The sequence below is a fragment of the Caballeronia humi genome, assembly GCF_001544475.1.
Lineage (GTDB): Bacteria > Pseudomonadota > Gammaproteobacteria > Burkholderiales > Burkholderiaceae > Caballeronia > Caballeronia humi.
The window spans coordinates 230,332-277,081 of record NZ_FCNW02000005.1; the positions used below are offsets into that span (position 1 = coordinate 230,332).

Below are 46,750 nucleotides of genomic sequence, written 5' to 3' on the forward strand. Positions count from 1 at the left end.
AGATCACAGGTACGCCGCTCGTCGTGGGGTCCGCCTTGAGCCGCCGGCAGACCTCGTGTCCGTCGAGGTCGTCCATGACCACGTCGAGCAGGATCAAATCGGGCATCTCGGTTTGACACACCTGAATCGCCTGCGCGCCACTCGTCGCCATGAACACATCACAGCTTTCGCGGAACAACTCGAACAACACGCGGATGATCACGGGCTGGTCATCGGCGATCAGGAGTTTCGGACGCCGGTTCGCGTGAAGCTGCCAGCCATGCAGAAAATCATCCATCTCAAACGTGCTCCAACATGTTGCGCGCCATCGCGGAGGCTCGCGAAAAGTCGAGTGCCCTGACGCGGGCGAGGAAAGAGTCGAACCCCGGCCGCTGCTCCATCGGCGTTTGCGATGACAGCGCTTCCGAAAGCGAAATCGCCTGCAGGTTGGACGATTCCAGCAGATGCAGTATTTCCTGCATGCGCGATTGCCACTCGCCGGGTTCGATCGAATCGATCGGCTGAGCGAAGGCACGCGTGGGCTCTTCAGTGAAACGCGCGGCAAGCTCGCGAGCACTTTCTTCCAGAAGTTGTCGCAGATAGGCGAGGTTTTCAGCAACGCTCGCGATGGCGCCGCCATCCAGCAGTTCTCGCTCGAGCCCGCTCGACAGCTTCCAAAGACCGCGCGCGCCCACCGTTCCCGAAGCGCCCTTGATCGCGTGAAGGATCGACGCGCTGCCCGGTGCATCCTCGGCTTCGACGCGCTCGGCGAGCTGCGTCAGTTGCTGCTCGCCCTGCGCCAGAAAGCCTGACAGCGCGCTTCGGATCAACTCGACGTTACCGCCGAAGCGCGCGATGATCGAATCGCGCGGCTCGATCAGCGCATCGTCCGACACCGCGTTCGATGCGACCGGTTCGGCGCGCTCTTGCGGCGAAGCGGCGTGCGCGACCAGCACGGCGACGAGCCGCTCGACGTCGATCGGTTTGCCCACGTGATCGTTCATGCCTGCATCGAGGCACGCTTGCCGGTCCGCGTCCGATGCGTTCGCGGTCATCGCGATCACGGGCAGCTTCGCGAATCGATGATCCTCGCGGATGAGCCGCGTGGCTTCGAGTCCGTCGAGGTCGGGCATCTGGATGTCCATAAGGACGGCATCGAAGGTGGCGCCCGAGTCCAGGACCATCGCGACACCCGCATGCCCGCTCTCCGCGATGCGGACCGACGCGCCTTCCGCGACCAGCAAGCCTTCGGCGACCTGCCGGTTCAGCGCATTGTCCTCGACGACGAGCAGATTCAGCCCGCCAAGGCGGTTCGAGCGCCGAGTCGCGGCGACAGGCTGAGTGGGACGCTGCACGTTCTCGCCCGCCAGTGCATCGAGGACGGCGGCCTTGATCTGCTTCGGCGTGACCGGCTTGGTCAGGAATCCGGCGAACGGCGCCGCTTGATGATCCTGCGTTTCGGCGAGGACCTCACGGCCATACGCGGTGATCATCATCACGACCGGAGGCGAGCCGTCGCAATGCTGCGTGTTGATGAGCTTGGCGGCATTCAGTCCGTCGAGATCCGGCATGCGCCAGTCCATCAGCACCATGTCATAGCGATTTCCCTTGCGCGAATAATCGGCGATCCGCTCGACGGCATCGATACCGCTGTAGTCGATATCGGCTTCCCAGCCGAGCGCGGTAATCGTACGCCACAGAACTTGCGCGGCGATGCGATTGTCATCGACGATCAGCAGGCGCACCGGACGTTCGACCTCGGCCACAGCGTGATGCACGATAGCCTGATGCTCGACTTCGGTCCCGAGTTCGACGTCGAACCAGAAACGGCTGCCTTCGCCGAGCCGGCTCTCGACCTTCAGTTCGCTGCCCATCAACTCGATCAGGCGCTTGCAGATCACGAGCCCGAGTCCCGATCCGCCGAAGCGGCGCGACGTCGAGGCTTCGGCCTGAGTGAAGCCGTCGAAGATGCGGCTCAATTGCTCGTCGCTGATACCGATACCGCTGTCGCTCACGGAAATGCGCACGGTCACCGCGTGCTCCAGCGCCTCAAGCCGCTTCACGCTAACGACAACCTGACCGTGCGAAGTGAATTTGAGCGCGTTGCCCGCGAGGTTGATCAGCACCTGTTGCAGACGAAGGCTGTCGCCGGTGGTGATGGCGGGCAGGCGCGGATCGAGGTCGAACAGCAGTTCGACGTCTTTCGTTCCCTGATTGCCGGCCAGCACGACACCGAGGTCCTGCATCACCGTTTCGAATTCGAACGGATGCGGTTCGAGGTGCAACTTGCCCGCTTCGATCTTCGAGTAATCGAGGATGTCGTTGAGCAGGCTGAGCAGCGATTTCGCCGCTGTTTCCGCGTTCGTGACGTAGTCGCGCTGACGGCGGTTCAGGCTCGTCATCTGCGCGAGATGCAGCATGCCGAGCACCGCGTTCATCGGCGTGCGAATTTCGTGGCTCATGTTGGCGAGGAACGTCGATTTCGCCGCGCTCGCGGTATCGGCGCGTTCCTTGGCCGTGCGCAGGTGCAGTTCCAGATCGTGCTGGTCAGTCACGTCGTGGCTCACGCCAGTTACCGTGACGACGTTGCCATTGACATCGCGATGCGTGCGGATCGCGTTCTGCACGTAGCGGATACGATCGCCCGGAAGCGCGATCCGGAACGGCGGCAGGTATTCCGCATCGCCTTCGAGCGCAGCCTGCAGGCGCGCGGCGACCGTATCGCGATCGTCGGCGTGAACGCGTCCCGTCCAGTCGTCCACGTTGAGCGGGCGTCCCAGTTGGGACACGGCAAGCTCGTAGATCTGGAACATGCGCGCGTTCCATTGCAGCGCGCCCGTCGTTACGTCCAAGGACCAGATGCCGAGTTCCGCCAGATCGGCGGCCAGCAGCAACTGGTCGCGCGCATCGGCGAGTTCGCGGCGCTCCTGCTTTTGCTGCGAGATATCCGTGATGACGCAGACGAACTGCCGGTCGCCGTCGACGTCCATCGACCCGGTCGATACATGTGCGGGGAACGAACTGCCGTCCACGCGCCGTCCAAGGACCTCGCAACTCGCGGTCGCCTTGATGGACGCGCCCACGAACTGCCTGATGTACTCGTTATAGGTATCGATCGAGCCTGTTGAAACCAGCGTGCGGATATTGCGGCCGACCATGCCTTGCGCCGTCGTCCCGAACACGCTTTCCGCGGCCCGGTTGAACGAGCGGATCGCGCCCTTGCCATCGACCGTGATGACCGGATTGACCGCCGTGTCGAGAATCGCGCGCGTGGTTTCCAGGCTGGCGGCCAGTTCCTGTTCAATTTTCGTGCGCGCGGTGACCTGCCGCACGAGGCGAACGCCGAAGATCGCCAGGACCAGCACCAGCAAGCTCGTGCCGATGGCGTGCCAGAGCGTGTCGTGCCACCAGGAGGCGAGGATTTCGTCGCGGGACAGCGCGGCGGAAACGAAGAGCGGATAGTCTTCGAGGCTACGGAAGCTGTTGAGCCGCGTGACGCCATCCTGTGACGACTTCGAGATAAACGAGCCCGAGTCTCCCATCGATTGATGGCTGCGGAAGAGCACCGTATCCGTGACGTTCTTGCCGATGAAGCGCTCCTCGAACGGACGGCGCACGACCATGATGCCGCCGTTGGTCACGAAGGCGGTCGCGCCAGCTTCGCCGACATCGAGGCTGTCGTAGAACCGCGAGAAGAAATCGATGTCCAGGGTCGCGAGCGCGACGCCCGCGAATTCGCCGCCCGGCCCGTCGAGCCGGCGCGACACGGGAAGCACCCATTTTCCGGTCGACCGGCTGCGCACTGGCAGGCCGATGTGCACGCTTTTGTCCACATGCGTGCGATGAAAGATGAAGTACTCGCGATCCGCGTTATTGAGCTTCGGGTTCAGTTCCGCTTGCGAGTTGACAATCCAGTCGCCGTCGCTGTCGTAGATGAAAAGGCCGTTGAGCTGCGGCAACTCCTTGACGCGCGAGACCATCGAACGATGGAGCCGGTCGAGCGCGGCCGGGCTCGTCCCATCCTGCTCGACCCGCTCGACGATGCCGATCAGCGTCGTATCCGCTTCCTTGATCGTGTCGTTCGCGTGCTGCGCCATCGCGCGCGCGAGATTCGCGGTCGCGGACGTCATTTCGGCCAGTTGCACGCGGCGCGATGCGAGGCTGCGCCAGGCGTCCATCGCGAACAGCACGAGACACACGAAGACGATAAACGCGCCTATGCGGAAGGTAAGAGACTGGCGAATCGACAAGTACACCTCTCCTGCGGTTGGTTCTGGCGCCGTCGGCTCCCTGCGGCTCGACGTTCGACTTTTCGATCGACGTAATTCTTTCCGAATCCACGTCGAGGCGCTTCTGCGCACTCGTGAAGGATAACGATCGTTGCGTCCAGCCGATCTGCCGAACAGGAGGGCATATTCCTTTCAGCTTGACCGTTCGACCCGCCGGCCGGAGCGCGAAAACGCGTTCTAGTACGTAATCGTCGCGATGATCGTGTCGACGTAGGTGCCGGCGCTCGGCGTCGTCTGCGGCAGGACGCGCGCGTAGACGGTGAACGACTGGCTCGTGCCGGTGCCTTCGCCTGCCGCGGTGCTCGTGCCGCTGGTGCCGTCGCCCCACGCGATCGTTCCGGCCGCGTTCCGGTACAACTGGTAGCGAATTTGCTCGTTCCCGCCGGACTTGGTCATGCGCCGGTCCGCGACCGTCGCCCCGCTGCCGGTGCCGGGAGACAGGGCGATCGAATACGCGTCGTCGTTCGTGCAGGCCACGGTGAGCGTGCCGGTGGCCGTGAGCGTCGTGCTCAGCACGCCCGCCGTCCCGAAGTTGATGTTGGTCGCGGAGATCGTGCAGTCGTTGATCACCGATGCGTTGACGGTGAAAGGCAGCGCGAGCGCAGGCGTGGACATGGTCGCGCACGATGGCGCGGCGATGACGTATTGCTGGTAATCCAGTTCCGCCTGCGCGGTGCCTGCAAAAGTCGATGTGTACGTGCCCGCAACCAGGTCCGGCTGCGACGCGGGCACGCGGCCGTACACGGTCAGCGTGGCGCTCCCTGAAGCAGTGCCGCCGCTGGAGGTCAGCGGGATATTGACCGCGACCGGGCTGTAGCTTGTCGTGCGGCGCGACCCCCATACGACGCCACCGGCCGAATCCGCGTACAGGTTGTACTGGAGTTGCGACGTGCCGTTCAGCGCTGTTCGCGGAGCATAGGTCGTGCCGCCGCTGCCGACGCCGAGGTTCACGCAGGCGCGCACCGGCAGCGCGAGCGGAAAGCCGCTGCAGCGGATCGTGATCGTCGAGGATGCGCCGGTCGACGTGCCGGATACCGGGCTGATCGTCCCGAAATTCAGGTTCGACGGGCTGCCCGTGCAGCTTTGCGCGTGCCCATTGATGGACCAAAGCGCGGCCAGCACGACGAAAAGCACGAACATGCACCGTTTCATCGGGCCTCCGGTTTGCAGGTCAAGGGCCCGATCGTCGGCAGCGTGTTGCGCTTGGCCGCGAACGGCACCACGATTTCGCAGGACGTATCGGGCAGCGTCGCCTGGAGCGTGTTGGCGTCGCGCAAGTCATCGACGAATGCGAGTCCGTCATAGCCGACCACGTAGCGCTTGCCGGTTCCCTGATGCGCGAGCACCGTTCCCGGCGGCAGCGGCTTGCCGGCAGGATCGACCAGCAGCAACTGCGCGCCCGAGAAACCATGCAGCGGGAAACGCGCCAGCACGCCGGCGCGGGACTGTGGCGCGAGATTGAGCTGCGTCGTGGCCACGGTGGTATCGGCGGGCAGGCCGAGCGGATCGATCGCCAGGTGATTCGGCTCGTAGGCGATGAGATCGGGCACCAGCAGGTGACCCGCGCCGTTCGTCTCGCCAATGACGCGGTTCTCGTGCAGCACCGGCACGTTTGGCACGCCATCGGTCGAGATCAGCGCGAAGGCGTCGTCGATGCGGCGGCCGGCCAGCACGTCGCCAGCCATCACCACGAAGGAGCCCGACGCGTCCAGCTCGCCGTACACGCGCGACTGGACGTTGGCTACGGTCGCGAGCAGGTCGCCGTACTTGCCGCGATAGCCGCCCTGCGCGAGCGATTGCTGCACGTCGTTCTGCCGCGACGTCTGGACTTGCCAGCCGAAGCCGCCGCCGTAATCGGCGGTTTTCGTGACGGCGGCACCGAAGAGCGGTTTGCCGTGATCGGAACCGACATCGACGCTCGCGTTAATCTCGCCGCCGAGCGGGAAGCTCAGCGCGACAAACAGACCGGTGTTTTTCGTGTCGCCGAAGTCGTGGTAGACACTCGCCGACAGGGACATGCTGCGGGGCAACGTCACGGTATAGGCGAGCGAGCCGATCTTCGAGTTGCCGTAGTACGGATCGTTCAGGCCGACCCAGCTTGCGCTCGCGGTGCTCGACAAATCGAAGACGCGGAACGGCGCGGCCACCGTCGCACGATAGGTCGTTCGCGGCACCGGCGTGCCCTCGGCGGAGGCGAGGTCGCTGTAATGGGGCGACGCCTTCTGCGCCTGGAGATCGATCGACACGTCAGGCAAGCGCCACTGCCAGCCGGCCGCCACTTGCACGCCGCTGCCGCCGGGTGTCGGGGTGGCGCCGGTCGGGTTGCCGTTATTGACGATGCCTGTGTTCACACCGATCGGCACGAAACCGCCGCCGACGAACCCGCTCCCGTAGTAATTCGGCGGCGGCGCAGTGTTCCCGCCGTTGCCCGCGCTGCCCGCGACGGAAAAGTTGAACACGCCCGCGCGCCCGACTTCCACCAGTACGCCCATGCCGCCGTTATAGACGCCGCGAGTCGCCTCGCCGTGCGCTTCGAGCGTCAGATGATCGGTGATCCCCCGGCGCAGCGACGCCGATAGAGACGGTTCGCCCGCGTAGTCGAAGGAATTCAGCGCGTAGTTGCGCCGCACGAAGCCCGCTTCGACCGAAAAGTCGGTCAGACCCGGCGACAGCAGGCGCGAATCGATGTAGAGCGACACGGTTGTCATCACGCTGCGGCCGAGCACGTCGCGCGTGACGATCACCGCTTCGCCCGCGCCGTTGATCGTCGGCACGGCGTTGATCACGAACGGCCCGGACGGCGCCGCACCGCTGAACTGCCGCACGTTGTTCACGTAGAGGTCCACGGCGCTCGGCACCGCCGCCGAACCCGCGAGCGTCGGCACTGGATAGGTGATCAGGTCGGGCCGCAGCCCGAAGTCGCGCGAGACTTGCGCGCCGCCCATGCGCACCGGCCGCGTCCAGGCGAGCGATGAAGAGATGGTGTCGCCGACGCGCGTCGTCACCATCGAATCGGGATCGGAATGGCTCCACGAGGTGTCGAGCCGCACGTAGCGATGCTGGTTCGTGTACCAGTAGGCGGTGCCCGTGTTGTCGAGAATGCCGCCGGGATAGAAGAAGCGTTGCTCGCTGTAGAGGCCGTACTGGGTCGGCGAGTTGGTCTGCACGCTTGCTTCATAGTTGAAGACGAGGCCCGTGCCGCTCGCCGAAACAGGCGGCCGTGGCGACGCATTGCGCAACGCCGCTGGCACCCGCCGCTCGTCGGTCACTTGCAAGTCGATCCGCTGGCGTTCCGGACGAAACGTGTAGCGCAGTCCCGGGATCAGGCCGAGCGCGACGCGGCCGTTGGCATCGGCGCTCAGGTCGTCGGTGCGGATACCGAGGTCGCGCAACTCGCCCGGCGTCGTGTAGATCATCTGGTCGGTCGCGAAGAATTGCGCGATTTGCTGCGTCGACGCGCCGTTGATCGTGACTTCGAGATACAGCTCGCCGCGAGCGGGCGCAGTGGCGGGGATCGGCGCGGAAGGCGGGATCGCGAGCGACGGCGGCGTCACTTGCGCGAGCAACTGCGCGTCGAGCGCGGCGTGCTGTTCAGCCTCTTGCGCATGCGCCGCTCCGGCCGCCAGTGCGCAGACGGTCCAGGTCCAGCACAGCGCGCCAGGGGAGGAGGGACGCGGCGAGCGCCTCCGCACGGGTCAACGCGCGGGTACAGCCGACACCGCTGCCCCGCTGGCCGGCTCGACGGCGATCCGGGTCGTGAATGCCTCGCCGTTGACGACGGCGTGCAAGGTCGCCGACGCCGCGCCCGCAGGCGCACCCGCGATCGGCCAGCGTCGCGTGGCGTGTGGCAGGGCGTAGCCGAGGAGGCCTGACGAGACTTGCGTCGATTGACCATTCGGCCATTCGAGCCGGACCTGGCTCAGTTGGGCGTGACCCGTCGCGTGGTTCGCGGCGCGCAGCATCAGCGCTGCGCCCGACGCGGCCGAAGCGGGCGGCGCAGCGTGCTCGAGCGCGAAATCGACGACCGGCGGCTTGCCCTCGGGCGCGCCGACGAACACCGGTACGGAATAGCGCAACTGGACGCGCACGCCCGTGGTCTGCGCGGTCTGGTCGTTCGGAATTTCGTCGATCAGCAGGCGATACGTCTCTTCCTCGGTCACCGGCGTATTGCCGACGCGCAGAATGCGCACCGTCTGATCGGCACCGGGCGCGATCTGCACGATCGGTGGACTGGCGACTACCCGGTCGCTGCGCTCGAGGTGGTCTTCGTCGAGCGCCTGGGACCAGCCGAACACGCGGACTTGCGCGTTGATCGGCGTCGTGCCGTCGTTGTGCAGGGTCAGCGCGGCCGCGGGGCGATCGGCGGAGAGATCGAGACGAATCGGGGAGACTTGCAGGGCGGCGGCGTCAGCGAATTGCGCAGGCACGAACGCAATCAGCCCCGCGCCGAGCAAGACAGCGGCGCGAGGTAAAAGCCGGCCGGCGAGCCGTTGAATGGCCCGTTGGAACTGCGCACGCCGCATCAGAACGTGACAGTCGCGGTGACAGTCGACGAGTAGGTGCCGGCGGCGGGGGTGTTCTGCGGCGCGACGCGGCCGTAGACGGTCAGGGTCTGCGCGGCGCCCGTGCCCGTGCCGGATTGTGTGTCGGTGCCGACCGTCTGACCCCAGATGAGCGAGCGCGCCGCGTCACGGTAGAGCTGATAGGCGACTGTCGGCGCCGGCGTGCCAGTGCCGCCGAGGAGGCGGTTGGCAACCGTCGAACCGCCGGTCGAGCCAGCGTCGAGACCGACGTTGTAGGGCGCGCCATTGGTGCAGGTGACCGAGAGCGTGGTCGTTTGATCGATGTTCGTCGCGATGACGCCGGAATTACCGAAGTTCAACGTGTTCGCGGCAATCTGGCAGTCGTTTTGCAGCGTCAGCGTGACGCTGAACGTAGTGGTGCGGGTAGCGGCCAATGCGCCGAACGGCAACAACGGCGCGGCTGCCAGGGCGAACGACAACAACGAAACGGGAATGGAACGACGACGCATCTCTCAACCTCACTCGTGGACCCTTTGCGCTGAAGTCGCGCGTTTTTTGGGCAGGCGAGCGAAATTATGTCGATTCCTCGTACCAGAACGGTAACGGTTTGTAACTTGTGTACGTCATGACACAGACAAAGGATAGACGCTTGATTCAAAAAGCAATTTCTATGTATTTTTCACCGCTGGCAGGCGTCGTGTTATCGGTCGAAATGACCGACGTTGCAAACGGCTTGTCCGTGAGGACGCTGTACTGGCCGCCCGCGATGCATGCCACGGTGGTGCGACGGTCGTCCGTATTCATGGTGCAGCGATCGAGGACGGTCAGCGACACGCGGACTTCCCCTACTTGCGTGCCGGCGCGTGCCGACGGTATGCCGATCAGCAGAAGAGCGGCCAGGGTGGCAAGCGTGGCGACGGCTGGTTTGATGACCGATTGTTGTTTTGACAGCGGGCGGTTCATATTGGAGAGGAGACGAAGTTGGAGCGTTGCGGTCGCCGAGGAAACGGCCGCGGGCGAAACAATGGCTCACCTGATTCAGTTAACGGCAACGTCGATTGCGACTTGAATGCCGGGCTTCTGGTACCGGAGCGCTGCGCGCTCAATACACTGCGCGGCGTCGGAAGCTTGAGACCTTGCCGCTGGTGCAAGGCCTACTTCCTCAAGGATACCGACGCCGCTTTTTCGCCGCGACAACGCAATCGAACATTACTTAGTGACGAATTTGTAATGCCCTTGCGTTCGGTGGCCGTCATCGGCAACGGCCACCCACGCAACGGTGTATGCGCCCGGAGCGAGACTGGTCAGTGCCACTTTCATCGCCTTCTTGTTGCCCGCGTCCACTGCCGATTTGCCACTGGTCACTGACTTCCCCTGCGCGTCCGTTACCGTGATCGAACTGAAGGCAGGCTCGAGCGCGTCGTCGAATTCGATCGATACCTCGTGCGGCGCCGGCGAGACGGTCGCGCCCGCCTCGGGCGATTGATGCGTCGGATAAGCGTGCGCGCAAGCAAGTTGCGCGAGCACGAGGGCTGAAGCGGCAACGAGGCCGCGCATGAGAGTGGTCGTGTTCATGGATGAAGGAGCGGTTTGCCGACTGAGTTCGGCAAGATGTCGTCGAGGTAGAAATGCGCTTGAAGCAGTACGCCCGTGTGTCTGCCGGACGCCCGATTGACCGGCAACTGCGCCTCGATGCCGAGTTGTCCCCAGCGAGTGAGCCAGATCACCCCGGGATTGATCGTGCCGGTCGTATGGCCCGAACAGGGTCCTTGCGTGCATGTGTTCATTGGGAATTCGACCACTGGAATGAAGTTGTTGAACGGCGCTCCGAGCCCCAGGTTTTTGACCTGCGATTGCAGATAGGGAATGCTGTACTGAATCGTGACGCCCCAATCGAGTGAATTCGGCGCCGACGCATTCGTCGTGTAGTTCGGCGCGATTTCGCCGGTAATGGCGAGTGGTCGCAGAAAACTCAGGCTATCGGGCAAGTCTCCGAAGCCCTTGCCGAAGAAGAGCGCTGGCGCGACCGTCGAGAACGAGTCGCTGACCGATTTCGCGCCGGTGCCTCCGAGCGCCGCACTCACGCCCACCGACACCATGAACTCGTGCTTCGCGTTCACGTACGCCAGATACTTGAGCCCGAGTTCGACGTTGTCGAAGCCTTTGGCAGAACCGCTCTCCGGCGCGTTCTGGCTGAGATAAGCGCCCCCGACACTCAGCGCCAGATTCGAGGTGATCAGCTTGTCCCATTCGAAGGACGTCGAGTTGAAGTTGGCGTCGTTGCCGTCGTCGTTCGGCGCCTTGATGTGGCCGAACTGGAAGTTGACTTCATCGCCGACGCCGGGATCGTCGACTGACATCGTCGCCGGGAAAACGCGGTCACCGGCGATGGCGTGTGCGCTCGCGGGCGCGTTGTATAGAAGCGAGGCAGCGGCAGCCGTCACGGCGAGCGAAGCCGTGAGCAGCGTCACGCCGCCACGTGTTGACGTGGTTTGCATGGGCTCATCCTTGAAGACGGTCGTAATGGTGCGCGCGCAGCCGGGAGCGGACGCGCGATGGCACGGAGTTTCTATGCGACTCGGATCAGGATGCGAAAGGTGGCGCGCGCGGCTGCGCAATGGTCAGCGTGAGAACACGCCGCAGGCTCTTGAAGCGTGTGGCGGTGCGATGCTGGACGGCCCAGACCGTGAACGCAAAGACCGCGAGCGCGCTGGGCAGTGCAGGTACGTGGGTAAGGAGATGGCAATAGCCGCATGCCTGCCCGTCGTGCAGGGATGAATGGTGGCCGGTTGCTTCGTCGGGCGACGGTTGTGCGGAGCAGAAGGAGTGGGAATGCGCATGGTGACCGCTTTGCGCGAGCGTCTGCGAGACGACGGGCGCGAACGTCACGAGCAGGATTGCAAGCAATCCGAGCATGAAGCCGATCTTCCGGTGAAAGCGGCTGCGCATATCGGGCTGGATAGTTGAGAGTACCCGTCGATTTCGGGCGATTATGCCATGCGGTCAGCGGGTTGCCGATTGCTCGACGAGTCAGGCAGGCGCACCGAGTTGACGCAGACTGGCTTCGGCAGCGACAGGGATCGCGTATTGAACTGACGAACGTTCGACCGATACCATACAGACATTCCTCAGCCCGCCGACCGGGCGCCCGTTGCCTTCGACAGGCCTCAAAGGAGTGGCAGATGGGACGTAATCTTCAGACCACCGAGAACAGGCTGCGAGCCGCGCGTCGAGCGCTGCTGTTTCTGGCTTTGTCGTGCTTTGTGAGCACGGCGCTTCCGGCGCAGAAATCGTCATCGACGGATGCCAGTCACGCGAGCAAGAAAACATCGCAGCACACCGGTCTCGATCATTCCGGCAAGCCTCGAAAAGGCAAGGCCTCTTACTATGGCCGGGAGTTCTACAAGAAGAAAATGGCCGATGGTACGAAGATGAATCCGCAATCCAATGCCGCCGCCAGCAAGACTCTCCCGCTCGGCACCAAGGCCCGGGTCACGAATCTGGAGAACGGCAACAGCGAGGTGGTGGAAATCAGGGATCGCGGTCCTTACGTCAAGGATCGAATCGTCGACGTGTCGCCGAAGACCGCCGACAAGCTCGGTTTGAAGGAGAACGGTACTGCGCGCGTCGAAGTCAAGCCGATCGAAGTGCCGCAGCCCGACGGGACGGTGAAGCAGGGCGCAGGGGCGCAGTAAGCGTTCCGCGCGCAAGACGTCGCATCGAGCATAAAATCGCCTGATGTCCTTCCATCGATGGCGGGCCGTCATGAACACACACGACGCACATGGCGTTCGACCGGCGCTCGCGGCGCTTTGCATGGCTTCGCTTGGGACGCTCGCCGCGTGCGGGGCAAACTCCTGCATCGGTTTTGACGGTTGCAGCGGCGCTGACGTGATCCCGAGCGTCGCGCTATCCGGCACCGCCGCGACCGGCAAGGCGCTCGCCAGCGCGACGGTCGGTGTCACTTGTGCGCAAGGCTCCGGCTCCACGCTGTCCGATGGCGGCGGGCATTACAGCATCACGCTCAACGCCGCGCTTCCTTGCATCCTCACTGTGACTTCCGGCGGCACGACCCTGCACTCGCTGGTGATCGCCGGCGGCACGTTCAATACGACGCCCGAGACCGAGCTGATGCTCGTCTACCTTGCTTCTCAACTCGATACGACCGAAAGCAACCTCATTGCAGGTTTCCCCGGCGACGCGCGCATTCAGCAAGTGCTTGCGAACGCGGGCAATGTGATGGCTGCCCAGTCGGCGGTCGTCGGGAATCTGCAGCAGCGCTATTCGGTCACGCTGTCGACGCCGGCGTTTCTGACGACACCGTTCATCGCCGGACAAGCAGGCGTCGACAGCGATCTCGATGCACTGGCGAAAGCAGGCGCCATCGATGCCAACGGTATGCCCGATGCCGCTGCTGTCTCATTGCTGACGACGGCGGGTCGCGCGCATGCCTTGACGATGTGAAAAAGGAGTCGCCATGCGCCATCGTAGTGCGTCAGTTCTGACATGCACCGTCATCGCAGCGATGCTCTTCGTCACATCGCTTGCGTCGCTCGGCTGCACCCGCGTGGTCTATCTCGGCGACAACGACGACGTCATCACGGCCCGCTCGATGGACTGGAAACTCGACGTCGCGACGAACCTCTATGTCCTGCCCCGCGGCATCGCGCGCACCGGAGAAGCCGGCTCGAATTCGCTCAAATGGACCGCGAAATACGGCAGCGTGGTGGCGACCGGCTACGACGTGTCCACCACCGACGGCATGAACGAAAAGGGCCTTGCCGCGGAACTGCTCTGGCTCGTCGAATCGCAATACCCGTCGTACGGCCAAGACTCGAAGCCAGGCCTCACCATCGCCGCCTGGGCGCAATACGTGCTCGACAACTTCGCGACCGTGGCGGAAGCCGTCGCCGCGCTCGATAAGGAACCGTTCACCATCGTCACGGACAACGTGCCCGGCGAGCAGCGCCTGGCCACGCTGCACCTTGCGATCTCCGATGCGACGGGCGATAGCGCGATCGTCGAATACGTCGGTGGGAAACAGATCATCCATCACGGCCGGCAGTATCAGGTCATGACGAACTCGCCGATCTTCGACGAACAACTCGCCCTGAACGAGTACTGGAAGCAGATCGGCGGCACCGTGTGGCTGCCCGGCACCAATCGCTCCGCTGACCGTTTCGCCCGCGCTTCGTTCTATATCAACGCGATTCCGAAGAGCGAGGACCCCCCGATCGCGCTCGCCAGCGTCTTCAGCGTGATCCGCAATGTGTCGGTGCCGTTCGGCATCACGACGCCCGGAGAGCCGAACATCTCGTCGACTCGCTGGCGCACGGTCGCGGACCACAAGCGCATGCTTTATTTCTTTGAATCGGCTTTGACGCCGAACACATTCTGGGTCGATCTCAGGAAGCTGGATTTCTCCCCCAACGCACGGGTCAAGCGTCTCGATCTCGGCAAGGATCAGCGCAATACGTTCGACGGCGAAGTGTCGGGGAAATTTCAGCCCGCGCCACCATTTCGATTTCTTGGGCTCGATTCCCGCTGACGCCACGCGGCACTGCCATCAAGTAATGGGCCTGTCACGAAGAACCTGGCGTGCATCGTCACTCGAAAGCAACCCGCGACCCCTGCGGTTCGCGGCGCTCGCAGCATAAACGTCCTTGCGTGCGTGCGTGATTCCGAGCGGCCGAAAGCCGTTGGCCGGATTGAACGCCATCTGATTGACGGTCGTCTCGTCGGCGTCCGAAGGCGGCGACGAAATCTCCAGCATGCCAACCTGAACGAGCGGCGCGTCCCACGCCACCGAGGCGTCGTTCACCGGTGTGCGTTCTTCGTCGATGAAAAGCTGCACGTCGAGCCGCCATCTGACCGGACCGTTCGCAAGCCGGCCGATGATGTCCTCGCGGAGATAGTCGTCCGCGTGCCTGTCCCCGACTGTGCCCGCGACGCTCGACTCGTGCGGCGACAGCACGTACTTGATGGCGGCATCGCCCAGTTGCACGACCGATCCCCAGTAACGCTCGGTCGCGAGACTCGCCACCTCGTGAAACTTGATTTCCCTGGCAAGGATCTCGAGCGCGTGAATGCCGTCGCCCGCCTTGAGTTCGCCCGACGACAATTCGTGCACGATCTTGCCGGACGCGTCGGCCAGGCCGTCGGCGAGGTTCGCCACGATAATGTCGGCCACCGCCATGAATTGCGTCGCGTTGCGCGTATGCGAACGGCCGCCTTCGTTCGTCATCAGCAGATCGGTTTCGATTCCGTCAGCGGTGAAGAACTTCAGCGCGACGCCGCGCACGTCCGCTTTAGTATCGGCGAAGGGGCACGGCTGCCCGTTCGAGAAGCGGCACGCCACGCGATATTCCACCGCCTGCCCGGCTGCATCGCGCTCGATGAACGGACCGGCTCGAACGGCGGCGGGGATCGTTTCGGCAAGGCGCAGGACGCCGAATGCGCCGAGCAGTTGCTTCTGGTGCTGCGCGCGGTCGATACGGCCGCCGAGGTTGGTATGAGTGCTCGCGGCGATCGCCTGCTGCTGCGCGCCAACGCGCTCGACGAGCGTGGCGATCGTGTTCGCATCGTCGGGCTGGTCGGTCCAGCCGGTGCCTTCGGTGTTCATGGTGTCGCTCCTTCACGGGTGTCGTCCGTGATCAAAACGATGATTGAAGTGTAGGCGTTTTCAGCGGGTCGCAGACTGCGGATATGAACGTGCGCTGCGGCGAGATTGCCGACGATACGATGTAAAGACGGTCGTAGAATATCGATTTGAATTGCTTTGTGGTGCGACTTCAAGGAGACGACATGAACGCGGTGTGCCCGCTGCACGGGCCAACGAAAATAATCGGCACGAATGCGTACGGCTTTCCGGTCTATGCGTGCTGTTGCGACGACACGGCGTATGTGGCCCCACCGGATGCCTGTACGCGAGCACCCACGCAACGTGGATGCGACCCGCAGCCCGAACAACCGAAGACGCGCAAGGAATAATGGCGTAGCGCGCCGTTAATTTCGTTCTTGCAGAATGGAGGCTCAGGAACGTCTTCGACAGCGAGGCATGTCATGCCATCACCGATATCCCTCGTGCTATTCGACATGGAAGGCGTGCTGACGCACTACGACCGCTCCGTGCGAGTCGATCATCTGTCGGCGACGACGGGCTGCCCGCCCGACATGGTGCGCCACGCCATCTGGGGTTCCGGTCTGGAAGCGCGCGCCGACGCCGGCCAGATCACCGACGACGAATATTTGGGCGCCTTGGGTGAAATGCTCGGTTGCCGGGTCGATCGCGAGGCATGGCTGGCAGCGCGCCGCGCGTCGATCACGCCCAACGCGCTGTCGCTCGCGCTTGCAGAACGCGTGGCCGAGCGGCACAGAATCGCGGTGCTGACCAATAACTGCCGTCTCGTCACCGACCATATCGGCTATCTGAATCCGGGCGTCGCGCGGGTGTTCGGCCCCCACGTGTATGCATCCGCTTCATTCGGCGCGTCGAAACCGGCGGCCGAGGCGTATTTGCGCTGTGTGGAGCAGCTCGGCGTCGTCGCGAGCGAGACGCTTTTCATCGACGATACAGACGCCAACGTCTCCGGCGCAGTCGATGCAGGGCTGCATGGCTACCATTTCGTCGGCGCCGCTGCGCTCTCGGAAGAACTGGAGCGCTGGCGGCTCGTGTGAGCGCAAGCTCTACTGCAACACGCTAGGCATGCACGTCCCGCTCGCCGATCGGTCGCACGGTTTCATTTGCCTGCGTCTCCTCCACCCCGTGGCGAGCACGATACCGGCGAACCCACAGCGCGGTCAGAATCGGCACGAGGATGGCCGTCACCAGGCACGCGGTCGCGACCATCGCCGTCGCCGCCGGTACGAGCGGCTTGAAACGCGGAATCATCTCGCCGATGATCGCCGGATTCGCTACCGCCGCCCCCGCCGTCGACGACGCCGCCAGTCCTGCCGCGCCGTTGCCGCCGGCAATCCAGCGGTCCGCGAAGATCAGCGGGATGCCCGTCACGACGATGACCCCGAGCCCGAGGATGATGCCCGGCAATCCGCTCGTCACGATCACGTGCAGGTCGATGCCGTTGCCGAGCGCAAAGCCGAAGAACGGAATCAGCGGATGGACGCAGCGGCCGAAGAGTTCGCGCAGGTCGCCGTCGAGGTTGCCGAGCGTGAAGCCGACCAGAAACGGCAGCACCGCGCCGACGAAAAGCCGCGGCTCGAAGAACGCGACGCCCGTCGCGCCGAGAATGAGCATGCTGACGAGCGGCCCGGATTCCACCGACATCAGCACGAACGCGCCCGCCTCTTCGCGACTGCCGTATTGCTGCATGACGGCGGCGTAGAGACCGCCGTTGGTCATGTCCATCGACGTCGTGATGGCCAGCACGGACAGCCCCGCGAAGACACCGCTCTTGATCCCATCGATTGGGATGAAGTGTGCCGCGATGATCGTCGCGACCCATGCGACGAGCATCTTCGTGACGAGCAACGTGCCCGATTTGCGCAACACGGTTCCGGTCGCGCGAAGATCGATGGTCGCGCCCATGCAGAAGAACCAGACCGCGAGGATCGGCACGGTGCCGCTGATGAGGCCGTTGGTGAACGAGCCGAAGTATTTGCCCGCACCCGGTGCGAACGTATGAACGCAGGCGCCGAGCAGCAAGGGCACCAGCATGAGGCCGCCTGGAATGCGGTCAATCGCTTTCTTGATTTTCACGTCTCCTCCGTGGTTTGTCTGTACGGATGGCGGGCTCGTCTGCCCGGTGCGCTCGCCGTTTGTGCCAACGTGCGTAACGCTCTGGCGCAATATAGCATCGCTTTTTTCAGTGCGCTCGACACGCTCGAAAAGAGAAGTTAATCGTTTACCCGAGAGCGCTCGGCGTCACGGAGTCCGGGTTGTGACGCGCGTGTTGCAGACTATTATCGAAAGTCGTTGCCAACTGAAAAGGAGATGACAATGCCTGAGCTCGTCACATGCGTGTGGTTCGATGAAGGTCGAGCACGCGAGGCGGCTGAGTTTTACGCCGCCACCTTTCCCGACAGCCATGTCGATGCAGGGCATGTATCGCCTATACCGGGCATCGGGCAGGGCCCGGAATTGACGGTCGAGTTCACCGTGCTCGGCCGGCGTTTCGTGGGGCTCAACGGCGGCCCCAATTACAAGCCGACCGAGGCGATCAGCTTCATGGTCCTGACAGATGATCAGGAAGAAACCGACCGCTACTGGAATGCGGTCGTTGGCAGTGGCGGAGCGGAAGCGCCCTGCGGATGGTGCAAGGATCGATGGGGCTTCTCGTGGCAGATCACACCGAAGCGGTTGCTCGAACTCGTCAACAGCGCTGACCAGAAGGTCGGCAAGCGCGCAATGGAGGCGATGATGACGATGAAGAAGATCGATATAGCCGGGATCGAGCGCGCCGCGACCGCTGATTGACGCATACACGCCGGAGTCGAGATGAAAGCCACACGCATCGCCGTAATCTCGCTCTTCGTTCTCGCGTGGATGACTCAGGCGTACGGACAAGGCGAACGTCTGAACGACGCGCAAATGGCGGGCGTCGTCTTTGTTGCGAATCAGGCGGAGATCGCTGCGGGCGAACTCGCGTTGCAGAGGACCCAGTCCAGAAGCGTGCAGGCGTTCGCAAGGCGCATCGTTGCGGAACATGGACAGGTCAATCAGGAGATCGCCGCGTTGACGCAAAGACTCGCGGCCAGTCTGCAACGAAGCGCAACCAGCGACGCATTGACCAAGGAAGCCAAAGACGATCTGACGAGGCTCAATGAAGTCGACTCGCGCGGATTCAGCGAAGCGTATCTGGATCGCGAGGTCGACAGTCTCGGGCGATTGGTCAACGCCACGGATGCCTTCATCCGATCAACATCGAGCGCGGACCTCAGAACGCTCCTGATCCGCTCCCGCCCGTCCTTCATTTTTCATCTCGATCAGGCGCGGCAACTGAATCTGTCGATAGGTTCGCCGGGCATCGGGCGATAGGCCGGGAACCCGCAACGCGCGGAGGCACACCATGAAACTCAAACGCATGCTTCGGTGGAGTTTCGCGGTGCTGGCCGCATCGATGTTCGGCGCGGCACTCGCGCAGACAACCGGTGAAGCATTCGGCAGCCCTGGCGCAGCGGCGCTGCATGGTCCGGCGCGCAAGTCCTTTCTTGGGACAGCGCTGACATCGGCTTCGCAGGTCTATTTCACCGGGTATCGCGGTATCGTTTCGGAGGTCTTTTACCCGGTGCTGGACACGACGGAATCGGTCGATCTGCAGTTCCTTGTCGGCGATGCGGGCAGCGCATCCGTCGATGAGGAGAAGCTTCAGCCGTACAAGGCTGCGCAGACCGATCCGCGCACCATGAGCTGGCAAGTGACGACGGGCAATAGCGCGCACAACTGGCAGATCGACAAGACCGTCTACAGCGATCCCAGGCGCAATTCACTGATCGAACGCGTGACGTTTCGCGCACTGAACGGCACGCGTCTCTCCGATCACAATCTCTATCTGCTGTTCAAGCCGCATCTCGACAATTTCGGCTCGGGCAACACAGCATGGACCGCGACCGCCGCCAATGGCCGCACGATGCTCGTCGGCAACCGGAATGCGCGCTATTCGGCGCTCGCGGTGTCGTTGCCGTGGAAAGTGAAAGGCGGCACGGCGATGGTTTCAAACGGCTTCGTCGCGCAAAGCGATGGCTGGACCGACCTTCTCGGCGGCGCGGCGCCGGACAAAACGATGGACTGGACGTATTCATCGGCGACGGGCGGCAACGTTGCGCAGATGGGCTGGCTGGACACGGGCGATGCCAGCGCGAGCAGCGTTTCGTTCAACGTGGTGCTGTCGTTCGACAGCGGGTCCGCGAACGGCGCGATGCAGACCGCCGCAAGCACCCTCGGCGACGACCTCGACGGCCTGCGCAACCAGTACGACGCCGCGTGGCATACCTACACTGCGGGCCTCTCGACGCAGGGCGGCAGCGCCGACAACGAGTACTACCTCGCCGCGATGACGCTCAAGACCATGCAGGACAAGAGCAACGGCGCAATGATCGCGGGCATCGGCACGCCTTGGGGCGAGACGCAGGGTGAGGGTAACATCGGCGGCTATCACCTCGTGTGGTCGCGCGATCTCTTCAAGTTCGCCAATGCGCTGATCACGGCGGGCGATACCGCCACACCGGAGACCGTCGTCCACTATCTCTTTGACACGCAGCAGCAAAAAACCGACTGCGGCAGGGCTGAATACGACGCCGACGGCTGTGCTCAAGGATTCAGCCGGACCGGCCGCTTTCCGCAGAATTCGTGGGTCAGCGGCTGGCCATACTGGCAGGGCACGCAGATGGACGAGCAGGCGATGCCGATCCTGCTCGCGTGGCGGCTGGGTCCGGGCGTGTATAACGCGTTGTGGCCGCAGATCCGGCTGACCGCCGACTACATTCTCGATACGGGTCCGTGGACGTATCAGGATCGCTGGGAAGAGAACGCCGGCTATTCGCCTTCGACGATCGCCGCCGAAGTCGCGGGGCTCGTTGCCGCCGCGCGCATCGCAGGGGAGAACGGCGACGTCGCGCGTGCCGGCAAATATCTCAGCGCCGCCGACTACTGGCAGCAGAACGTGACGCGCTGGACTTTCACGAGCAGTGGCTTCTACGGCAGCGGCCGATACTACGTCCGAATCAATCCGGCGAGCATGGGCCGGTCGGGCAGCGGCCCGCAGGTTTTCGAGCCGGCGAGCTATCCCGACTCGGGGCAGAACTACCTCGTCAAGAACGGCGGCGGCACGCGGGACGAGCGCGCGGTCGTCGACGGCGGCTTTCTGGAACTGGTCCGCATGGGCGTCAAGCGCGCCGGCGATCCGACGATCGTGAGCACGCTGGCAGTCTACGACGCCGTGCTCGCGACGACCATCAAGGACGCGAACCAGGCGTGGTTCCGCTACAACTTCGACGGCTACGGCGAGCACAACGACGGCAGCAATTTCGACGGGACCGGTGTCGGACGCGCGTGGCCCATCTTCACCGCCGAGCGCGGCATGTACAGCATCGCGAGAAGTGGAACCGGCAGCAGCGGCGCGCCGTACCTCGATGCGATCAGAACCTACGCAACGCCCGAGGGCTTCATCCCCGAGCAGATCTGGACGAACACCACGACGCTGCCCGACAACTGGCAAGTGGTGACGCCGGCGGGCGTGACAGTCGGCACGCCGACCGGGTCGATGGCGCCGCTCAACTGGGCGATGGGCGAATACATCAGCCTGCTGGCATCGATCCGCGCGGGCAGGGTGGTCGATATCCCGACGATCGTGTGTGCGCGCTATGCCAATTGCGTGGCTCCGCCGTCGAGCGGCGAGTTGGTCGTCACGTTCAGCGTGAACGCCGCTACGCAATCAGGGCAATACGTGTACGTTACCGGCGATACCGCGGCGCTCGGGAACTGGGACACGGACCTTGGTTTGCCGCTGGACCCAGCAAGCTATCCGATATGGAAAAACGCGTCGAATCTCGCGGCGGCGACAAACGTTCAATACAAGTACTACCGCAAGAATTCCGACGGCAGCGTGACTTGGGAAAACGTGGCGGGTGGGGGCAATCGGATGTTGAACGTGCCGGCATCGGGCGGCGCGGCTGTGAATGACGTCGTCAGTTGGTAGCGGTGTGGCCCAACGCGCGGCGAGCGGCTGACCGCCCGTCAAGCCGTGCATCGACATCACATTGCCGAATCCGCTGACAGGTTCTTCAACGCCGACGTCGTCACCTGAGAAGGCTGTATCGCCCGCATGACGACCCAGGCGACGAGATACGCCGATCCGCAAATGATGAACAGTATGTTATAGCCAGCACCGATGTTGCCGAGCACCTTGAAGTGATCGAGAACGGCACCCACCAGGAGGGGAAACAACGTCGCACCCAAAGCACCCGCCAGTCCGCCGATCCCGACGACCGATCCCACCAGCTCTTTCGGGAACATGTCGGAAGGCGTCGTGAAGAGATTCGCCGACCATCCCTGATGCGCGGCGGCCGCGAGGCTCAGGAGGCCGACCATCGCCCACATGTTCTCGATCCACGGCGAGAAGGCGATCGGCACGACGAGAAACGCGAGCGCGAGCATCGTCGTTCGGCGCGCCCGGCCGACGGGCCAGCCGCTCGCGATCAGCTTCGATGAAATCCAGCCCCCGCCGATGCTGCCGATCGAAGTCGCCGTGTAGACGATCACGAGCGGCAGGCCGAGGTTCTTCATGTCGAGATGAAAGCGCGAGTTGAAGTACGACGGCAGCCAGAACAGCATGAACCACCAGATCGGATCGGTAAGTAGCTTGCCGGCAAAAAACGCCCACGTCGCCCGGAGTTTGAGCAGCGAGACCCAACTGACCGAAGGCCCTTTCGACTCCGCCGCAACCCGATCGCCCGCAATGGTTTCGAGTTCCTGACTCGACACCTTCCTGTGCTTTTGCGGCGCCTGATACATCACGTACCAAAACCCCAGCCAGATGAAGCCCGTCAGCCCGGTGACCAGGAACGCGGCTTCCCAGCCGTAGGTTGCCGCGAGCCACGGGACGACCGCCGGAGCCGCGACCGCTCCGATGCTCGTACCCGAGGTCAGTATCCCGACGGCGAGCGCCTGCTCCTTGCGAGGGAACCATTCGGCGACGCTCTTGACCGCGCACGGAAAGCTGCCGGATTCCGATATCCCCAACAGCGCGCGCATCATGCCGAATCCCAGCGTGCTCCTTACGAGCGCGTGACCGCATGCCGCGATGCTCCAGACCAGCACGCAGACACCGTATCCGATCTTGACGCCGACCTTGTCGACCAGTTTGCCCGACAGCACCATCCCGACCGCATAACACGCGGTGAATACCACCACGATGTAGCTGTATTGAACCTCCGTCCAGTTGAACCTCACGGCGAGATCGGGTTTGAGCAGCCCCAACACCTGGCGGTCGAGATAGTTGATCGTAGTTGCGAAGAAAAGCAGCGCGCAAATGCGCCACCGATAGTTTGATCGGTCCATGTTTCGTCTCCTGACTGGGATTGCGTGTCTCTACACGTGACTTGAAGTGTTCCGGGTCATTACTGCCTGGCGGAAGTCCGCGTGACGTTTCTCGCGGAAAGCCTTGACGCCTTCCAGCGCATCGGGCGTCGCCTTGCACACGGAGGCGGCGAATTCGTGGGCAAGCTCGGGATGAGACGACTCGCACATTCTCAAGAGCCGCTTGCCGACGGAAAGCGAGGCTTGCGATCGGCGCTGGAGCACGGCGCAGACCGCGTCGACGCGTGCGTCGAGTTGATCGCCCGGCAGCGCTTCGTTGACGATGCCCCATTCGGTGGCGCGCAGCGCGCTGATCGGTTCGCCGAGCAGCACCATCTCACGCGTCCGGCTCGTGCCGACGAGTTCGGAAAGCCGCTGGCAACCCATCCATCCGGGAATGGCACCGACCGATGCCTCGGGAAATCCGACAGTCGCGTTCGTCGACGCGTATCGCAGATCGCACGACAACGCGAGTTCGAAGCCGCCGCCGAGCGCACTCGCCGACAGCACGGCAATAGTCGGAATATCGAGTTCCGCGATGCGCCGGAAGAGTCGGTTGCCCGCGCGGATGAAGCGGCTTCCCATCGCTTCAGGGTCGATGTCGCCCCATTCGTTGATGTCGGCGCCGCTGGAGAAAAAGCGCTCGCTGGTCGAGCGGAATGTGAGAACCCGAACGTCGCTGTCATCCTCCACTTGTTGCAGCGCCGCGTCGATTGCGCGCAGCATCTCCAGTGTGAGGGCGTTGTGCCGCGAAGGGCGGTTGAGCGTGATCGTCGCGATACGGCCGCTGCGCTCGAAAAGAACATCGGAAGTCGACATGATGGTTAGCCTGAATGGTTCGATGTGAAAGAGTGAAGGCTAGTGCGCCGCGTCCTGCAGCAGGTGATCGGCGATGAGCGGCTCGAACTCCATGCGGGACAGCACGTCTCTGTGCAGGTCCACGCCTTCCGCGATCTCGATGAGCGTCACGCCGAGCGGGTCGAGGCGAAAGACCGCGCGTTCCGTGATGTAGATCACTTCCTTGCCGTCGAGGCGCGCCTGCACGCCGCTGAACGTGATGTGCCGCACCTGCTTCACGAGCTTGGGGAAACTGCCCGGCGAGACGATCTCAAGCCGGTCGTCGTGCCTTGCCACCTTCAGTCCTTTGGCTTCGAATGCTCCGCAAAACACGATCTTCCGGGCGCCTTGCGCGATGTCCATGAAGCCGCCGGGACCGACCACCGTGCTCCCAAGTTTCGACACGTTGACGTTGCCCTCGGCGTCGAATTCGCCCATGCCGAGGAAGGTGACGTCAATGCCGCCGCCGCTGTAGAAATCGAATTGGTCGACGCTCGGAAGGATGGCGTCGGCATTGCGTGCCGCGCCGAACATCGCGCCATCGAGCATGCTGCCGTTGTGAATGCCTTGCTCCACGGAACCCCAGTAATCGGCGCGTCGTCCCTGCGCGCGCAGGATTTCGGGGATGGCGCCCGGAAAGCCGAAGCCGAAATTGACCGATTGATTGCGCCCGAGCTCACGCGCCGCACGTTCGCCGACGATTTCGCGCATGACATCGAGCGTCTGCTTTTCGTCGTCGTCGCCGACTTCCGCGAGCGCCTCGCCGCTGAGCGAAGGATCGTATTCGCTCACGGCGCATTGCCGCTGGGCCTGCCGCTCGACCGTCGTGTCGACGAGGATTCCGGGTACGCGCACGAGCCGTGCGGGCACGTAGGCGTCCGTGCGCCGCTTGACCTGCGCGATCACCTTGCCGCCGCTGTTATGCGCGGCCAGCGCGACTGCGTAGATATCGAGGTCGGCCGGCTCGTGACGCACGCTGAGATTGCCCTTGTCGTCGGCCGAAGACGCCATCACCAGCGCGACATCGACCTTGAACGGCTTGAAGCGCAGGTATTCCTCGCCGCCGATCTGAACGAGCTCGACGAGATCCTCGGTCGTCGCTTCGTTCAGCTTGCCGCCCCCGATGCGCGGATCGACGAACGTGCGCAAGCCGACTCGTGTGATGACACCCGGTCGACCCGCGCCAATCTCGCGGAACAGCGTCGCGATGACGCCGCCCGGAAAACTGTAGGCTTCGATCTCGCCCGCTTCGGCGAGACGCTGCATCGCGGACGACCAGACCCAGTGGCCGCCGATCACACGCCGCACGAGGCCTGCGTGCGCGAGGCGTCCGAGACCGCTGCCCTGTCCATCGCCCACGCCGAGCGCGTGAACGACCGTCAGGTTGCACGGATGACCCGTTTGCAGAAAACGCCGCTCGAGCGCCTGCAACAGCGCGTCGGGTTCGAGCAGGCCGCCGCCCGAACCCGTGATCGCAATCGTCGCGCCGTCGTGAATGCTCGCTACAGCGGTGTCCACATCGGTCCACTTTTTCATGTCGCCTCCGAATTTGAAGTGAACCAGTCGGGTTGTGATTTACACCGAACCGGTTCGTTACTTGTAGCGGATGTTCGCAGATCGAAACGCGCGGTTCAAGCGGTACGTTCGATTTTTCGGGTTTACGATGACGCCGGGTCACCACAAGCGGGTGGTGTAAAGTTTGCGCATTCGCTTTCACCGATTCCGAGGAAGTTCAGATGCCAACCACGTCTCAGGACGAAAAAATTCCCCGCAAAAAAGCCGTTCGCGACGCCCCGAAGCGCCTGCGCGACCCGGTTCAGACCCAGGCGAAAATTCTGGCGGCGGCGAAGGCAGAGTTCTCGAAGGTCGGCCTCGGCGGTGCGCGGATTGAGTCGATCGCCGAGAAGGCCGGCGTCAACAAGCGGATGATCTACGAGTATTTCAAGGGCAAGGAGGAGTTGTTCCAGTCCGTGCTGGAAGAAGCCTGGACGAGCATCCGCACGGCCGAAAGCGAACTGGAACTGGACCATCTCGCGCCGGTGGATGCGATCCGCGCACTGATGAAGTTCACCTGGGACTATTACCTCAAGCACCCGGAGTTCATGTCGCTCGTCAACAGCGAGAATCTTCATCGCGCGCGGCACGTGAGGAAGTCGCAGCGCTTTCGCGAACTGCACACGGGCTTCATCGACATGCTGCAACGCATACTCGACCGCGGCGTGGCGAGCGGCGATTTCCGTCCGGGCGTCGACGCGCGGCAACTGCATCTGACGCTCGCCGCCGTCGGCTACTACTACCTGACCAATCGTCACACGGGCGAAGTCATTTTCGGCTTCGACTTCCTCGCGAAAGAAGCGCTCCAGGCACGCCTCGAATTCAACATCGACACCGTGCTGAGCGTTCTGCGTCCGCGGTAACTCCTTTTTTTAGGTTCCAGTTGCACAGAGGGACAAGCACATCTTGTCGCTCTGTGCGCACGCCCGTGATTAGGGTAGGTCCCCTTGACACATCGCCGTTTCGCTCGTTAAATACCGAACCATATCGTTACTTGAGTGAAGGTGGACATGATGAAACGACCCGTAGCCCTGGTCACCGGCGCGAGAAGGGGAATCGGCAAGGCGATCGCGCTCGAACTGGCCGATGCCGGCTTCGACGTGGCCGTGACCGACGTCCAGCCATCCGCCGAACTCGACGACGTGTGCAGCAGCATCCGCGAGAAAGGCGCGCGCGCTTGCGCTGTCATCTCCGATCTCGGCGACATCGAGACGCACGAGGCGCTGTTTCAGCGCATCGAGCAGAGCCTCGGGCGGGTTTCGTGTCTGGTGAACAACGCGGGCGTTTCCGTCTTGTCGCGCGGGGACCTGCTCGAGGTCAGCGCCGAAAGCTACGACCGCTGCCTCCATGTCAACACCAGAGGGACGTTCTTCTTGATGCAGGCATTCGGAAAACGCATTGCCGAGGCCACCGCAACAACGGACCCGCAACCCTCGATCATTACGATCACTTCCTCGAATGCGGTGGCGGCGTCGCCGCAGCGGGGCGAGTACTGCGTATCGAAAGCCGCTCTTTCGATGGCCACGACGCTCTTTTCATTGCGCCTGGCACCGCTGGGCGTGAGTGTCTACGAGGTCCAGCCGGGCTTCATCGAAACCGAAATGACCGCGCCGTCCAAAGCGCGCTATGACGCGCTGATGGATCAGGGGCTGACCGCCATCAATCGCTGGGGCACGCCGCAGGAAGTCGCGAAGACGATTCGCACGCTTGCCACGGGCGGTCTTCCTTATAGCGTCGGTCAGACGATCCGCGTCGATGGCGGCCTTCTCATCAACAAATACTGAGTCGATCATGAACCTCACCATCAAGCTTCCGACCTCGCACGGCACACTCGAAAGCTACCGAATCCAGGGCAATCCGCTCGACGTGGTCGGGCCGTCGCGTCCATTCAACCGCATCGCGTATTCGGCGGCGCATGTCGTGGCCGACCCGCTCAATGCGGCCGAACTCGGCAGGCCGCCTGCGATCGACTGGAAGAAGACGATCGAATACCGTCGCTACCTGCTCGGTCAAGGGCTCGGCATCGCGGAAGCGATGGATACCGCGCAGCGCGGCATGGGTTTGCCGTGGGAGAGCGCGCTCGAACTCGTATCGCGCACGCTGGCGGAGACGAGCGATATCCCCGGCGCGCTGGTCGCTTCGGGATGCGGGACCGATCATCTGCCTGCATCCGATGCGAGAACCTGCGACGACGTCATCCGTGCCTACGCCATGCAAATCGAAGCGATCCAGCGCACCGGCAGCAGCATCATCCTGATGGCGAGCCGGGCGCTTGCGAAGGTGGCGCGCAAGCCGGAAGACTATGAGCGCGTGTATCGCGAAGTGCTCTCGATGTGCGATCAGCCTGTCATCCTGCACTGGCTCGGTGAAGCGTTCGATCCCGAACTCGCCGGCTACTGGGGCGCGTCGACTTTCGCGGAAGCCGCCGAGGTGTGCCTCCGCATCATCGTGTCGAACGTGAACAAGGTGGACGGGATCAAGATTTCGTTGCTCGACGATACAAAGGAAATCGCCTTCCGGCGGCGACTGCCGCACGGCGTCAAGATGTACACAGGCGACGATTTCAACTACCCGTCGCTGATCGCGGGAGACGACGCAGGCTATTCGCACGCGCTGCTCGGCATCTTCGATGCGATCGCGCCGGCTGCATCGCAAGCGCTTGCCGCGCTCGCCGCGAACGACCATCGGAAATACGAAGCGCTTCTTGCACCCACGGTTCCGCTTTCGCGACACATCTTTCGCGCGCCCACGCAGTACTACAAGACGGGGGTCGTTTTTCTCGCCTTTTTGAACGGCTTCCAGGATCACTTCTTCATGCTCGGCGGACATCACGGCATGCGTCCGCCGGCTTATCTCGCCGATGTCTTTCGCCTCGCCGATCAAGCAGGCCTCCTGCGTGATCCGGACGACGCCATGCGGCGCATCGGCCTCGTCATGAGCGGTTTTAATTGCACACATTGAGACGCGAGAGGCCGATCATGGAGACGCTGCAGGGAAGACTGGATCGCTGTTCGATCAACACAGCCACGCTCGGTCACAGGGAACCGCTTGGCGTGACAATCGACCGGATCGCCAGGGCTGGTTTCGGTGGGATAGCGCCTTGGCGGCATGAAGTCGAAGCAGGCGACGCCAGACAGTTGGCGAAGCAGATACAAGCTCACGGTCTGACCGTCACGGGTTACTGCCGGTCGACGTACCTTCCTGCCGCGACACGCCGCGAATTTGAAGCGAACATCGCGTCCAACAAGGCAGCGCTGAACGATGCAGCCGAATTGAATGCGCGTTGCTTCGTCATGGTGGTGGGTGGCATGCCAGAAGGCAGCCGCGATCTCGACGCAGCTCGCGCGCAAGTTTCAGAAGGCGTGGCGGAATTGCTCGAGACCGCGAGACGGGTCGGCGTTCCGTTGGCGCTGGAACCGCTGCATCCGATGTATGCCGCGAACCGCTCAGTGCTGAATACGATCGCGCAGGCGCTCGAGATGTGTGAGCGTATCGATCCGCAAGGGGCATCCGGCGCGCTCGGCGTCGCGATCGATATCTACCACTGCTGGTGGGACCCTCACTTGCTTCAGTCGATAGGAGCGGCGGGAAAAGCGCGCCGCATTCTCGCGTACCACGTATCGGACTGGCTGCGCGAGACGAGCGACATGCTTCTCGACCGAGGCATGATGGGCGATGGCGTTGTCGACCTGCGCGCGTTGCGTGGATGCGTCGAAGCGGCGGGATTCAAGGAACACGTCGAGGTCGAAATTTTTTCGGCAAGGAACTGGTGGCGCCGCGATCCTGACGAGGTTCTGCTGACCTGCGCCCGGCGTTTGCAAGACGTCTGCTAAGCGTCGTTGAACCGCAGCATCTTCTCCTTCAAGTCAGCAGGCACTTCAACCTTGCATCGGTTCTCCAGCGAAAACAGCACCACCGTCTGATCGATCTTCGCGCGCAACTCAGCGCCGACGCGCGCCGTCAGACGCAGTTTGATCGAGCTCGTTCCGACACCCTGCACCTGCAAACCAAATCGCAGGGTTTCGCCATGTTTGCTCGGAGCGATGAACTCGGCGTGGATGTTCACCGTCGGAATGCCGAGTCGCTCCGTGCCGATGAACTGCGCGTAATCAACGCCCAGTCCATCGTTGAACCAGTCTTCGAGCACTTCATGAAAAAGGACGAAGTACTGCGGATAAAACACGATTCCAGCGGGATCGCAGTGTTGAAACCGCACGATCTTGTCGCATTGAAATTCGCTTGTTGTGGTCATATCGCGAAGCTCCGTGGCCTACGTGGGCATGAAGTTCGACTGCGCCTTTGCGGCGCGAATCGCGTCGTCGAAAGAGGCGGCGGTCGCCACATGCCGATGATTCACCGTGACGAGCCATCCATCGTGCGAAAGGCACCAGCGAATCTTTCCGCTCTCCAGCAATCCGGAGAACCACCGCCACACAGAGGCATCCTCGGCGTTGGCACATGCGGCGGCCAGTGCGCGAGCCTCCCGGAGGCTGTGGACGTCGATCATTTCACTTTGCATGCGACAAAATTCCGTCGATCACGCGTTGATTGCCAAGCGAGTTCTCCAGCGGAAATGCGATCGATTTTCTATGTCCAATTGACACTGAGCCGAAGTCCTCTACCATCAGTTGATACTGATCGACATTGCCGAACTCGAAAGTCTCGATCTCTCCGCTAGCGTCGGAACGAATGCTGATTTTCGCGTTACCGTACACGCCTGGATTGAAGGGCGCTTCCAGGGATAGCCAGCCTTTGGACCCGTGGAAGACCATGTGCTGACGCCGCGAGAGTTGAGTGCCGCAGTAGAAGTTCAGGCGAAAGCCGGGGAAAGCGAGATTGCAGATTGCGAGCCTATCAGTGCCGTAGCGCGGGTCGATGGTGATGTCGGCGTGTACCGAGAGTGGTTCGAGACCCGTCGCGATACGCGTCGTCACGACGGGATAGACGCCGATGTCCCGCACGCCGCCGCCCCCCAATGCCAGATCGTTCTTGAGGGCGTTGGGATCATCGTTGAAGTAGGTAAACGAGCCTTCCACGAGTTCAAGATTGCCGAGCGTGCCATCGGAGATCCGATCACGCACGAACGCCCATTGCGGATGATGCGCGACCATGAACGCTTCGCCGCACAGGAGCCCGGTCGAGTCGCGAAGTTCGATGAGTTCCTTAACCTGCGCCGCGTTCATCGCGATCGGTTTCTCGCACAACACGTGCTTTCCCGCAAGAAGCGCCTTCTTGCACCACTCGAAGTGACTGGCCGTCGGCAACGGAATGTACACGGCATCAACGGCGTCGCTTGCGATGATTTCATCGTAACTCGCATACGCGGCAGGTATACCGTGTCGTTCAGCAAAAGCCGCCGCACGTTCGCCATCTCTGGCGGCCACGCACACCACACGGCCGTTGCTCGACCGCTGGATTGCCGGCACCACGAACTTGTCGGCGATTCTGGCGGCGCCGAGTACGCCCCATCGGATCATGTCTCGCATTATCGATTCCTTGGGTTCAGCATATTGTCTGAAGTCGTTCGGCGCAGACACTCAGCACTTCATCCGGATCGCGGCGCCACCAGTTTTCTTGGGAGAATATCTCGACTTCGACCAGCCCGTCGTATCCGTTGCCTTCAACGCTCTCACGCATCGCGCGCAAATCGACGACACCGTCGCCCATCATGCCGCGGTCGAGCAGCATGTCGCGCGTTTCGCGCAGCCAGTCGCATACGTGAAACGCAAGCATGCGGTGCGCCTGACCAGCCGCCGCGATCGATGCTTGCAACGCTGGGTCCCACCAGCAGTGATACACATCGACGGCGACGCCGAGAAAGCCCGAGCGTTCGGGGTCCAGCTTTTCGCAGATTTCCAGCGCCTGCGCAAGCGTATTGAGCACGGCGCGGTCGGCAGCGTACATCGGATGCAGCGGTTCAAGCGCGAGCGGAACGCCGTATTCACGCGCTGTTGCAAACAATTCGCCAATGCCTTCGCTGACTTGTGAACGCGCGCCGTTTAGATCGCGGCTTCCCTCCGGCAAACCGCCGACGACCATCACGAAGCAGCGCGCGCCGAGCGTCGCGGCGTCACGCAACGCAGCCTTGTTCGCCTCGATGTTCGCAACGAACCGCGCATGCGTCGCAGCCGGCAGATAGGTGGACCGGCAATAGCCCGTGACGGTCAGATCGAGCGACTTGATCTGCCTCGCGATCGCCGCGACGTTCGCCTTCTCCACCTCATGACGCCACGGCGCAATGCCGCCAAATCCAGCCCTCGCGATACGATCAATCGTGAGGCTGAGCGGTTCTCGATGACCGAGCGTCGCGGTGTTGATGGAGCACAGGTCGAGTCTTCCCTTCAGGTTTCTCATGATTGTCCAGTGTGATATCGAAGACGAGCAGCCCGTTATCGCCGCCTTCCAGCGCCTCGATGAGCCGCGCGCCGATCGCGCGATGCGTCGGATGCGCAAGGTAGGAAAAGCACGCGTCACGGCTCACGAAGTCCATCATGAAGCCATCGGCGAAGTCCATGCCGTAGCCTTCGGGCGAGACGTTCGGTCCGCACTGGAAGTTCGTGAACTCGATGCCGGGAATCTCCGCGAGGCGCCTGATCTGCTCGAAAAAAGCGAGGCGGCTCGAGGCTTGAACGTCGCTGCGGAATCGGCATAACACGATGTGTCGCACGGGTCCCTTCGCGCTCGTCATGATCAGTCTCCGCAACCAAGCGATGCCATGACCTTGCGCATGCGAGCGATTGCATTCTCTGGGTCGCGCAGAAGGCCGGCCTGATCGGCGAGACGGAACACGTCGGCAAGGTAAGCGGGCGGGCGCATGCCGTGATGGCCGCCGAGCATGAAGAAGTGGTTCTGGAAGCCGTTCAGGTAAGCGAGGAACACGACGCCGGTCTTGTAGTACTGCGTCGGCGCACGGAAGATGTGGCGCGACAGCAGGACGGTTGGCGAAAGCAGCGCGTGGAACGTATCGAGGTCGTTGGCGGCGAGCGCGTCGAGTGCCTGCGATGCGGCTGGCGCAATCGCATCGAAGATGCCGAGCAGCGCGTGCGAATAGCCTGCTTCATCTCCCGCGATGAGCGACGGATAGTTGAAATCATCGCCTGTGTACATCTTCACCGTGGGCGGCAGTTGTCGACGGAAAGAGATTTCCTTCGCGTCGTCAAGCAACGAAATCTTGATGCCGTCCACACGATCGACGCTCGCGCCGATCACGTCGAGGCAGACTCGCGCGGCGCCCTCGTAGTCTTTCGCGCCCCAGTAGCCCGCGAGTTCAGGATCGAACATCTCACCGAGCCAGTGCAGGATCACCGGCTGGTCGCACATCGCCAGCACTTCACGATAGACGCGCCGATAGTCGTCCGGCGTGCGTGCCACGCGGGCGAGCGCGCGGCTTGCCATCAGGATGATGCGTCCGCCGACGCGCTGGACCGCTTCCAGTTGCTCTGCGTAGGCCTGGATCACCTGATCGCAGTTCGTGATCGAATTCAGCGCCACGTGATCCGTGCCGCAGCCCGATGCAATCGATGCGCCCGGAATATCGCGTGTGCCTTCGACCGTGCGCGTGATCAGTTCGAGCGCGCTGTGCCACGGCAAGCCCATGCCGCGTTGCGCGGTGTCCATCGCTTCGGCGATGCCGAGACCTTGCTCGATGAGATAGCGTCGATAGTCGAGCGTGCGCTCCCAGTCGATGGCGGGTTCCGCGTTCAATTCGCCAGCGCGAAGCGGATCGGCAACGACGTGCGCCGCCGAATACGCGATTCGGTTGAACGGCCGGGCAGGCGCGCGAACATCGAGCGGCGTGCCTTGCAGGCGATAGCTGTCCATCGTGCCGGACGCGCTCGGAAGGTTGAGTGTGAGGTTCATATGCGTGGTCAGTATTTGGTCACAAGGAGGCCGCCGTCGACACGGATGGCCTGTCCGACGCTGTAGGGCAGGCCGCCTGTGGCGAGCGTGCGCACGGCGGTCGCGACTTCCTGCGGCGTGCCCCAGCGCTTGATCGCCGTGAGGCCCTGCTCCATCTGCGCGTCGTAGCGTGCGCGGGAGGGCGCGGTCATTTCCGTTTCGATCAGGCCGGGCTGTACTTCGTAGACGCTCACACCGTGCTCGGCGAGCCGCAACGCAAAGAGCGTGGTCGCCATCGAGAGGCCAGCCTTCGACACGCAGTATTCGCCGCGCAAAGGCGAGGCGGCGACCGCGTTCGATGACGTGATCGTGATGACGCTCGGATGAGGCGCCATGCTTGATTGGGCGCGAGAGAGGAAATGCTTCGCGAACGCCTGCATGAAAAAGAACGTACCGCGCGTATTCACGGCAATACATCGATCGAAACTCTCAGGCGTCACATCGAGCAGATCGCCGCGCGACATCACCGATACGCCCGCGTTGTTCACGAGGCAATCGATCGGGCCGCCGAGACGCGCCTCGATATCGAGCAGCGTCGCGCGATGCGAGCCGACGTCGGCGAGATCGGACACGACCGCGATCGCGCGGGCGCCGGTCTTTTCGACGTCGGCGACCGCTTGATCCAACTCGTTGGATGCGACCGCGTCCGTCAACGCGACATCGAATCCGGCGCGTCCAAGCTCGACCGCAATCGCCTGCCCAATACCGCGCCGGCTGCCCGTGACGAGTGCAACAGGGCGGCCGCTCATAACTGCGCTCCGTTGCTGACAAGATCGCGAGCGATGATCGTGCGCTGGATCTGGTTCGTGCCTTCATAGATCTGCGTGATCTTCGCATCGCGATAGAGACGCTCGACTTCGTAGCCGCGAATGTAGCCGCTACCGCCAAAAATCTGCACGGCATTCGCGCTGTGCTTGACCGCCGTATCGCCGGCGAAGCACTTCGCCATCGAGCAGGCGATACTCGCGCGGTCGCCGGCTTCGAGTCGTTCTGCGGCATCGCGCACGAGCAGGCGCGCGGCCTGAATGTCCTTCGCCATGTCCGCGAGCATCCACTGCACGCCCTGAAATTCGGCGATGTGAGCGCCGAACTGCTTGCGCGTCTGCGCATACTCGAGCGCCGCTTCAAGCCCCGCCTGCGCGATGCCGACAGCCAGCGACGCGATGCCTACACGCCCCTTGTCGAGCACGCTCATCATGATGTGAAAGCCGCGGCCTTCCTTGCCGAGCAGGGCATCGTGCGGAAGCTTCACGCGATCGAAATGCAGCTCGCCGACCTGCGATGCGCGCTGGCCCATCTTGTGCTCCTTCGGCCCTTTCGATACGCCCGCCGAATGACAATCGACGATGAAGATGCTCATGCCGCGCTTGCCCGCCGACGGGTCGGTGCGCGCGAGCACGAAGGCGAGATCCGCGACGGGCGCGTTATGAATCCAGAGCTTGGCGCCGCTGAGTTCCCAGCCCTCGGCGGTGCGCGTTGCGGTGGTGCGGATGCCGGACACATCGGTACCCGCGTCCGATTCGGTGATGCAGTAGGCGGGCCGCAATTCGGCGCGCAGCAGCGGCTCGATGTACTTCGCGCGCTGCTCGTCGGTGCCGTGCACGCTGAGCAACGTGCCGACCAGTTCGAGCAACCCACACTGGTCCGCCACCGACGCATAGCCGCGCGACAGTTCTTCCATGACGAGCGCGTACGCGGTGACGTCCAGTCCCGCTCCACCGAATTCTTCCGGCACCGTGATGCCGAACAGGCCGAGTTCGCCCATCTGCTTGTAAATCTCCGCTGGAAAACGCTCCTCGCGGTCCAGTTCTTCGGCCAGGGGTCGAATCACTTCCGTTGCAAAACGCCGCGTCGTATCGCGGATCTGCTCGTGGGTTTCCGAGAGTCTCATGCTGTCTCCATCTTTAATCGTCATACCTGATTTTTGCGGTGCAACGCGCCGGTTCAGGTAAACCCGAGCGCTGCGCAATATCCCTTGAATTCAGTGGTTTCGTGTGCCAACATTCGCAGCAAGTAACCATCTGGTGGGTTATTTAAGACCAACGAATGGCCGCTGTCAACGGGTTTTGCGGCCGATCTGAAACGGAGGGTGCGGTGAACAAGTGGACGACGGCTGCGGATGCGGTCGAGCAGATTTTCGACGGCGCGACGATCGCGCTGGCAGGTTCGGGAGGCGGCTTGCTCGAAGCGGACGCGGTGCTCGCAAAGCTCGAAGAGCGGTTTCTCTCGACCGGGCATCCGCGCGATCTGACGCTCGTGCACGCGCTCGGCATCGGGGATGGAAAGGGCAGCGGTCTTGGGCGTTTTGCACATGCCGGCATGGTCAAGCGCGTGATCGGCGGGCACTGGAGCTGGGCGCCGGCGATGCAGAAACTGGCGAAGGACAACGCCTTCGAGGCATACAGCTTTCCCGCTGGCGCGATTTCCACGCTGCTGCGGGAAATCGGTGCGGGGCGACCGGGTCTCGTCACGCACGTGGGCCTGCGCACCTTCGTCGATCCGCGTATCGATGGCGGCAAGATCAACGAGCGCGCGACCGAGGATCTGGTCGAACTGATCGAACTGGATGGACGCGAATACCTGCGCTACAAGCCTTTCGAGGTGGATTTTGCGATCGTGCGCGGCTCGTCGGCGGATGAGAGCGGCAACGTCACGCTGCGCCGCGAACCCGCCGATCTCGACGTCTACGCCGCCGCGCTCGCCGCGCACAACTGCGGCGGCCGCGTGATCGTGCAAGTGAAGGAGCGCGAGCCCGCGGGCTACGTTCCGGCGCGGCTCGTGCGCATTCCCGGAATCCTCGTCGATGCGCTCGTCGAGACACCGGAGCAGGTGCAATGCGTCGTCTCGGACTACGATCCGGCGTTGAGCGGCGAAGCACTATGCGCGATCGGCGATGGGTTTTATGAAGTGCCTACTGGCATTCGCCGCATGATCGCCGCGCGCGCCGCGCATGAATTACATGCGGGACAGTCGGCGAATTTCGGCTTCGGCATTCCCGGCGGTATCCCCGCGTTGCTTGCGGAACAGGGGCGGCTCGGCACGTTCTGGGGATCGGTGGAACAGGGCATCCATAACGGCGCGATGCTCGACGGCCCGATGTTCGGCACCGCGCGCAATGCGGAGGCGATCCTGCCGAGCGTCGATCAATTCGACTTCTACAGCGGCGGCGGCGTCGACGTGACCTTTCTCGGCATGGGCGAAATGGACGGCGAGGGCAACATCAATGTGTCCAAGCTCGGTTCGACGGTGGTTGGACCGGGCGGCTTCATCGACATCACGCAGGGCGCCCGAAAGATCGTGTTTTGCGGAAGTTTCGAAGCGAAGGGGCTGGAGGTCGAACAAGTAGGGGCGCGTTTGAATATCGTCTCGGCGGGCAGCGTGCCGAAGCTCGTCCAGCGCGTGCAGCACATCACGTTCAGCGGCGAGCAGGCGCGCCTTTCCAGGCAGGAAGTGCTGTACGTGACCGAGCGCGCGGTGTTTCGTCTCGAAGCGGACGGCGTGCGGCTGATCGAAGTGGCGGACGGTATCGATGTCGAGCGCGACGTGCTGGCGCGCATGGCGTTCCGCCCGCTCGTCGACGAAGCGTTGCTCGTGCGCACGCATGAGAAGGTGGCGTGATGACAAGGCGCGTGGAGGACTTTCGCACGCTCCACGCGCCGTGGCGGTCAGGGTCGCACGATGCGCAGGACCGTCTCGACATTGAAGTCGATGCGGCTTTTCAGCGCGGCCTTGTCCATGAAGTCGATGTCGAAAATCACGCCGCTCGTGAAGCGGTTGGTCAGATAGTAGTAGCCGATTGCGGCCATCGTGATATGCAATTGCCGCGCGTCGACGCCGCTTCGAAACGCGCCCGCCTCGACGCCGCGATCGAGTATGCGCTGCAGCATGGAGATGAATCCCTGATGCATCTCCTTGAACTTCTGCGACTTCTTGACGTGCCGTGCCTTGTGAAGATTTTCGCTGTTCACGAGCGTCATGAACTCGGGGTTGCGCAGGTAGTAATTCCACGTATGCGTGGTGAGGGCGACAAGCGCGTCCTCGGGCGAGAGATGTTCGAGGTCGAGCTTCGATTCGGCGGAGCGGATGTCGGCGTAGGCGTCTTCGAGCACCGCGACGAACAGTTCCTCCTTGCTGCCGAAGTAGTGATAGATCATCCGCTTGTTGGCCTTGGCGCGCGTCGCGATCGCTTCGACGCGGGCACCGGCGAGACCGAGCTTCGCGAACTCTTTTTTCGCGGCTTCGAGGATGCGGGCTCGCGTGACCTCGGGGTCCCGCTGCCTCGGCTGGCGTGCGACAACCGCTTCGCCGGGCTTGGCGGCACGTTTTTGTGGGGTGGTTGCAAGAGTCATGAGGGTGTCGAGAGAAGAGAGATCGGGGACGCAATCGGAGTGCCGTGCTGCTGACTATAAACCAAAAAGGGTGTTGTCAGGAAGTAACCGGATGGTGCAAAATGAGTCCGGTCACGAGACGCTGGGAATATTAAGCGTCGCCGTAAAAAAGCTAATTGGAGGCAAGAATGACGGATTTGAGCGAACTGGCAGCCGCGCTGCGCGTACCCGCCGAGCCGGTGCGTACGCCGATGTTCATCGACGGCCGAGACTACACCGGCGCAGGCGACTGGGTGACGCGCAAGAGCCCCGGCCACGGCGTGCCGGTGACGGCCGCGATGCGGGCATCGAGGGGCGATCTGGACGTCGCGGTCGCAGCCGCGCGGCGCGCCTTCGATGACGGCCGCTGGTCGCGGCTCACGGGCGAGCAACGCGCGACAGTGCTGCTGAAGGCGGCGCAATTGATCCGCGACAACGTCGAGACGCTGGCCTATCTGGAGACGCTGGAAAGCGGCAAGCCCATCGGTCAGTCGCGCGGCGAAGTGACGGCAGCGGCAGGCATCTGGGAATACGCGGCGGGCCTCGCGCGCGTCGTTCACGGCGACTCGCACGACACGCTCGGCCCCGATATGTTCGGGCTCGTCGTGCGGCAGCCGGTCGGCGTGGTGGGCATCGTCACGCCGTGGAATTTTCCGTTCTTCATCCTCTCGGAACGCTTGCCGTTTGCGCTCGCGGCGGGATGCACGGTGGTCGTCAAGCCGGCGGAACTCACGTCGAGCACGACGCTCAAGCTCGCCGCGCTGCTGACCGAAGCAGGCCTGCCCGATGGCGTCGTCAACGTGGTGACGGGGCTCGGCTCGGTGGTCGGCCAGGCGCTCGCGGAACACATGGACGTCGACATGATCTCGTTCACCGGCTCGACGCCGGTAGGTCGCTCGGTGCTCGCTGCGGCCGGCGGCAATATGAAAAAGGTCGGTCTGGAACTGGGCGGCAAAAACCCGCAGATCGTCTTCGCCGACGCCGATCTCGACGATGCCGCCGATGCTATCGCCTTCGGCATCGCGTTCAACGCGGGTCAGTGCTGCGTGTCGGGCAGCCGGCTCGTTGTGCATCGCTCGGTCGAAGCGGAGGTCGTCGAGCGAGTGCGGGCGGTGCTGGCGAAGGTGCGCGTCGGCGACCCGCTCGATGCGTCGAATCACGTCGGCGCGATCGTCGAGGCGCGTCAGTTCGACAAGATTCGCGGCTTCATCGACGCAGGCACGCGCGACGGTGCGCAACTCGTCTGCGGCGGCACGGCCAGCAGCGAAGGCGAACGCTTCTTCATCCAGCCGACGGTGTTCCGCAACGTGCACCCGGGCAGCGCGCTCGCGCAGGAAGAAATCTTCGGACCGGTGCTTTCGGTTACGCCGTTCGATACCTTCGATCAGGCGATTCAACTGGCGAACGGCGTGCCATACGGCCTCGCCGCGAGTATCTGGACGCGCGATCTGCAAGGCGCGTTCAAGAGCCTGCGCGACGTTCAGGCTGGTCGCATCTGGGTGAATTGCACGATCACCGGCGGTCCGGAATTGCCGATCGGCGGGGTCAAGCAATCGGGTATCGGGCGCGAGACGGGGCGTTACGGCGTCGAGGAATATACCGAACTCAAATCGGTGCACGTTCAGCTCGGCAACCGGCCGCGCTGGATTGCGTAAGGTCAATCTATCAACGAAGCGGTCGTGAAGAATCGCATGAAATGCAGAATCGGAGACAGCAATGTATGACTATGTGATCGTGGGTGGTGGCCCGGCAGGCTGCGCGTTGGCCGCGCGCCTGACCGAAGACGCAAGCAACCGTGTACTGCTGCTCGAGGCCGGTCCCGCCGATACCGACCCCTACATCCATATGCCGGTCGGCTTCTTCAAGATGACGGGCGGCCCCTTGACGTGGGGCTATCGCACGGCGGCGGCAGCAGAAACGCAGCGTCGGCAGATTCCGTTCGCGCAGGCCCGCGTGCTCGGTGGCGGTGGCTCCATCAACGCGATGGTCTACACGCGCGGCCAGCCGGAAGACTACGACGGCTGGGAACGCGACGGCTGCACGGGCTGGGGCTTTCGCGACGGTGTGCTGCCCTATCTGCGTCGCATGGAGGACAACGAGCGCCTGTGCAACGAGTATCACGGCGTGGGCGGGCCGCTCGGTGTGTCGGATCTCATCAGCGTCAACGAGCTTACCAAGGCCTTCGTGCTGGCCGGCCAGGAAGCGGGCCTGCCGTACAACAGCGATTTCAACGGCGCGCGGCAAGAGGGCGTCGGCGTCTATCAGGTGACCCAACGCGGCGGGCGTCGTTGCAGCGCGGCGGTCGGCTATCTTCAGCAAGCCCGCTCGCGCAGCAACCTGACGGTAAAGACCAATTGCCTCGTGTCGCGCATCGTGATCGAGAACGGCCGCGCGGCAGGCGTCGAATTCGCCGATCAGCAGGCGCGCTCGAACGTCGTCATCGCGCGGGCCGAACGCGAGGTCATCGTGACGGCGGGCGCGATCGGCTCGCCCAAGCTGCTGATGCTGTCCGGCATTGGGCGCGCAGCGGATCTCGAACGCGTCGGCATCAAGCCGCTGCATGCGCTCGATGGCGTGGGCGCGAATCTGCAGGATCACTTCGACATCGACATCGTCTATGAACTCAACGGCCCCTACAGCCTCGACAAGTACGCGAAGAAGCACATGATGTTGCTCGCCGGCCTCGAATACAAAATGTTCAACAAGGGGCCGGTGACGTCGAACATCGCCGAGGGTGGAGCGTTCTGGTATTCCAGCAGCGACGTGCCGACGCCCGACCTGCAGTTCCACTTCCTGCCGGGCGCTGGTGTGGAAGCGGGCGTGCCGCCCGTGCCTTCGGGTTCGGGCTGCACGCTCAACTCGTACTTTCTGCGCCCGAAGAGCCGCGGCAGCGTCACGCTCAACAGCGCCGATCCCGCCGATGCTCCGGTCATCGATCCCGCCTACATTCGCGATCCGTATGACCTGAAAGTAGCGGTGGAGGGCATTCGCCAGAGCCGCGAGATCATGAACCAGCATGCGCTTCGCAAGTACATCAAGAGCGAGCACTTTCCGGGGAGCGCCGTGCGCTCGCAGGCGCGGTACGAGGAATATGCGCAGCAGTACGGACGCACGGGCTATCACCCGGTCGGCACGTGCAGGATGGGTGTCGACGAGATGTCGGTGGTCGATCCGCAACTGCGGGTGCGGGGCATCGAAGGGCTGCGGGTTGCGGATTCGTCGGTGATGCCGCGCATCGTCAGCTCGAATACCAACGCGCCGACACTGATGATCGCGGAAAAGGCCTCGGACCTCATCCGCGGACGTGCAGCGGCGCAGGCGTCGGCAGTCGGTCAGTTGGCGGGTTACGCGGGCAGGCCGACGCGCGACACCGCTGTCACGGTGGCATAACAAGACGAGGCCCGCGAAGGGCCGCTTCAACTTAGTTGAGTTCTCTGTTCAACAAGTAAATATCTATATATTTATTTGCATCGCTAGCGATTCATTCGGAGGAGACATCATGTCCAGACAAGACGACCAACGCTCGGCCCTTTCGCGCCGGGACTTCATCAAGCTCGGCGCAGGGGCGGCATTCGCCGTGGCCGGCGGCGGCTTATCGAGCCTGTCGCTCGGCGCGGGACAGACGACGCTCGCCTGTTCCTTCCGCTCGCTCACCAATCCGTATCACGCGGCTTTCAATAAAGGTGCGCAAGCCTTCGCGACGAGCGTGGGCCTGCCGTACGTGCCGCTGACGACCGAAGGCAGTTCGGAGAAGGGCATCGCCGATATTCGTGCTCTTCTGCAAAGGACCAACGGCAACCTCGTGCTCAACGTCGACCCGAACGATTCGGCCGACGCACGCGTGATCGTCGAAGCATGCTCGAAAGCGGGCGCCTTCGTCACGACGATCTGGAACAAGCCGAAGGACCTGCACCCGTGGGACGCGAACCCTAACTACGTCGCGCATCTTTCGTACGACGGCGTCGCGTACGGCGAAGAATCCGCGACGGCATTATTCAAGGCGATGGGCGGCAAGGGCGGCGTGGTCGCGCTCGGCGGCATTTTCAGCAACGTCCCGGCGATCGAGCGCAAAGCGGGCCTCGACGCCGCACTGAAGAAGTTCCCCGGCATCCAGTTGCTCGACTTTCAGGTCGCGGACTGGAATTCGCAGAAAGCGTTTCCGATCATGCAGGCCTGGATGACACGCTTCAACGCGAAGATCAAGGGCGTATGGGCCGCGAACGACGACATGGCGCTCGGCGCGATCGAGGCATTGCGCGCCGAGGGCCTCGCGGGCCAGATGCCGGTTACCGGCATGGACGGCACGCCGCCCGGGCTCAGCGCCATCAAGGCGGGTGAACTGATCGCATCGGTCGACTGGGATCCGTACTGGCTCGGCGGGATAGGCCTCTCGATGGGTCTGCAGGCGAAGGACAAAAAAGTCGACGTGGCGACGCTGCCGAAGGATCGTCGCGAGTCGTATTGCAAGGCCACGTTCGTGACCAAGGCGAACGTCCAGGACGTCATGAAGCGCGCGAGCGTGCCCAGTGTCGATTGGAACAACCTCTATGCCCGCGTCGCGGGTCCCGTGGTGTATCGATGAACAAGCTGACCGTAGCGCCCACCCGGCAGGCCATGTCCACAAGAACAACCGGGATTCCGATCGTATCGAAGCAGGCACTCGTGCGACGATTTGCACCGCTGCTGGTGCTGGTGGCGCTCGGTCTTTGCATCGGCGCGCTGAACCACGACTTCTTCGATCCCATGAACCTCTCGCGCATCGCGGTGGGTGCCGCGATTCCGCTCACCATCGCACTCGGCGCCGCGTTCGTCATTCAGCTTGGCAGCATCGATTTGTCGGCTGAGGGCATCGTGGCGGTCGCGGCGATTGCGGTGTCGATGCTGGTCGAGAACTCGTACAACGACAACCACTTCGGGCTTTGGGTGCTGGCCGTGGCGCTTGCTGCCGGCGCGGTGCTCGGTCTCGCGAACGGCGTGCTGCACGTTTTCCTGCGCATCCCGTCGTTCATCACGACGCTCGCGATCGGCTTCGTCGCGACGGGGATCGGGACCGCGTGGCTGTCGGGGAACACGATCCGCGTGAGCGACCCGTCGTTGCGTGCTATCGCGATCACGCGCTATCTGGGCGTGCCGCTGTCCGTCTGGATCGCGGTGGCGATGCTCGGCGTCGCGTGGTTCGTCTACAAGCACACACTGCTCGGCCGTCACACGCTGGCGATCGGCGGTGGCGAGGATCTGGCGCGGCTGAGCGGCGTTCGCGTGTCGCGCGTGCGCATCGCCGTGTTCGCGCTGGCGGGTGTCTTCTATGGCGTCGCGGGCATCCTCGCCGTTGCGCAATACGGGCAAGGACATGCGCGCATCGCGGACGGTCAGCTCTTTGTTGCGATCACCGCGATCGTGGTGGGCGGAACGTCGCTCGCAGGCGGCAACGGCAGCCCGATGAACACACTGGTCGGCACGCTGATCGTGATCGTACTGAGCAACGGCATGGTGCTGCTCGGTGTCCCGCCCTATGTGCAGCAGGGTATCCAGGGCGTGCTGATCATCGCCGCCGTGACGCTCGCGCTGAATCGCTCGCGCCGGCGCATCGTCAAGTGAGCGTGAGGAGAATAGACATGCTTTCACTCAAGAACGTCACCAAGCGCTTTCCGGGCGTGCTCGCGCTGGACAACGTATCGATTGAAGTGCGGCCGAATGAAATTGTTGGCTTGATCGGCGAGAACGGCGCGGGCAAGTCCACGCTGATGAAGTTGCTGACTGGCGCGTATCGCCAGGATACCGGTGAGATCGAACTGGGCGGCAAGCCGCTCGTGATCCGCAATCCGCGCGACGCGACGTCCAAAGGCATCGCGATGGTCTATCAGGAGCAGTCGATCCTGCCGAACCTCACGGTCGCGGAGAATCTGTTTCTTGGGCGCGAAGAAGAATTCGTCACGTTCGGACGCGTGAACTGGACGAAGCTCAAGCGTGCGGCGAAGAAGGAGCTTGCCACGGTGCATCTCGACGTCGATCCGCTGACGCTGTGCGAGGATCTCTCGTTCGGGCAGCGGCAGATGGTGGAACTCGCGAGAGCCTTGTCGCTTGCGAGCCGCACTGGCGGCACCCCGATCATTCTGCTCGATGAACCCACTTCTGTACTCGAAGCCGGCGAGATCGAGATTCTGTTCGGCCTCGTGCGTGAGCTGAAGTCGCGTGCTTCGTTCGTGTTCGTTTCGCATCGGCTCGATGAATTGCTGTCGTTGAGCGATCGCGTGTATGTGATGAAGGACGGGAAGGTCGTGTCGGAAATGGCTTCGGGTACGGCATCGGTCGCGAAGCTTCATGAACTGATGGTCGGACGGTCGCTGCACAGCGAGTACTACCGCGAGAATTTGCAGAAGCCGTGCCGCGCGGAAGTGGCGCTGTCGGTGGGCAACGCAACGCTGGGTCACGTGCTCAACGACGTCTCTTTCGACGTTCGGTGCGGCGAAGTGTTCGGCGTGGCTGGCGTGGTCGGGTCCGGACGCGAGGAACTTTGCAGGGTCATTGCAGGGCTGGAGAGTCTCGATAGCGGCGAGGTGATGGTTGGCAATACACGTCTCAAACCGCAGGCAAATCACGCTGTTTCGCTCGGTATCGGATACGTTCCGCGTGAGCGCAAAGTTGAAGGGCTTGTCACGCAAATGAGCGTCGCGCAGAACCTGACGCTGCCGCGTCTTGGCGCGGTCAGTCGTGCAGGCGTGGTGAGGAAGTCCAGCGAACGCGCGCTCGCCAATGACTGGATTCAGCGCCTGCACATCAAGACGCCGGGACCCGACGCATCGTGCCGCAACCTCTCGGGCGGCAATCAGCAGAAGGTCGTGCTCGCGAAGTGGCGTTTCGCAGGCAGCCGGATTCTCGTGCTCGACCACCCGACGCGCGGTCTCGATGTCGGTGCGAAGGAAGAGGTCTATCAACTCATCCGCGAATTGACGGCGGAAGGTGTCGCTGTCGTGCTGACGGGCGACACGCTCGAAGAGATTCTGGGGCTCAGTCATCGCGTGATGGTCATGCGCGACGGCCGCGCCGAGAAGATTCTGCCGTGCGAAGTGGGTCACAAGCCCTCGCAGGTCGAAATCGTCGAACACATGGTCTGAGGTCAACATGCCACAACTGAACGCATCCATCGCGACGAAGCTGCGCGACAACGCGCCCTTCCTCGCTCTTATCGTGCTGTACGTGCTGATCGAAGTCGCACAGCCGAGCTTCCTCGCACCGTCGACGCAACTCGGCCTGCTCGCCGATAGTTCGACGCTTTTCATCATGGCCGCAGGCACGACGTTCGTCGTGCTGCTCGGCAGCATCGATCTGTCGCTTCAGGCGGTGGCTTCATTGTCGAGCGTGATCGTCGCGATGTTGCTCCCGCGTTATGGCGCGATGGCGGCGGTCGTCGCGCTTGCTGCTTCGTTCGGCATCGGTCTTCTCAGCGGCGTGATTCAGACCGTACTGCGGATTCCGTCTTTCATCGCGACGCTGGCGGTAGGCGGGATTGCCTCGGCGGCCGCGTTGACTATCTCCGGTACCCGCTCCATCGGTATCAGCGACGAGATGCGCAACGCGTCGCTCGGCTGGACGACCGGCTCGTCGTTTGGCGTGCCGCATGAAATCCTGCTTGGTGTTGCGGTGTTCGCCTTCTGTTTATTTCTGCATCGCTCGACAGTGTTCGGTCGTCGTACCGATGCGATCGGTGCGGGCGAACCGGCGGCGATTGCATCGGGCGTGCGTGTGTCGGTGACCAAGTGCCTTGTGTTCGGGACGTCGTCGTTCTTTGCCGGGCTGGCGGGGGTCGTGATGGCCGGGCGACTGGGAAGCGGCTCGCCCACGCTGGCGGACCAGTTTCTGCTTCCTGCCATCGCTGCGGTGATCGTCGGCGGCACGGCGTTGACGGGTGGCGCTGGTGGTATCGGCAGGACGCTGGTGGGAGCGCTTCTGGTGTCGGTGGCGCGCGTGGGGATGACGTTCGTCGGCATCAGCGTGTTCGCACAGCAGATCGTGTTCGGGCTGATTCTGATCGTCGCGGTGACCGTTGCTTTCGATCGCTCGAAAGTGCTTGTCATCAAGTGAGTTTCGATCCAGCCCGTGTCGCGCGGGCTATTGTTGAAGGAAGGGATTGCACATGAAGATTCTAGTGACTCTTAAGAGGGTGGTCGACTACAACGTCAAGGTCCGCGTGAAATCGGACGGCAGCGGCGTCGATATCGCGAACGTGAAGATGTCGATGAACCCGTTCGATGAGATTGCTGTTGAGGAAGCGGTGCGTTTGCGTGAGGCGGGGGTGGCGACTGAGGTTGTTGCGGTCTCGTGCGGCGTGACGCAGTGTCAGGAAACGCTGCGTACGGCGATGGCGATTGGCGCCGATCGCGCGATTCTCGTCGAATCGACTGAGGAATTGCAGCCGCTGGCGGTGGCGAAGATCCTGAAGGCGCTGGTGGATAAAGAGCAGCCTCAACTCGTCATCCTCGGCAAGCAGGCGATTGACGACGATTCGAATCAAACCGGTCAGATGCTCGCCGCTTTGGCTGGCCTGCCGCAAGCGACGTTTGCCTCGAAAGTCGTGGTCGCCGATGGCAAAGCCACGGTGTCGCGTGAAGTCGATGGCGGTTCGGAAACGCTGTCGCTGAAGCTGCCCGCCGTGATCACCACCGACTTGCGCCTGAACGAGCCGCGCTACGTCACGCTGCCGAACATCATGAAGGCCAAGAAGAAGCCTTTGGAAACGGTGAAACCTGCTGACCTCGGCGTCGATGTCACGCCGCGTTTGAAGACGCTGAAAGTGGCCGAGCCGCCCAAGCGCTCCGCCGGTGTGATGGTGCCGGACGTGAAGACGCTGGTCGAAAAGCTGAAGAACGAAGCCAAAGTGCTTTAAGAGGAGACAAGCATGGCAATTTTGGTAATTGCAGAGCATGACAACGCATCGATCAAAGCGGCGACGCTGAACACGGTTGCAGCGGCCACGAAGATCGGCGGCGATATTCACGTGCTGGTCGCGGGTTCGAACGCACAAGCCGCAGCGGACCAAGCCGCGAAAATCGCAAACGTATCGAAAATCCTGCTCGCCGATGCCCCGCAACTCGCCGATGGACTGGCTGAGAACGTTGAAAGGACGGTGCTGAATATCGCGAAGGATTATTCGCACATTCTCGCGCCCGCTACCGCTTACGGTAAGAACATCGCGCCGCGCATCGCGGCGCATTTAGATGTCGCGCAAATCAGCGATATCACCGCAGTCGATTCCGCCGATACGTTCGAACG

43 protein-coding genes and 1 pseudogene (1 of these 44 cut by a window edge) are annotated in these 46,750 nt (G+C 63.0%); 20 read left to right on the forward strand and 24 right to left on the reverse strand.

The features are described 5' to 3' along the window. The 10 genes from AWB65_RS08640 to AWB65_RS08685 form a co-directional block, all read right to left on the reverse strand. Positions 1-277 carry the beginning of a diguanylate cyclase gene (locus tag AWB65_RS08640; protein ID WP_087666757.1) on the reverse strand. It extends 665 nt beyond the left edge of the window, so the window shows 277 of its 942 coding nt (coding positions 1-277); the start codon lies at positions 275-277; the stop codon falls past the left edge of the window. Between the two features lies 1 nt (position 278). Beyond that, positions 279-4,229: a response regulator gene (locus AWB65_RS08645; RefSeq protein ID WP_235007553.1), complete on the reverse strand. Its 3,951-nt coding sequence runs from the start codon at positions 4,227-4,229 to the stop codon at positions 279-281. A gap of 216 nt (positions 4,230-4,445) precedes the next feature. After that, positions 4,446-5,420: a Csu type fimbrial protein gene (locus AWB65_RS08650; RefSeq protein ID WP_235007554.1), complete on the reverse strand. Its 975-nt coding sequence runs from the start codon at positions 5,418-5,420 to the stop codon at positions 4,446-4,448. Then, positions 5,417-7,960: a fimbria/pilus outer membrane usher protein gene (locus tag AWB65_RS08655; RefSeq protein WP_235007555.1), complete on the reverse strand. Its 2,544-nt coding sequence runs from the start codon at positions 7,958-7,960 to the stop codon at positions 5,417-5,419. Before AWB65_RS08655 ends, AWB65_RS08650 begins: the two co-directional genes overlap by 4 nt. A gap of 3 nt (positions 7,961-7,963) precedes the next feature. Beyond that, positions 7,964-8,695: a fimbrial biogenesis chaperone gene (locus tag AWB65_RS08660; protein ID WP_235007556.1), complete on the reverse strand. Its 732-nt coding sequence runs from the start codon at positions 8,693-8,695 to the stop codon at positions 7,964-7,966. 95 nt (positions 8,696-8,790) lie between these two features. Then, positions 8,791-9,300, reverse strand: a complete 510-nt coding sequence (locus tag AWB65_RS08665; RefSeq protein WP_087666759.1) for a Csu type fimbrial protein — start codon at positions 9,298-9,300, stop codon at positions 8,791-8,793. Positions 9,301-9,445: 145 nt separating this feature from the next. Next, positions 9,446-9,754 carry a hypothetical protein gene (locus AWB65_RS08670; RefSeq protein WP_087666760.1) on the reverse strand — a complete coding sequence of 103 codons (309 nt, stop codon included), beginning with the start codon at positions 9,752-9,754 and terminating at the stop codon, positions 9,446-9,448. A gap of 246 nt (positions 9,755-10,000) precedes the next feature. Continuing rightward, positions 10,001-10,366: a copper resistance CopC family protein gene (locus AWB65_RS08675; protein WP_087666761.1), complete on the reverse strand. Its 366-nt coding sequence runs from the start codon at positions 10,364-10,366 to the stop codon at positions 10,001-10,003. After that, complete coding sequence (locus tag AWB65_RS08680) at positions 10,363-11,289, reverse strand: hypothetical protein (protein WP_200821690.1); 927 nt, start codon at positions 11,287-11,289, stop codon at positions 10,363-10,365. Before AWB65_RS08680 ends, AWB65_RS08675 begins: the two co-directional genes overlap by 4 nt. Before the next feature lie 85 nt (positions 11,290-11,374). Then, positions 11,375-11,740 carry a DUF2946 domain-containing protein gene (locus AWB65_RS08685; RefSeq protein WP_087666762.1) on the reverse strand — a complete coding sequence of 122 codons (366 nt, stop codon included), beginning with the start codon at positions 11,738-11,740 and terminating at the stop codon, positions 11,375-11,377. 233 nt (positions 11,741-11,973) lie between these two features. Here AWB65_RS08685 and AWB65_RS08690 point away from each other — a divergent pair, with 233 nt between their 5' ends. From AWB65_RS08690 to AWB65_RS08700, 3 genes are all read left to right on the forward strand, one after another. Beyond that, a complete protein-coding gene (locus AWB65_RS08690; protein ID WP_087666763.1) occupies positions 11,974-12,486 on the forward strand; it encodes a septal ring lytic transglycosylase RlpA family protein in 513 nt (170 codons plus the stop codon). Between the two features lie 70 nt (positions 12,487-12,556). Continuing rightward, a complete protein-coding gene (locus tag AWB65_RS08695) occupies positions 12,557-13,255 on the forward strand; it encodes a hypothetical protein (protein WP_087666764.1) in 699 nt (232 codons plus the stop codon). Between the two features lie 13 nt (positions 13,256-13,268). Continuing rightward, entirely contained in the window at positions 13,269-14,339 is a 1,071-nt protein-coding gene (locus AWB65_RS08700; protein WP_087666765.1) for a linear amide C-N hydrolase, read from the forward strand. A gap of 18 nt (positions 14,340-14,357) precedes the next feature. Here the strand turns inward: AWB65_RS08700 and AWB65_RS08705 are convergent, their stop codons facing one another. Next, positions 14,358-15,413 carry a catalase family protein gene (locus AWB65_RS08705; RefSeq protein WP_087666766.1) on the reverse strand — a complete coding sequence of 352 codons (1,056 nt, stop codon included), beginning with the start codon at positions 15,411-15,413 and terminating at the stop codon, positions 14,358-14,360. A gap of 440 nt (positions 15,414-15,853) precedes the next feature. Here AWB65_RS08705 and AWB65_RS08715 point away from each other — a divergent pair, with 440 nt between their 5' ends. Continuing rightward, a complete protein-coding gene (locus tag AWB65_RS08715) occupies positions 15,854-16,468 on the forward strand; it encodes an HAD family hydrolase (RefSeq protein ID WP_087666768.1) in 615 nt (204 codons plus the stop codon). A gap of 22 nt (positions 16,469-16,490) precedes the next feature. On the opposite strand, the gene kdgT is transcribed toward AWB65_RS08715, so the two are convergent. Next, the gene (kdgT, locus tag AWB65_RS08720; protein WP_087666769.1) at positions 16,491-17,507 is read right to left on the reverse strand and encodes a 2-keto-3-deoxygluconate transporter; all 1,017 of its coding nucleotides are present in this window, start codon (positions 17,505-17,507) and stop codon (positions 16,491-16,493) included. A 240-nt stretch (positions 17,508-17,747) separates the two neighbouring features. On the opposite strand from kdgT, the gene AWB65_RS08725 reads away from it, so the two are divergent. Genes AWB65_RS08725 through AWB65_RS08735 form a run of 3 tightly spaced genes read left to right on the forward strand, consistent with a single transcriptional unit; the run spans position 17,748 to position 21,444 of the window. Next, entirely contained in the window at positions 17,748-18,224 is a 477-nt protein-coding gene (locus AWB65_RS08725; protein WP_087666770.1) for a VOC family protein, read from the forward strand. Between the two features lie 21 nt (positions 18,225-18,245). Beyond that, positions 18,246-18,785 carry a DUF4142 domain-containing protein gene (locus AWB65_RS08730; protein ID WP_087666771.1) on the forward strand — a complete coding sequence of 180 codons (540 nt, stop codon included), beginning with the start codon at positions 18,246-18,248 and terminating at the stop codon, positions 18,783-18,785. A 46-nt stretch (positions 18,786-18,831) separates the two neighbouring features. Further along, complete coding sequence (locus AWB65_RS08735) at positions 18,832-21,444, forward strand: glycoside hydrolase family 15 protein (protein ID WP_087666814.1); 2,613 nt, start codon at positions 18,832-18,834, stop codon at positions 21,442-21,444. A gap of 56 nt (positions 21,445-21,500) precedes the next feature. On the opposite strand, the gene AWB65_RS08740 is transcribed toward AWB65_RS08735, so the two are convergent. Genes AWB65_RS08740 through AWB65_RS08750 form a run of 3 tightly spaced genes read right to left on the reverse strand, consistent with a single transcriptional unit; the run spans position 21,501 to position 25,196 of the window. Continuing rightward, positions 21,501-22,805 (reverse strand): MFS transporter, encoded by a 1,305-nt coding sequence (locus AWB65_RS08740; RefSeq protein WP_087666772.1) that lies wholly within the window; start codon positions 22,803-22,805, stop codon positions 21,501-21,503. Between the two features lie 30 nt (positions 22,806-22,835). Continuing rightward, positions 22,836-23,642: an enoyl-CoA hydratase/isomerase family protein gene (locus tag AWB65_RS08745; RefSeq protein ID WP_235007558.1), complete on the reverse strand. Its 807-nt coding sequence runs from the start codon at positions 23,640-23,642 to the stop codon at positions 22,836-22,838. Positions 23,643-23,681: 39 nt separating this feature from the next. Further along, complete coding sequence (locus AWB65_RS08750) at positions 23,682-25,196, reverse strand: acyl CoA:acetate/3-ketoacid CoA transferase (protein ID WP_087666774.1); 1,515 nt, start codon at positions 25,194-25,196, stop codon at positions 23,682-23,684. A gap of 200 nt (positions 25,197-25,396) precedes the next feature. Between AWB65_RS08750 and AWB65_RS08755 the strand changes: the two genes are divergently transcribed. The 4 genes from AWB65_RS08755 to AWB65_RS08770 all read left to right on the forward strand — a co-directional run bounded on the left by AWB65_RS08755 (position 25,397) and on the right by AWB65_RS08770 (position 29,047). Beyond that, a complete protein-coding gene (locus tag AWB65_RS08755) occupies positions 25,397-26,077 on the forward strand; it encodes a TetR/AcrR family transcriptional regulator (protein WP_087666775.1) in 681 nt (226 codons plus the stop codon). Positions 26,078-26,224: 147 nt separating this feature from the next. Beyond that, positions 26,225-26,998 (forward strand): 3-ketoacyl-ACP reductase, encoded by a 774-nt coding sequence (locus tag AWB65_RS08760; RefSeq protein WP_087666776.1) that lies wholly within the window; start codon positions 26,225-26,227, stop codon positions 26,996-26,998. Positions 26,999-27,005: 7 nt separating this feature from the next. Continuing rightward, positions 27,006-28,175, forward strand: a complete 1,170-nt coding sequence (locus tag AWB65_RS08765; protein ID WP_087666777.1) for a dihydrodipicolinate synthase family protein — start codon at positions 27,006-27,008, stop codon at positions 28,173-28,175. A gap of 17 nt (positions 28,176-28,192) precedes the next feature. Next, the gene (locus tag AWB65_RS08770; RefSeq protein ID WP_087666778.1) at positions 28,193-29,047 is read left to right on the forward strand and encodes a sugar phosphate isomerase/epimerase family protein; all 855 of its coding nucleotides are present in this window, start codon (positions 28,193-28,195) and stop codon (positions 29,045-29,047) included. Here the strand turns inward: AWB65_RS08770 and AWB65_RS08775 are convergent. Genes AWB65_RS08775 through AWB65_RS08810 form a run of 8 tightly spaced genes read right to left on the reverse strand, consistent with a single transcriptional unit; the run spans position 29,044 to position 35,004 of the window. Then, complete coding sequence (locus AWB65_RS08775) at positions 29,044-29,466, reverse strand: acyl-CoA thioesterase (RefSeq protein WP_087666779.1); 423 nt, start codon at positions 29,464-29,466, stop codon at positions 29,044-29,046. The two genes, AWB65_RS08770 and AWB65_RS08775, sit on opposite strands and share 4 nt — an antisense overlap. An 18-nt stretch (positions 29,467-29,484) precedes the next feature. After that, entirely contained in the window at positions 29,485-29,721 is a 237-nt protein-coding gene (locus AWB65_RS08780) for a hypothetical protein (protein WP_235007559.1), read from the reverse strand. A 1-nt stretch (position 29,722) separates the two neighbouring features. Continuing rightward, positions 29,723-30,700: a Gfo/Idh/MocA family protein gene (locus AWB65_RS08785; RefSeq protein WP_087666780.1), complete on the reverse strand. Its 978-nt coding sequence runs from the start codon at positions 30,698-30,700 to the stop codon at positions 29,723-29,725. A gap of 16 nt (positions 30,701-30,716) precedes the next feature. Next, positions 30,717-31,568 (reverse strand): sugar phosphate isomerase/epimerase family protein, encoded by an 852-nt coding sequence (locus AWB65_RS08790; protein WP_087666781.1) that lies wholly within the window; start codon positions 31,566-31,568, stop codon positions 30,717-30,719. Beyond that, positions 31,483-31,902, reverse strand: a complete 420-nt coding sequence (locus tag AWB65_RS08795) for a Dabb family protein (RefSeq protein ID WP_087666782.1) — start codon at positions 31,900-31,902, stop codon at positions 31,483-31,485. Before AWB65_RS08795 ends, AWB65_RS08790 begins: the two co-directional genes overlap by 86 nt. Positions 31,903-31,904: 2 nt before the next feature. Next, positions 31,905-33,074: a dihydrodipicolinate synthase family protein gene (locus AWB65_RS08800; RefSeq protein ID WP_087666783.1), complete on the reverse strand. Its 1,170-nt coding sequence runs from the start codon at positions 33,072-33,074 to the stop codon at positions 31,905-31,907. 8 nt (positions 33,075-33,082) lie between these two features. After that, on the reverse strand, positions 33,083-33,862 hold the full coding sequence (locus AWB65_RS08805) for a 3-ketoacyl-ACP reductase (RefSeq protein ID WP_087666784.1): 780 nt from the start codon (positions 33,860-33,862) through the stop codon (positions 33,083-33,085). After that, a complete protein-coding gene (locus AWB65_RS08810) occupies positions 33,859-35,004 on the reverse strand; it encodes an acyl-CoA dehydrogenase family protein (protein WP_087666785.1) in 1,146 nt (381 codons plus the stop codon). The genes AWB65_RS08805 and AWB65_RS08810 overlap by 4 nt, the downstream gene beginning before the upstream one ends. 203 nt (positions 35,005-35,207) lie before the next feature. On the opposite strand from AWB65_RS08810, the gene AWB65_RS08815 reads away from it, so the two are divergent. After that, positions 35,208-36,731, forward strand: coding sequence for an acyl CoA:acetate/3-ketoacid CoA transferase (locus AWB65_RS08815; protein WP_235007560.1), 1,524 nt, complete (start codon positions 35,208-35,210; stop codon positions 36,729-36,731). A 47-nt stretch (positions 36,732-36,778) separates the two neighbouring features. On the opposite strand, the gene AWB65_RS08820 is transcribed toward AWB65_RS08815, so the two are convergent. Further along, positions 36,779-37,462: a TetR/AcrR family transcriptional regulator gene (locus AWB65_RS08820; RefSeq protein WP_087666787.1), complete on the reverse strand. Its 684-nt coding sequence runs from the start codon at positions 37,460-37,462 to the stop codon at positions 36,779-36,781. Between the two features lie 167 nt (positions 37,463-37,629). Between AWB65_RS08820 and AWB65_RS08825 the strand changes: the two genes are divergently transcribed. From AWB65_RS08825 to AWB65_RS08860, 8 genes and pseudogenes are all read left to right on the forward strand, one after another. Then, positions 37,630-39,135, forward strand: coding sequence for an aldehyde dehydrogenase family protein (locus AWB65_RS08825; protein WP_087666788.1), 1,506 nt, complete (start codon positions 37,630-37,632; stop codon positions 39,133-39,135). Between the two features lie 61 nt (positions 39,136-39,196). Continuing rightward, positions 39,197-40,870, forward strand: coding sequence for a GMC family oxidoreductase (locus AWB65_RS08830; RefSeq protein ID WP_087666789.1), 1,674 nt, complete (start codon positions 39,197-39,199; stop codon positions 40,868-40,870). A 109-nt stretch (positions 40,871-40,979) separates the two neighbouring features. After that, the gene (locus AWB65_RS08835) at positions 40,980-42,062 is read left to right on the forward strand and encodes a sugar ABC transporter substrate-binding protein (RefSeq protein WP_087666790.1); all 1,083 of its coding nucleotides are present in this window, start codon (positions 40,980-40,982) and stop codon (positions 42,060-42,062) included. Beyond that, a complete protein-coding gene (locus tag AWB65_RS08840; RefSeq protein ID WP_087666791.1) occupies positions 42,059-43,078 on the forward strand; it encodes an ABC transporter permease in 1,020 nt (339 codons plus the stop codon). The genes AWB65_RS08835 and AWB65_RS08840 overlap by 4 nt, the downstream gene beginning before the upstream one ends. Positions 43,079-43,095: 17 nt before the next feature. After that, positions 43,096-44,595: a sugar ABC transporter ATP-binding protein gene (locus AWB65_RS08845; protein WP_087666792.1), complete on the forward strand. Its 1,500-nt coding sequence runs from the start codon at positions 43,096-43,098 to the stop codon at positions 44,593-44,595. Positions 44,596-44,602: 7 nt separating this feature from the next. After that, a complete protein-coding gene (locus AWB65_RS08850) occupies positions 44,603-45,562 on the forward strand; it encodes an ABC transporter permease (RefSeq protein ID WP_087666793.1) in 960 nt (319 codons plus the stop codon). Positions 45,563-45,614: 52 nt separating this feature from the next. Next, positions 45,615-46,364: an electron transfer flavoprotein subunit beta/FixA family protein gene (locus tag AWB65_RS08855; protein WP_087666794.1), complete on the forward strand. Its 750-nt coding sequence runs from the start codon at positions 45,615-45,617 to the stop codon at positions 46,362-46,364. A 12-nt stretch (positions 46,365-46,376) separates the two neighbouring features. Beyond that, a pseudogene (locus AWB65_RS08860) lies at positions 46,377-46,750 on the forward strand (electron transfer flavoprotein subunit alpha/FixB family protein); the annotation flags it as partial.

Excerpts from the sequence above, each read along its gene's own strand:
- AWB65_RS08650 (WP_235007554.1), bottom strand. The coding sequence starts at position 5,420 with ATGAAACGGTGCATGTTCGTGCTTTTCGTCGTGCTGGCCGCGCTTTGG.
- AWB65_RS08665 (WP_087666759.1), bottom strand. The coding sequence starts at position 9,300 with ATGCGTCGTCGTTCCATTCCCGTTTCGTTGTTGTCGTTCGCCCTGGCA.
- AWB65_RS08670 (WP_087666760.1), bottom strand. The coding sequence starts at position 9,754 with ATGAACCGCCCGCTGTCAAAACAACAATCGGTCATCAAACCAGCCGTC.
- AWB65_RS08675 (WP_087666761.1), bottom strand. The coding sequence starts at position 10,366 with ATGAACACGACCACTCTCATGCGCGGCCTCGTTGCCGCTTCAGCCCTC.
- AWB65_RS08680 (WP_200821690.1), bottom strand. The coding sequence starts at position 11,289 with ATGCAAACCACGTCAACACGTGGCGGCGTGACGCTGCTCACGGCTTCG.
- AWB65_RS08685 (WP_087666762.1), bottom strand. The coding sequence starts at position 11,740 with ATGCGCAGCCGCTTTCACCGGAAGATCGGCTTCATGCTCGGATTGCTT.
- AWB65_RS08690 (WP_087666763.1), top strand. The coding sequence starts at position 11,974 with ATGGGACGTAATCTTCAGACCACCGAGAACAGGCTGCGAGCCGCGCGT.
- AWB65_RS08695 (WP_087666764.1), top strand. The coding sequence starts at position 12,557 with ATGAACACACACGACGCACATGGCGTTCGACCGGCGCTCGCGGCGCTT.
- AWB65_RS08700 (WP_087666765.1), top strand. The coding sequence starts at position 13,269 with ATGCGCCATCGTAGTGCGTCAGTTCTGACATGCACCGTCATCGCAGCG.
- AWB65_RS08705 (WP_087666766.1), bottom strand. The coding sequence starts at position 15,413 with ATGAACACCGAAGGCACCGGCTGGACCGACCAGCCCGACGATGCGAAC.
- AWB65_RS08715 (WP_087666768.1), top strand. The coding sequence starts at position 15,854 with ATGCCATCACCGATATCCCTCGTGCTATTCGACATGGAAGGCGTGCTG.
- AWB65_RS08725 (WP_087666770.1), top strand. The coding sequence starts at position 17,748 with ATGCCTGAGCTCGTCACATGCGTGTGGTTCGATGAAGGTCGAGCACGC.
- AWB65_RS08730 (WP_087666771.1), top strand. The coding sequence starts at position 18,246 with ATGAAAGCCACACGCATCGCCGTAATCTCGCTCTTCGTTCTCGCGTGG.
- AWB65_RS08735 (WP_087666814.1), top strand. The coding sequence starts at position 18,832 with ATGCTTCGGTGGAGTTTCGCGGTGCTGGCCGCATCGATGTTCGGCGCG.
- AWB65_RS08740 (WP_087666772.1), bottom strand. The coding sequence starts at position 22,805 with ATGGACCGATCAAACTATCGGTGGCGCATTTGCGCGCTGCTTTTCTTC.
- AWB65_RS08745 (WP_235007558.1), bottom strand. The coding sequence starts at position 23,642 with ATGTCGACTTCCGATGTTCTTTTCGAGCGCAGCGGCCGTATCGCGACG.
- AWB65_RS08750 (WP_087666774.1), bottom strand. The coding sequence starts at position 25,196 with ATGAAAAAGTGGACCGATGTGGACACCGCTGTAGCGAGCATTCACGAC.
- AWB65_RS08755 (WP_087666775.1), top strand. The coding sequence starts at position 25,397 with ATGCCAACCACGTCTCAGGACGAAAAAATTCCCCGCAAAAAAGCCGTT.
- AWB65_RS08760 (WP_087666776.1), top strand. The coding sequence starts at position 26,225 with ATGATGAAACGACCCGTAGCCCTGGTCACCGGCGCGAGAAGGGGAATC.
- AWB65_RS08765 (WP_087666777.1), top strand. The coding sequence starts at position 27,006 with ATGAACCTCACCATCAAGCTTCCGACCTCGCACGGCACACTCGAAAGC.
- AWB65_RS08770 (WP_087666778.1), top strand. The coding sequence starts at position 28,193 with ATGGAGACGCTGCAGGGAAGACTGGATCGCTGTTCGATCAACACAGCC.
- AWB65_RS08775 (WP_087666779.1), bottom strand. The coding sequence starts at position 29,466 with ATGACCACAACAAGCGAATTTCAATGCGACAAGATCGTGCGGTTTCAA.
- AWB65_RS08780 (WP_235007559.1), bottom strand. The coding sequence starts at position 29,721 with ATGATCGACGTCCACAGCCTCCGGGAGGCTCGCGCACTGGCCGCCGCA.
- AWB65_RS08785 (WP_087666780.1), bottom strand. The coding sequence starts at position 30,700 with ATGCGAGACATGATCCGATGGGGCGTACTCGGCGCCGCCAGAATCGCC.
- AWB65_RS08790 (WP_087666781.1), bottom strand. The coding sequence starts at position 31,568 with ATGAGAAACCTGAAGGGAAGACTCGACCTGTGCTCCATCAACACCGCG.
- AWB65_RS08795 (WP_087666782.1), bottom strand. The coding sequence starts at position 31,902 with ATGACGAGCGCGAAGGGACCCGTGCGACACATCGTGTTATGCCGATTC.
- AWB65_RS08800 (WP_087666783.1), bottom strand. The coding sequence starts at position 33,074 with ATGAACCTCACACTCAACCTTCCGAGCGCGTCCGGCACGATGGACAGC.
- AWB65_RS08805 (WP_087666784.1), bottom strand. The coding sequence starts at position 33,862 with ATGAGCGGCCGCCCTGTTGCACTCGTCACGGGCAGCCGGCGCGGTATT.
- AWB65_RS08810 (WP_087666785.1), bottom strand. The coding sequence starts at position 35,004 with ATGAGACTCTCGGAAACCCACGAGCAGATCCGCGATACGACGCGGCGT.
- AWB65_RS08820 (WP_087666787.1), bottom strand. The coding sequence starts at position 37,462 with ATGACTCTTGCAACCACCCCACAAAAACGTGCCGCCAAGCCCGGCGAA.
- AWB65_RS08825 (WP_087666788.1), top strand. The coding sequence starts at position 37,630 with ATGACGGATTTGAGCGAACTGGCAGCCGCGCTGCGCGTACCCGCCGAG.
- AWB65_RS08830 (WP_087666789.1), top strand. The coding sequence starts at position 39,197 with ATGTATGACTATGTGATCGTGGGTGGTGGCCCGGCAGGCTGCGCGTTG.
- AWB65_RS08835 (WP_087666790.1), top strand. The coding sequence starts at position 40,980 with ATGTCCAGACAAGACGACCAACGCTCGGCCCTTTCGCGCCGGGACTTC.
- AWB65_RS08840 (WP_087666791.1), top strand. The coding sequence starts at position 42,059 with ATGAACAAGCTGACCGTAGCGCCCACCCGGCAGGCCATGTCCACAAGA.
- AWB65_RS08845 (WP_087666792.1), top strand. The coding sequence starts at position 43,096 with ATGCTTTCACTCAAGAACGTCACCAAGCGCTTTCCGGGCGTGCTCGCG.
- AWB65_RS08850 (WP_087666793.1), top strand. The coding sequence starts at position 44,603 with ATGCCACAACTGAACGCATCCATCGCGACGAAGCTGCGCGACAACGCG.
- AWB65_RS08855 (WP_087666794.1), top strand. The coding sequence starts at position 45,615 with ATGAAGATTCTAGTGACTCTTAAGAGGGTGGTCGACTACAACGTCAAG.